The organism is Marinobacterium aestuarii (assembly GCF_001651805.1).
In the GTDB taxonomy this organism is placed as follows: domain Bacteria; phylum Pseudomonadota; class Gammaproteobacteria; order Pseudomonadales; family Balneatricaceae; genus Marinobacterium_A; species Marinobacterium_A aestuarii.
This window is the reverse complement of the sequence record NZ_CP015839.1, coordinates 57,672-113,389: the sequence shown is the minus strand read 5'-3', so window position 1 is coordinate 113,389 and position 55,718 is coordinate 57,672. Positions and strand designations below refer to the sequence as shown.

General features: G+C 60.9%; 57 protein-coding genes and 2 tRNA genes. 14 read left to right on the top strand and 45 right to left on the bottom strand.

The genetic code is table 11. The features are described from left to right. Positions 1–16: 16 nt before the first annotated feature. Genes A8C75_RS00510 through A8C75_RS00490 form a run of 5 tightly spaced genes read right to left on the bottom strand, consistent with a single transcriptional unit; the run spans position 17 to position 4,922 of the window. A complete protein-coding gene (locus A8C75_RS00510) occupies positions 17–877 on the bottom strand; it encodes an SMP-30/gluconolactonase/LRE family protein (protein WP_067376581.1) in 861 nt (286 codons plus the stop codon). Beyond that, positions 874–1,485, bottom strand: coding sequence for a 2-dehydro-3-deoxy-6-phosphogalactonate aldolase (locus A8C75_RS00505; protein ID WP_067376578.1), 612 nt, complete (start codon positions 1,483–1,485; stop codon positions 874–876). The genes A8C75_RS00510 and A8C75_RS00505 overlap by 4 nt, the downstream gene beginning before the upstream one ends. A gap of 1 nt (position 1,486) precedes the next feature. Further along, positions 1,487–2,440, bottom strand: coding sequence for a 2-dehydro-3-deoxygalactonokinase (locus A8C75_RS00500; RefSeq protein WP_084783606.1), 954 nt, complete (start codon positions 2,438–2,440; stop codon positions 1,487–1,489). After that, positions 2,437–3,207: an SDR family NAD(P)-dependent oxidoreductase gene (locus A8C75_RS00495; RefSeq protein ID WP_067376576.1), complete on the bottom strand. Its 771-nt coding sequence runs from the start codon at positions 3,205–3,207 to the stop codon at positions 2,437–2,439. The genes A8C75_RS00500 and A8C75_RS00495 overlap by 4 nt, the downstream gene beginning before the upstream one ends. Beyond that, entirely contained in the window at positions 3,207–4,922 is a 1,716-nt protein-coding gene (locus A8C75_RS00490) for an IlvD/Edd family dehydratase (RefSeq protein WP_067376573.1), read from the bottom strand. The genes A8C75_RS00495 and A8C75_RS00490 overlap by 1 nt, the downstream gene beginning before the upstream one ends. Before the next feature lie 232 nt (positions 4,923–5,154). On the opposite strand from A8C75_RS00490, the gene A8C75_RS00485 reads away from it, so the two are divergent. Then, complete coding sequence (locus tag A8C75_RS00485) at positions 5,155–5,943, top strand: IclR family transcriptional regulator (RefSeq protein ID WP_067376570.1); 789 nt, start codon at positions 5,155–5,157, stop codon at positions 5,941–5,943. 66 nt (positions 5,944–6,009) lie between these two features. After that, the gene (locus A8C75_RS00480; protein WP_227819795.1) at positions 6,010–7,023 is read left to right on the top strand and encodes an aldose epimerase family protein; all 1,014 of its coding nucleotides are present in this window, start codon (positions 6,010–6,012) and stop codon (positions 7,021–7,023) included. An 18-nt stretch (positions 7,024–7,041) separates the two neighbouring features. Here A8C75_RS00480 and A8C75_RS00475 read toward each other — a convergent pair whose 3' ends face one another. From A8C75_RS00475 to A8C75_RS00435, 9 genes are all read right to left on the bottom strand, one after another. Then, entirely contained in the window at positions 7,042–8,007 is a 966-nt protein-coding gene (locus A8C75_RS00475) for a D-2-hydroxyacid dehydrogenase (RefSeq protein WP_067376565.1), read from the bottom strand. A gap of 23 nt (positions 8,008–8,030) precedes the next feature. Next, the gene (tkt, locus tag A8C75_RS00470) at positions 8,031–10,010 is read right to left on the bottom strand and encodes a transketolase (protein WP_067376561.1); all 1,980 of its coding nucleotides are present in this window, start codon (positions 10,008–10,010) and stop codon (positions 8,031–8,033) included. Between the two features lie 111 nt (positions 10,011–10,121). Next, positions 10,122–11,000: an NAD(P)-dependent oxidoreductase gene (locus A8C75_RS00465; protein WP_067376557.1), complete on the bottom strand. Its 879-nt coding sequence runs from the start codon at positions 10,998–11,000 to the stop codon at positions 10,122–10,124. A gap of 55 nt (positions 11,001–11,055) precedes the next feature. Continuing rightward, positions 11,056–12,315, bottom strand: coding sequence for a TRAP transporter large permease (locus tag A8C75_RS00460; protein WP_067376554.1), 1,260 nt, complete (start codon positions 12,313–12,315; stop codon positions 11,056–11,058). Next, positions 12,312–12,875: a TRAP transporter small permease gene (locus tag A8C75_RS00455; protein WP_227819794.1), complete on the bottom strand. Its 564-nt coding sequence runs from the start codon at positions 12,873–12,875 to the stop codon at positions 12,312–12,314. Before A8C75_RS00455 ends, A8C75_RS00460 begins: the two co-directional genes overlap by 4 nt. Continuing rightward, on the bottom strand, positions 12,872–13,843 hold the full coding sequence (locus A8C75_RS00450; RefSeq protein ID WP_067376551.1) for a TRAP transporter substrate-binding protein: 972 nt from the start codon (positions 13,841–13,843) through the stop codon (positions 12,872–12,874). The genes A8C75_RS00455 and A8C75_RS00450 overlap by 4 nt, the downstream gene beginning before the upstream one ends. A 96-nt stretch (positions 13,844–13,939) precedes the next feature. Further along, entirely contained in the window at positions 13,940–14,704 is a 765-nt protein-coding gene (locus A8C75_RS00445; RefSeq protein WP_067376547.1) for an SDR family NAD(P)-dependent oxidoreductase, read from the bottom strand. A gap of 48 nt (positions 14,705–14,752) precedes the next feature. After that, positions 14,753–15,751, bottom strand: coding sequence for a transketolase family protein (locus A8C75_RS00440; RefSeq protein WP_067376544.1), 999 nt, complete (start codon positions 15,749–15,751; stop codon positions 14,753–14,755). Next, entirely contained in the window at positions 15,748–16,593 is an 846-nt protein-coding gene (locus A8C75_RS00435; RefSeq protein ID WP_067376541.1) for a transketolase, read from the bottom strand. The genes A8C75_RS00440 and A8C75_RS00435 overlap by 4 nt, the downstream gene beginning before the upstream one ends. 190 nt (positions 16,594–16,783) lie before the next feature. On the opposite strand from A8C75_RS00435, the gene gcvA reads away from it, so the two are divergent. Then, positions 16,784–17,683 (top strand): transcriptional regulator GcvA, encoded by a 900-nt coding sequence (gcvA, locus tag A8C75_RS00430; RefSeq protein WP_193788184.1) that lies wholly within the window; start codon positions 16,784–16,786, stop codon positions 17,681–17,683. Between the two features lie 96 nt (positions 17,684–17,779). Here gcvA and trmB read toward each other — a convergent pair whose 3' ends face one another. The 8 genes from trmB to ftsY form a co-directional block, all read right to left on the bottom strand. After that, positions 17,780–18,472 carry a tRNA (guanosine(46)-N7)-methyltransferase TrmB gene (gene trmB, locus A8C75_RS00425; protein WP_067376535.1) on the bottom strand — a complete coding sequence of 231 codons (693 nt, stop codon included), beginning with the start codon at positions 18,470–18,472 and terminating at the stop codon, positions 17,780–17,782. A gap of 78 nt (positions 18,473–18,550) precedes the next feature. Continuing rightward, positions 18,551–19,342, bottom strand: a complete 792-nt coding sequence (locus A8C75_RS00420) for a thiazole synthase (protein WP_067376532.1) — start codon at positions 19,340–19,342, stop codon at positions 18,551–18,553. A 47-nt stretch (positions 19,343–19,389) separates the two neighbouring features. Further along, positions 19,390–19,590, bottom strand: coding sequence for a sulfur carrier protein ThiS (thiS, locus tag A8C75_RS00415; RefSeq protein WP_067376529.1), 201 nt, complete (start codon positions 19,588–19,590; stop codon positions 19,390–19,392). A gap of 52 nt (positions 19,591–19,642) precedes the next feature. Beyond that, on the bottom strand, positions 19,643–20,029 hold the full coding sequence (locus A8C75_RS00410) for a DUF423 domain-containing protein (RefSeq protein ID WP_067376526.1): 387 nt from the start codon (positions 20,027–20,029) through the stop codon (positions 19,643–19,645). Between the two features lie 128 nt (positions 20,030–20,157). Next, complete coding sequence (gene rpoH, locus A8C75_RS00405) at positions 20,158–21,015, bottom strand: RNA polymerase sigma factor RpoH (RefSeq protein WP_067288973.1); 858 nt, start codon at positions 21,013–21,015, stop codon at positions 20,158–20,160. Between the two features lie 177 nt (positions 21,016–21,192). After that, positions 21,193–22,170: a permease-like cell division protein FtsX gene (gene ftsX / locus A8C75_RS00400; RefSeq protein WP_067376523.1), complete on the bottom strand. Its 978-nt coding sequence runs from the start codon at positions 22,168–22,170 to the stop codon at positions 21,193–21,195. After that, positions 22,157–22,828 carry a cell division ATP-binding protein FtsE gene (gene ftsE, locus A8C75_RS00395; RefSeq protein ID WP_227819793.1) on the bottom strand — a complete coding sequence of 224 codons (672 nt, stop codon included), beginning with the start codon at positions 22,826–22,828 and terminating at the stop codon, positions 22,157–22,159. The genes ftsX and ftsE overlap by 14 nt, the downstream gene beginning before the upstream one ends. A gap of 105 nt (positions 22,829–22,933) precedes the next feature. Beyond that, positions 22,934–24,286, bottom strand: a complete 1,353-nt coding sequence (gene ftsY / locus A8C75_RS00390) for a signal recognition particle-docking protein FtsY (RefSeq protein WP_067376520.1) — start codon at positions 24,284–24,286, stop codon at positions 22,934–22,936. A gap of 370 nt (positions 24,287–24,656) precedes the next feature. Here ftsY and A8C75_RS00385 point away from each other — a divergent pair, with 370 nt between their 5' ends. Both A8C75_RS00385 and rsmD read left to right on the top strand, forming a co-directional pair. Further along, positions 24,657–25,979, top strand: coding sequence for a hypothetical protein (locus tag A8C75_RS00385; protein WP_067376517.1), 1,323 nt, complete (start codon positions 24,657–24,659; stop codon positions 25,977–25,979). 8 nt (positions 25,980–25,987) lie between these two features. Next, the gene (rsmD, locus tag A8C75_RS00380) at positions 25,988–26,623 is read left to right on the top strand and encodes a 16S rRNA (guanine(966)-N(2))-methyltransferase RsmD (RefSeq protein WP_067376514.1); all 636 of its coding nucleotides are present in this window, start codon (positions 25,988–25,990) and stop codon (positions 26,621–26,623) included. A 36-nt stretch (positions 26,624–26,659) separates the two neighbouring features. Here rsmD and A8C75_RS00375 read toward each other — a convergent pair whose 3' ends face one another. Together A8C75_RS00375 and A8C75_RS00370 are read right to left on the bottom strand one after the other, a co-directional pair. Further along, a complete protein-coding gene (locus tag A8C75_RS00375) occupies positions 26,660–27,271 on the bottom strand; it encodes a TetR family transcriptional regulator (protein WP_067376511.1) in 612 nt (203 codons plus the stop codon). A gap of 226 nt (positions 27,272–27,497) precedes the next feature. After that, on the bottom strand, positions 27,498–28,748 hold the full coding sequence (locus A8C75_RS00370) for a M48 family metallopeptidase (RefSeq protein WP_067376507.1): 1,251 nt from the start codon (positions 28,746–28,748) through the stop codon (positions 27,498–27,500). 165 nt (positions 28,749–28,913) lie between these two features. On the opposite strand from A8C75_RS00370, the gene coaD reads away from it, so the two are divergent. Both coaD and A8C75_RS00360 read left to right on the top strand, forming a co-directional pair. After that, entirely contained in the window at positions 28,914–29,393 is a 480-nt protein-coding gene (coaD, locus tag A8C75_RS00365) for a pantetheine-phosphate adenylyltransferase (RefSeq protein WP_067376504.1), read from the top strand. A gap of 36 nt (positions 29,394–29,429) precedes the next feature. Beyond that, a complete protein-coding gene (locus A8C75_RS00360; RefSeq protein WP_067288995.1) occupies positions 29,430–29,678 on the top strand; it encodes a YfhL family 4Fe-4S dicluster ferredoxin in 249 nt (82 codons plus the stop codon). 140 nt (positions 29,679–29,818) lie between these two features. Here A8C75_RS00360 and A8C75_RS00355 read toward each other — a convergent pair whose 3' ends face one another. From A8C75_RS00355 to A8C75_RS00340, 4 genes are all read right to left on the bottom strand, one after another. Continuing rightward, positions 29,819–30,334, bottom strand: a complete 516-nt coding sequence (locus tag A8C75_RS00355) for a DUF501 domain-containing protein (protein WP_067376501.1) — start codon at positions 30,332–30,334, stop codon at positions 29,819–29,821. Further along, positions 30,331–31,308 carry a M14 family metallopeptidase gene (locus tag A8C75_RS00350; protein ID WP_067376498.1) on the bottom strand — a complete coding sequence of 326 codons (978 nt, stop codon included), beginning with the start codon at positions 31,306–31,308 and terminating at the stop codon, positions 30,331–30,333. The genes A8C75_RS00355 and A8C75_RS00350 overlap by 4 nt, the downstream gene beginning before the upstream one ends. A gap of 74 nt (positions 31,309–31,382) precedes the next feature. Then, on the bottom strand, positions 31,383–33,461 hold the full coding sequence (recG, locus tag A8C75_RS00345; RefSeq protein ID WP_067376495.1) for an ATP-dependent DNA helicase RecG: 2,079 nt from the start codon (positions 33,459–33,461) through the stop codon (positions 31,383–31,385). Continuing rightward, positions 33,458–34,372, bottom strand: a complete 915-nt coding sequence (locus tag A8C75_RS00340) for a hydrogen peroxide-inducible genes activator (RefSeq protein ID WP_067376492.1) — start codon at positions 34,370–34,372, stop codon at positions 33,458–33,460. Before A8C75_RS00340 ends, recG begins: the two co-directional genes overlap by 4 nt. 51 nt (positions 34,373–34,423) lie before the next feature. Between A8C75_RS00340 and A8C75_RS00335 the strand changes: the two genes are divergently transcribed. Then, on the top strand, positions 34,424–35,272 hold the full coding sequence (locus tag A8C75_RS00335; RefSeq protein WP_067376489.1) for an SDR family oxidoreductase: 849 nt from the start codon (positions 34,424–34,426) through the stop codon (positions 35,270–35,272). Between the two features lie 4 nt (positions 35,273–35,276). Here the strand turns inward: A8C75_RS00335 and A8C75_RS00330 are convergent, their stop codons facing one another. Then, entirely contained in the window at positions 35,277–35,705 is a 429-nt protein-coding gene (locus tag A8C75_RS00330) for a MerR family transcriptional regulator (protein WP_067376486.1), read from the bottom strand. Positions 35,706–35,779: 74 nt separating this feature from the next. Here A8C75_RS00330 and A8C75_RS00325 point away from each other — a divergent pair, with 74 nt between their 5' ends. Continuing rightward, positions 35,780–36,394 carry a cation efflux transmembrane domain-containing protein gene (locus tag A8C75_RS00325; protein ID WP_067376483.1) on the top strand — a complete coding sequence of 205 codons (615 nt, stop codon included), beginning with the start codon at positions 35,780–35,782 and terminating at the stop codon, positions 36,392–36,394. 15 nt (positions 36,395–36,409) lie between these two features. Here A8C75_RS00325 and A8C75_RS00320 read toward each other — a convergent pair whose 3' ends face one another. Both A8C75_RS00320 and A8C75_RS00315 read right to left on the bottom strand, forming a co-directional pair. After that, on the bottom strand, positions 36,410–37,798 hold the full coding sequence (locus A8C75_RS00320) for a heavy metal sensor histidine kinase (protein ID WP_067376479.1): 1,389 nt from the start codon (positions 37,796–37,798) through the stop codon (positions 36,410–36,412). A gap of 75 nt (positions 37,799–37,873) precedes the next feature. Next, a complete protein-coding gene (locus A8C75_RS00315) occupies positions 37,874–38,554 on the bottom strand; it encodes a heavy metal response regulator transcription factor (protein ID WP_067376476.1) in 681 nt (226 codons plus the stop codon). Between the two features lie 159 nt (positions 38,555–38,713). Here A8C75_RS00315 and A8C75_RS00310 point away from each other — a divergent pair, with 159 nt between their 5' ends. The 3 genes from A8C75_RS00310 to A8C75_RS00300 are packed head-to-tail and all read left to right on the top strand — an operon-like array spanning position 38,714 to position 41,713. Further along, positions 38,714–39,253, top strand: coding sequence for a cupredoxin domain-containing protein (locus A8C75_RS00310; RefSeq protein WP_067376473.1), 540 nt, complete (start codon positions 38,714–38,716; stop codon positions 39,251–39,253). Positions 39,254–39,284: 31 nt separating this feature from the next. After that, the gene (locus tag A8C75_RS00305; RefSeq protein WP_084783602.1) at positions 39,285–40,970 is read left to right on the top strand and encodes a copper resistance system multicopper oxidase; all 1,686 of its coding nucleotides are present in this window, start codon (positions 39,285–39,287) and stop codon (positions 40,968–40,970) included. Positions 40,971–40,984: 14 nt separating this feature from the next. Continuing rightward, positions 40,985–41,713: a copper resistance protein B gene (locus tag A8C75_RS00300; protein ID WP_067376466.1), complete on the top strand. Its 729-nt coding sequence runs from the start codon at positions 40,985–40,987 to the stop codon at positions 41,711–41,713. A gap of 51 nt (positions 41,714–41,764) precedes the next feature. Here A8C75_RS00300 and A8C75_RS00295 read toward each other — a convergent pair whose 3' ends face one another. The 6 genes from A8C75_RS00295 to A8C75_RS00275 form a co-directional block, all read right to left on the bottom strand. Then, entirely contained in the window at positions 41,765–42,259 is a 495-nt protein-coding gene (locus A8C75_RS00295) for a hypothetical protein (RefSeq protein ID WP_084783600.1), read from the bottom strand. A 275-nt stretch (positions 42,260–42,534) separates the two neighbouring features. Further along, positions 42,535–43,329: a DsbA family protein gene (locus A8C75_RS00290; protein ID WP_067376463.1), complete on the bottom strand. Its 795-nt coding sequence runs from the start codon at positions 43,327–43,329 to the stop codon at positions 42,535–42,537. 54 nt (positions 43,330–43,383) lie between these two features. After that, complete coding sequence (locus A8C75_RS00285; protein WP_227819792.1) at positions 43,384–43,833, bottom strand: c-type cytochrome; 450 nt, start codon at positions 43,831–43,833, stop codon at positions 43,384–43,386. A gap of 25 nt (positions 43,834–43,858) precedes the next feature. Further along, entirely contained in the window at positions 43,859–43,999 is a 141-nt protein-coding gene (locus tag A8C75_RS23490) for a hypothetical protein (protein WP_157890187.1), read from the bottom strand. Positions 44,000–44,051: 52 nt separating this feature from the next. Then, positions 44,052–44,486, bottom strand: a complete 435-nt coding sequence (locus A8C75_RS00280) for a DUF411 domain-containing protein (protein WP_120785156.1) — start codon at positions 44,484–44,486, stop codon at positions 44,052–44,054. A 153-nt stretch (positions 44,487–44,639) separates the two neighbouring features. Then, a complete protein-coding gene (locus A8C75_RS00275; RefSeq protein ID WP_067376453.1) occupies positions 44,640–44,996 on the bottom strand; it encodes a hypothetical protein in 357 nt (118 codons plus the stop codon). A 348-nt stretch (positions 44,997–45,344) separates the two neighbouring features. Here A8C75_RS00275 and purE point away from each other — a divergent pair, with 348 nt between their 5' ends. Then, on the top strand, positions 45,345–45,833 hold the full coding sequence (purE, locus tag A8C75_RS00270; protein ID WP_067376449.1) for a 5-(carboxyamino)imidazole ribonucleotide mutase: 489 nt from the start codon (positions 45,345–45,347) through the stop codon (positions 45,831–45,833). After that, complete coding sequence (gene purK, locus A8C75_RS00265) at positions 45,834–46,913, top strand: 5-(carboxyamino)imidazole ribonucleotide synthase (protein WP_084783598.1); 1,080 nt, start codon at positions 45,834–45,836, stop codon at positions 46,911–46,913. A gap of 85 nt (positions 46,914–46,998) precedes the next feature. Here purK and A8C75_RS00260 read toward each other — a convergent pair whose 3' ends face one another. The 8 genes from A8C75_RS00260 to znuA form a co-directional block, all read right to left on the bottom strand. Continuing rightward, complete coding sequence (locus A8C75_RS00260) at positions 46,999–50,133, bottom strand: efflux RND transporter permease subunit (protein ID WP_067376448.1); 3,135 nt, start codon at positions 50,131–50,133, stop codon at positions 46,999–47,001. Continuing rightward, a complete protein-coding gene (locus A8C75_RS00255; protein ID WP_084783597.1) occupies positions 50,130–51,371 on the bottom strand; it encodes an efflux RND transporter periplasmic adaptor subunit in 1,242 nt (413 codons plus the stop codon). The genes A8C75_RS00260 and A8C75_RS00255 overlap by 4 nt, the downstream gene beginning before the upstream one ends. Further along, entirely contained in the window at positions 51,368–52,825 is a 1,458-nt protein-coding gene (locus tag A8C75_RS00250; protein WP_067376443.1) for an efflux transporter outer membrane subunit, read from the bottom strand. The genes A8C75_RS00255 and A8C75_RS00250 overlap by 4 nt, the downstream gene beginning before the upstream one ends. Before the next feature lie 141 nt (positions 52,826–52,966). Next, positions 52,967–53,896: a LysR family transcriptional regulator gene (locus A8C75_RS00245; protein ID WP_067376441.1), complete on the bottom strand. Its 930-nt coding sequence runs from the start codon at positions 53,894–53,896 to the stop codon at positions 52,967–52,969. A 59-nt stretch (positions 53,897–53,955) separates the two neighbouring features. Beyond that, on the bottom strand, positions 53,956–54,342 hold the full coding sequence (locus A8C75_RS23485; RefSeq protein ID WP_157890186.1) for a hypothetical protein: 387 nt from the start codon (positions 54,340–54,342) through the stop codon (positions 53,956–53,958). A gap of 24 nt (positions 54,343–54,366) precedes the next feature. Then, positions 54,367–54,453: transfer RNA gene (locus A8C75_RS00240), tRNA-Leu, on the bottom strand. A gap of 94 nt (positions 54,454–54,547) precedes the next feature. Then, positions 54,548–54,634, bottom strand: a tRNA-Leu gene (locus tag A8C75_RS00235). Positions 54,635–54,700: 66 nt separating this feature from the next. Continuing rightward, complete coding sequence (znuA, locus tag A8C75_RS00230) at positions 54,701–55,681, bottom strand: zinc ABC transporter substrate-binding protein ZnuA (protein ID WP_067376438.1); 981 nt, start codon at positions 55,679–55,681, stop codon at positions 54,701–54,703. Positions 55,682–55,718 lie beyond the last annotated feature (37 nt).

The window sequence follows — 55,718 nt, the reverse complement described above, 5'->3', positions numbered from 1 at the left end:
ACCAACACTACAGCTGCTACCCCAGAATGACGGGGTATTCGGCGACGCCTTGGGTGTCGGTATCAATAAACAGTGTCTGACCGGCAGGCTCCGCGGCAATCTGTGCCTCAGACAGGCCCTGGGTCGCCGAGGTGACATAAAGCCGCTGCAGGTCTGCTCCGGCGAAAGCCGGGCAGGTGACATGCTGCGTGGGCGTCGCAATCGCCTGGAGAAACTCACCTGCCGGGGAATACTGGGCAACACGCGCAGCGCCCCATTGGGCGATCCACAGATTGCCGGCGGCATCACAGACAGCACCGTCTGGATTCAGGTTTTCTGGGCGCAGATCCAGCAGCATCTGCCGCTCGCCCACCGGCCAGCCATGCAGCGGCTCCAGCGGCTGACGCCAGATAATCTGCTCCACCGTATCGGTGTAGTAGGCACAGCTCTTGTCCGGCGCAAAGCAGATGGCATTGGTGATCGAGACCCTATCCACCAGCAAGCGCAGTTCGCCCCGGTAATAGCGGTAGATGGCGCCGGCACCTCGCTCGGCCTGCTTGCCCATGGTGCCTATCCAGAAACCACCGCAGGGATCCGCGCGGCCATCGTTGGAGCGTGTCACTCTATTGTCGGCCTCCAGCGCCACCAGCGGCGTCTGGGCGCCAGTCACCAGATCAAAGCGCAGCAGCGCCGTTTCACTGGCGATCAGCAGCGTATCGAGGTCCACCCAGCCGGCAGCCGATACATACTCGGCAAAATGCCACTGCTGCAATTGTTCGCCGTCGCGGCAATAGAGCGTCTTGCCGGTAATATCAAACCAGAACAGCTGCCCGCGCAGTGGATGCCACAGCGGCCCTTCACCCAGGCCACAGGACGTCGCATCGTAAACCTGCATCATGATGCGAGGGCGCTGTCGTAGGCTTCGACCATTTCCAGCGCCAGCGCCCGTACGTCGGCGGCACTGCGACCGGGCTTGTAGAGCGCCGAACCTATGCCAAAGCCCTGGGCGCCGGCGGCGATCCACTGGGCGAAGTTTTCGCTACTGGCGCCGCCAACGGCATACACCGGCACCGCCGCCGGCAAAACCGCACGCATCGCCGCCACACCGGACGGGCCAATGATCGAGGCCGGGAAGAACTTCAGGCCATCGGCGCCAGCGTCCAGAGCTGCGAAACACTCACTGGGCGTAAATACGCCCGGATAAGACAGCATACCCCTATCCTTGGTGGCGCGGATAACGTCCAGATTGCAGTTGGGAGAAATGATCATTTGGGCGCCAGTCTGGGCCACGGCATCAACATCATCACAGCTCAGTACGGTACCGGCTCCAAATATCGCCTGACCTTCAAAGGCCCGTATCATGCGGGAAATACTGTCCAGCGGCTGGGGCGAGTTCAGCGGTACTTCGATCTTGGTAATACCCGCCTCGATCAAGACGCCTGCAATGGCCTCGGCTTCACTAGGCTGAATACCGCGTAATATCGCAATCAGTTCGCGTTCTTGCATTTTAAACTCCGATCGTTTGCTGATAAGCGGCGTGCAAACCCTTGAGGGTCAGTGCCTCGCCGTCGTGAATCTCACTTTGGGCGCCAAGCTGCTCGAGTGCGGTGGCGTAGTGACGACCCAGCGTCGTCGCGCCGATAATGGCCACCGGCTGGCCTTCCCAGTAGGCTCTGGCCGCTGCCAGTTCAAGACCGATAACATAGCCGGACAGACGCGCCCGGGCGGTTTCAGGAGCCAGTTCCGCCAGCAGGGCTTCGGCACGCAGTGAAAATAACCGCGCCGAGATACCCGCCGGACTCGCCAGCGCCAGGTCAATGGCGTCGGCGAAGGCCGTATCATCCCAGCCCTGGCTGCCAACTGAGTGACGCAGTACCGACTGGCCGGCCAGCAGTGCATAAAGTTCGCCGGTCATGAATGTCTGGAAGGCTGTAACCTGGCCGTTGCGCACCCGCGCCCACTTGCTGTGGGTGCCAGGCAAGCAAACGACCCCTTCAAATCCGGGATGAGCGGCCAGAAGGCCGGCGACCTGGGTTTCTTCACCGCGCATCACATCGGCGGGGCTGAGCTGCTTGAGCCCAGGGCACAGGTACACCGCAATGCGGCTATCGGTCACGGGCACGCTCATTAGCTCTCCGGCCGGAGCACAGGGCACGGCCCTGTAGGCCGCTTCCACCCAGCCCTGGCGGGCACCCACCATGCCACAGGCAACCACCGGGGTGGCTCGGCCAGGGCTTAGCCAGTGACCGACGTCGGCCAGCAGAGCAGCTTCGAACTGGTGCGGTGCCAGGCTCCCCATGCCCTTGTCACTGCTGGTGCTAGCCAGGGTTATGCCATCGTCCGTCATGGCCCAGGCACGCATCCGGCTGGTGCCCCAGTCGACCGCTATCCAGTCGCCATGGTTTTCAGTGCTGTTGCTGTTGCTGTTGCTGTTGCTGGTGTTGTTGTCGGTGTTATTCATCCGGTTACCACCACGCCGCCGTCCACCACCATGGCCTGACTGGTCATCATGCGACTGGCCCGGGAGGCCAGAAACAGGGTCGCGTCGACAATATCCTGCGGCACCAGATGTTCCTTCAGGCACTGGCGCTCCAGATGCGCCGCCAAACCGTCAGGCGTGGCCCACATATCGAGCTGCTTCTGGGTCAGCACCCAGCCCGGCAGCAGCGTATTCACGCGAATGCCATCGGGGCCCAGCTCCCGCGCCAATCCTCGCGTCAGGCCGGTAATCGCGGCCTTGGAGGCAACATAACCCGGATAGCCGGCATTACCCATCATGTAGGAAATGGAGGAAAGGTTGATGATCGAGCCGCCACCCAGCGCCTTCATGCCGGGAGCCACAGCCTGGGCGCTGAAGAAGTGCGGTCGCAGGTTAACGGCCATGGCGTTGTCCCAGTCCTGCGGCGTGTACTCCTGCAGCGAATGACGCGCATCGTTGGCGGCATTGTTCACCAATACCGAAATGTCGCCATGGGCACTGGCCGCCTGTTCCAGTGCAGCCTGCAGCGCCGCCACATCGGAGATGTCACACTGGATAAACAGCGGCGCAACACCGTGTTTTTGCTGCATCTCGTTCACAAAACCGGTCGCATCCGAGCGTTGTACAAAGGCGACTTTTGCACCCTGTTCGATAAAGCCTTCGGTCAGGGCTGCGCCTATGCCGGCACCACCACCGGTTATGAAAACGCTGGCACCCTTAAGGTCATGAAAACTAACAAATTCGGACATCAGTGGCTCTCCCGCGTAACAGGGCGGGTGTCTTTACCCACCAGAAAATCGAGGTCAGCGCCGCGGTCGGCCTGCATGACATGATCGATATACAGCTTGGCGTAACCGCGGCTGTAGTGCGGTGCCTCCGGCGTCCAGTCCTTGCGCCGCGCTTCCAGCTCGGCCTCGCTGACCTTGAGTTCCAGCACGCCCTCCTTCGCATTGAGGCGAATCATGTCGCCGGTTTTTACCAGCGCCAGCGGGCCACCTGCATTGGCCTCGGGGGCCACATGCAACACCACAGTGCCAAAGGCAGTGCCGGACATGCGGGCATCCGATACGCGCACCATATCGCGCACACCCTTTTCCACCAGGCAACGCGGAATCGGCATATTGCCCACCTCCGGCATGCCCGGATAACCCTTGGGCCCGCAGCCCTTGAGCACCAGCACGGTATTTTCGTCGACCGGCAGGTCGGGGCGATCGATATTTGCTTTCAAATCTTCAATACTTTCAAACACATAGGCTGAACCCTCGTGATCCAGCAGGTGATCAGAGGCAGCCGAGGGCTTGATGATGGCGCCGTTGGGCGCCAGATTGCCGCGCAGCACCCGCAGGCCCGCCGCGGGCTTGAGCGGTGCATCGAAGCTGCGGATGACGTCGCTGTTAAAACACTGGGCACCGTCGGAATAGGCCGAGATATCCTTGCCCAGCACCGTATTGGCCGGACGCAGATGGCCCGCCAGCTCCTTCAAAACCACCGGCATACCGCCGGCGTAGCAGAAATCTTCCATCAGGTACTTGCCCGACGGCATGCAGTTCACCAGCAGCGGGATATCACCGCCGAGTTCGAAGTCTTTCAGCGACAGGTCGATCTCGGCACGCCCGGCAATCGCCAGCAGGTGCACCACCGCATTGGTGGAACCGCCCACCGCCGCGTTGGCCAGGATGGCGTTTTCAAGGCTCGCCTTGGTCAGCACCCTGGACATGCACAGGTCTTCCTCCACCATCTCGACAATGCGCTTGCCGGTCAGGTGCGCCAGGGCCGCCCGACGGGCATCCACCGCCGGCAGCGCCGCATTGGTGGGCAGGCACAGGCCCATGGCTTCCACCAGGGAGGCCATGGTCGAAGCCGTGCCCATGGTCATGCAGACACCGGCGGAGCGGCTCATGCCGGCCTCGGCCGCCATGAAGTCCTGCAGTGACATATCGCCTGCGCGCACGCTCTCGGAAAATTTCCATACGTCGGTGCCGGAACCTATATTCTGGCCCTGCCACTTGCCATTCAGCATGGGGCCGGAGGACACCACTATGGTGGGCAGGTCGACACTGGCCGCGCCCATCAGCTGACCCGGGGTGGTCTTGTCACAGCCTCCGAGCAGCACCACACCATCAATGCCGTAAGCGCGGATGCTTTCTTCCACATCCATGGCCAGCAGGTTGCGAAACAGCATGGCGGTGGGCTTCATCTGGGTTTCCCCCAGAGACATCACCGGGAACTCCACCGGAAAACCACCGGCTTCCCAGACGCCGCGCTTGACCACTTCGGCCAGCGCCCGCAGGCCGGAGTTGCAGGGCGTCAGCTCGGACCAGGTATTGCAGATACCAATGATCGGGCGGCCATCGAAGGCGTGATCGGGGAAGCCCTGATTTTTCATCCAACTGCGGTGAATGAAACCATCACGGTCCTGCTTGCCATACCAGGCCTGGGAGCGGCGGGTTTTCTTGGTTGTCATAATTTTTACCTTCAATGACCCAAAGGGTCGCTGGGAATGCGATTGACTCGAGCACCGGCCCCTTCAGGCCTGTAAACGAGCGTCACATCACCGTATTCTTGTGTCGTTTCGCTCCGAAACTAGTTTCATATATTGGAACCAGGTTTCAACTATTGAAAATATGCGGGATTCAGCCTATGTTTGTCAACGCTGATTGCACAGTTTGGCACAATGAAATAATGAGGACGCTTGGATGACAGCAGCTAAAAACAGCGATGGCACGGTCGGCAAGGCGCTGGATTTGCTGGATAAGGTTGCCGCTATCGGACACCCGGTGCGCTTCAGCGAGCTGCTGGCCGACAGTGAACACCCCAAGGCCACGCTTTACCGTCTGCTACAGACCCTGACCAGCCAGGGCATGCTCAGCTACGACCCCGACAGACAGCTCTACAGTCTGGGTGTGCGGCTGGTAAAACTGGCGCACGCCGCCTGGCGGCAGTCGTCCCTGGCACCCATTGCACGGCCGTTTCTGGATGAGTTGTCAAACAAGCTGGGGGAAACCGTGCATCTGGCGCAGCTGGATCACGGCCAGGTGCTCTACCTGGACAAACGCAATCCGGCCAAGCCGCTGATGATGTTTTCGGATGCAGGCAAGATAGGCCCGGGATACTGCACCGGTGTTGGCAAGGCCATGCTGGCCTTTCTCGAGGACAGCACACGCGAGCAATGCATCAAGCAGCAAGCCTATCACCGCTACACGGCCCACACGCTGACATCGGCCGAGGCGCTGCGCACTGAGCTGGACGAAATCCGTATCCAGGGCATCGCCTTCGACCGGGAAGAGCATGAGCCCAATATCATCTGCATCGCCGCCCCCATACTTTCCGGCAGCGACAGGGTCCTCGGTGGCCTCTCCATCACGACGTCCATGCAGCGTTACACCTTGCTGACACTGGAAGAACTCAAGCCGGACCTGCTCGAAACGGCCCGCAAAATAGGCGAACAGGCCGATCTCTGGCAGTTCCCGGAATTACAGGCGTAGTGCTCGCAGCACAGGTTTGAAATACCGGGAACGGCCCCAACCATGCCCGTCGCAAAGGTGGCTTTAGTGTCGAAAACAGAAGTTTTTGGTTACCTGAAAAGCGGCGCAGCGGTGCAGCGTCACTGGCTGCGCCAGGGCCGACTGCGGGCCGCCATTCTGACCTATGGCGCCACTCTGCAGGACCTGCGGCTGGAAGGCGCTGCCCACCCACTGGTGCTGGGCGCCAATGAACTTGAGCCCTACCTGGGCGACATGAGCTATTTCGGTGCCAACGTCGGCCGGGTCGCCAACCGCCTGGCCGGCGGCCAGGTTCAGATTGATGGCAACAAGCATGTACTACAGCTGGATGCGGGGGAAAAGCACCTGCTGCACGGTGGCCAGGATGGCCTGCATACCCAGCTGTGGCGCATCATTCAGGCGGACGACGCCCGCATCACGCTGGGTCTTAGGCTGGCCGATGGTCATATGGGCTTTCCTGGCAATCTGGATATACGCCTGAGCTATCGCATTATTGCGCCTGCGACACTGCAGCTGGAGATCGAAGCCCGCACTGATGTCGCCACCCTGTGCAATATCGCCCACCACAGCTATTTCAACCTCGATGGCAGCCCGGATATTCTGGATCACCAGCTGCAGATCGACGCCCAGCACTACCTGCCGGTGGACAGCGAACTGATTCCCAGCGGCGAGATCGCCCCCGTTCAGGGCTCCCGCTTTGATTTTCGCAACGCCCGACCGCTACGCAGCACCGAGCCCTGCCTGGGTTATGACCACTGCTTTTGCCTGTCCCGCGCAGTACAGCCCCTGCGCCCGGTTGCCCGCCTCTACAGCCCCAAGTCCGGCATCCGCCTGCGTCTGGACACCACCGAGCCCGGCCTGCAGATCTACGATGGCGGCCATATCAATGCACCGGCACAGCACAGCATCAGCCAGGCAGCCTACGGCCCCCACGCAGGCCTGGCCCTGGAAGCCCAGCGCTGGCCCGATGCGCCCCATCATCCGGCCTTTCCATCCATTGCCCTGGCGCCTGACGAGCTATACCGGCAAACCACTGCCTGGCATTTCGAAGGGCCAGCCTGAGCACCATAAAGGGCCGGGTTAATAGGCGCCTTCCACCAGGTTAGTTGGCGTACCTTTGACGAATTGCTCGATATTGTCCATCAGCTGATCGGCGAGAGCCTGCTGGGCCTCGTCGGACGCCCAGGCGACATGGGGTGTGAGGATCACATTCCCACGGGTCGCAACACGCATCAGTGGACTCTCGGCAGACGGCGGTTCCTCCAGGGTGACATCGAATCCCGCACCGCTGATCAGCCCCTCATCCAGCGCACGAACGAGGTCTTCTTCCACCACCAGCCCGCCACGGGCGGTGTTGATAATCAGCGGACAACGCTGCATGGCACGAAACTCCGGCAGGGCAATCATGCCGCGGGTTTGTGGTGTAAGCGGACTGTGCAGCGTGATGATATCGCTTGTCGCCAGGACCTCGTCCCAGGGCGTGTACAGCCTGCCAAAGCCGCTCCTGCCCTTGTGCGCCGCAAACAGCGGCACCATGCCGAAGGCGCGCGCAATCTCGGCGACGCGCTGACCGAGCACGCCCTCGCCGATGATTCCCAGCCGCGCCCCGGCCAGGTCGTGTATCGCGTGATTAAAAAAGCAGAACTGACCCGATTTCTGCCATTCGCCTGCGATAACGTCCTCGCGGTACGCCACTATATTGCGACGCAACGCCAGCATCAGCGCGAAGACATGCTCCGGCACTGTATTCACCGCGTAGCCTCGGATATTCACGACGGCGATGCCGCGACGCTGGCAATAAGCCTTGTCGACACAGTCGGTACCGGTCGCGGCAACCGCGATCAGGCGCAGGCCTGGAAGCTGCTCCAGCTCGGCGGCCCCCAGTCGAACCTTGTTGGTGATCGCAATCGTTGCGCCCGCCAGTCGCTCAACCACCTCCTCGGGGCGGCTGCGGTCGTACTCGATCAGTTCGTGCTCGAAGGCGGGCCGGCGCAGGCCGACCTGCGGCGCTATGGTCGAACGGTCCAGAAAGATGATTCTGTGCATGGGAATTCGTCTCCGCAGTAAGTTCAGAGGTGGCGTTTAGCCGCTGCGACTATGGCCGCAGGGGTGATACCAAAGTGTTCAAACAACTGCTCAGCCGGGCCGGACAAGCCAAAGCCCGCCATGCCGACAAAGTCACCCCGGCTCCCCAGATACTGATCCCAGCCGAAGCGTACCGCCGCTTCAATGCCGATGCGCACCGTACCCGACCCCAGCACTGCCTCACGGTAGGCCTGGCTCTGGGCGTCAAAGAGTTCCCAGCAGGGCATCGATACGACGGCGGTCGGCACACCCTGGGCCTGCAATTGCGCCCGCGCCTCAACCGCAAGCGCGACCTCGGAGCCGGTCGCCAGCAGGGTAACGACACGCGGGCCGCCTTCGGCCTCGGTGAGCACGTAGGCACCACGGCGCACCCGGTTTTCGGCAACATGGGAATGGCGTACCAGCGGCAGCGCCTGGCGGGCAAACACCAGACTGCACGGGCCGCTGCGGTGCTCCAGCGCGACCTCCCAGCACTCAGCAGCTTCAACCACATCGGCAGGACGCATCAGCAGCATATTGGGCATCGCCCGCAACGAGGCCAGAATCTCGACGGGCTGGTGCGTGGGACCGTTGGTCCCGACACCGATGGAGTCGTGGCTGAAGACAAACTTCACCGGCAACGCCATCAGCGCGGCCATGCGCATCGCCGGGCGTTCATACTCGGAGAACGCCAGATAGGTCACCGCAAGCGGAATAACACCGCCATGCGCCGCCAGGCCATTAGCCATAGCCCCCATCAGGTGCTCCCGTACACCACAGTGAACATAAGCCCCCCCGCGGTTATCGGCCGTAAAAGCCGCCAGACTGCGTTTGTGAGAGGTCGGTGCCTCGAGGTCGGCGCAGCCGACAATACGCTCGGGCAGTATCGCCGCGAGCAGGTCATTGATCTCGGCGGATGCATGAATTCCAGGCTTAGCCTCGGCCTCGCTCACAGCACGGCTTTTGTAGGCCTGCAGCAGCTCGCGCCAGCCCTGGGGCAGGTCACCCGTCTGGATGCGCTCGAACTCGGCCCGCTCGGCGGCGGGCAGCGCGGCAAGCCGGGCTTGCCAGGCTGCGTGTTCACCCAGAGAGCCTTGACCGGCATCGCGCCAGGCGGCCAGAGTTTCGTCCGGCACAACAAAGGGCGCATGGGGCCAGTCGAGCAGCTCCCGCGCGGCATCGGCATCCTCGGCGTAAAGCCTGGCACTGTGCCCCCCGCGCTGCCCCTGCACCCGCGCCAGGCCAGATCCAATAACGGTTCGGCAGGCGATCAGCGACGGGCGAGGGTCCTTCTTCGCCAGTGCGATGGCCGCGACCACTGCCTCTATATCATGGCCGTCAACCTCGATAACGTGCCAGTGGGCCACGCGAAAGCGCTCGGCAACGTCCTCGCTGATCGACAGCTCGGTGCTGCCATCGTCGGTAATGCGGTTGTGATCCCAGCACAGTATCAGTTTGCCCAGCTGCAGGTGCCCGGCCAGCGAAATCATCTCCTGGCCAATACCCTCCTGCAGACAGCCGTCACCGACAAAGGCGTAGGTATGGTGATCGACCAGCCCGGTTCCGAACCTTGCACTCAGGTTCGCCTCGGCGACGGCCATGCCAAAGGCATTGGCAATACCCTGACCCAGCGGACCTGTGGTGACCTCGATACCAGCGGCCGGATCGATCTCCGGATGGCCGGCGCACAGCGACCCCAGCTGGCGAAAGCGCTTGATTTCATCAAGACTGAGGTCGGCGTAACCGCTCAGGTAGAGCAACGTATACAGCAACATTGAACCGTGCCCGTTCGACAGCACAAAACGGTCCCGGTCGGCCCAGGTCGGGTCCGCCGGGTTGTACTTCAGATGCCGCGTAAAAAGCGCTGTGGCAATTTCAGCCATGCCCAGGGGCACGCCTTGGTGGCCTTCTCCCGCCCGCACTATGGCGTCGATGGAAAGAAAGCGAATCGCGTGGGCCAGAGGCTGCAGATTTTCCGGCGTCATGACAAAGACCTCCCGGACGCCTTCCGCGGGGAAGGCGTCGATACTAGTGATGTTCTTGTATTTCAAAATGTTATGGCTGCGCCGCACAGGCCTGAGCCCGCGAGCGGCGGACTAGCGCACCCCGTTCAGGGCGTAGTAGCTGCGGATGACCTGGCTGTCATCGGCACGGCCATCACCACGCCCGGAGGTAGCAAGAAAGAGCTGATGCGCCGCAGCGGCAAGCGGCAGCGCCGCCCTGGTCTCGCTCCCGGCCTCCAGCACTATCCCCAGGTCCTTGACGAAGATGTCCACTGCACTGGTGACATCGGGCTCTGACTGCAGCATGCGCGGCCCACGGTCCTTCAACATCCAGCTCGATGCCGCCGAGCCGCCCATGATGTCCAGCAAGACCTCCAGATCCACACCGACCTTGGCCGCCAGGGCAAAGGCCTCGGCCACGGCCGCGATATGCACGCCGCAGAGTAACTGGTTGACCGTTTTCACCATGGCACCCTGACCCGGCCGCTCGCCGACATGAAACAGCCGCTGCCCCATGGCCTGGAAAAGCGGCTGCATCTCATCAAAGGTGGCGCGCTCAGCGGCGGCCATAATGGTCAGAGACCCCGCCACGGCACCGGCCACACCGCCCGAGACGGGCGCGTCGACAAATCGATGGCCCGCAGCGACCACCAGGTCCGCAATGCGCTCAACCGCCCCGGGAGGACAGGTGGCCATCAGGCAAACAATCGCACCCGCGTTCAGTTCCGCCAGGGCCCCGTCGGCGATCAGCACCTGCTCGGCCTGGGCGGCATTGACCACCATCAAAATCAGGATATCGACAGCCCCCATGGCCCCGACGCCGGGGCCCACAGACTCACCACCGGCCGCATGGAGCGCGTCAAGCGCCTGGGGGTTCAGATCAATTCCCCGCACGCGAAAGCCGCTGGCAAGCAGATTTTTGGCCATGGGCAGGCCCATCGCGCCGAGTCCGGCGAATGCAATCGTCTTCATGGTTTAACCTTTTCGAGAACGAAGCCCCCGCGAGCACGGGGACTTTTTCGTGATGTTAGTAGAGGGTGAATGCAGGCACGAAGGAAATCAGCCCCAGAACCGTGATGGCCATCAGATAGAAGGGCCAGAGTTCGCGGGTAATTTTCCCCACAGGCTCGCCGGAGATGGCCGCAGAGATAAACAGCGTCGTACCGACGGGCGGCGTGAAGAGTCCAATGCTGAGATTGACCGCCATCATGATGCCGAGCTGAATCAGATCCAGGCCAATGGCATTGCCGATCGCCACAAAGGTCGGCCCCAGCAGCAGGATCGCGGCGGGCAGGTCGAGGAACATGCCGATCATCAGCATGATCAGGTTCATCATCAGAATGATCATCACCGGCGACTCGAGCGTATGGAGCGCCCAGTCGGCGACAGCGGTCGGTATGGCTTCCACCGTGAGGACGTAGCCCACCAGATTGGAGGCCGCGATCACCAGCATGACCACCCCGGTCGTCACCGCGGTATGAATCAGGGCGTCATAGAGGCGGCGCACTGTGAGGTCACGGTACAGCAGCGCGCTGACCATCAGCCCATAGGACACCGCCAGCACACTGACTTCGGTTGGCGTTGCGATGCCCGCCCGCAGCAGCACAACGATGAAAGCCGGCATGGCCAGCGCCGGGGCTGCATTGAGGGTGGCCCGCAGAATGTCGCGCAGGGTCACTTTTGCGGTCAGCCGCTTGAAACCGCGCAGGCGCCCCGAGAGGTAGCAGATGAGCATGAAACCGGAGCACAGCAGCAACCCGGGCAGGATACCCGCAAGGAAGAGCGCGGCGATCGACTGGTTGGAAATGGTCGCGAAGATGATCAGCGGGATCGACGGCGGAATAAGCCCGGCGATGACCGAAGACGACGCTGTCGCCGAAGCCGCGAACGCCGCCGGATAGCCTTCACGTTTTTGCCAGGGAATCAGCATGGAGCCCAGCGCCGAGGCCTCGGCTACCGCCGAACCCGATACGCCGCCGAAGATGGTCGAACCAACCACAGTGACCTGCCCCAGACCGCCGTGAAACCGGCCGACCAGGGTAGTGGCGAAGTGGATCAGTCGCTTTCCAAGGGTGCCTCCCATCATCAGGCTGCCGGAAAGCATAAAGAACGGAATCGCCAGTAACGGAAAACTCTGGGTGGGCTGAAAGATCTTCACAACGGCGATGACGCTCGGCATTCCTCCCAGGGTAATCGCCGCCAGCCCCGCACTGATAACCAGCGCATAGCCAACCGGTACCGCCAGTACCAGCAGAGCAGCAAACACCAGAATCATCAAAAGAGTCATACATCCTCCTCAATATGATGTCTGCGCACGGCGAGTGGATCACTTGCCTGCAGCAGACGCACGAAGGTGGTCAGCGCGGTTATCCCCAGTCCGGTAAAGCCCACTATCAGGGCCAGGTACGCCCAGCGCGCGGCAATCCCGGTCACCGGGTACACCTCTGAGCCGGTAATCGCGACCACATCGAGGCCGACCCAGGCGAGGTAGAAGAAGGTCGCCAGTACCAACACCTGCTGAGCGAGCAACAGCACCCGGTTGCCGGTGCGGCTCAGCAGGGCATTGAGCGCCGTGACGGCGATGTGCTGACCGCGCTGGGCCGCCAGCACAACACCGCTCATGACCAGCCAGGGGAACAGGAGATTGGGCATCTCGGTGGGCCAGCCCATACCCTGGTTAGTGACGTAGCGGACGATCACCTCGGCCATCAGGGAGACAAACATGATGACGAGGGACGAGATCGCGATCACCGAACTGGTGACCACGATCACATCATCGACCCACTTCACCACCAGAGCTGTGGCGCCGATTCTGGCCACAGGAATGGGTGAGTGGGTCGTCATCATTGCTTGCCAGCCTCCGCAACGATCAGTGCCACCAGTTCAGGATATTGCTCAGCCCACTTGTCATAGACCGGTTTGGTTTGCTGTATGAAGGGTGCCTGGTTCACTTCGTTGATCACCACTCCGGCATCCGTCAACTTCATGCGCAGATCGGCATCCGCGGCCAGCGACATCTCGCGGTTCAGCGTGCCCGCTTCGACGGCCGCCTCGCGCACGGCTTGCTGATCTTCCTTGGACATCTGGTCCCAGATCATCTTGCTGGCCAGCAGTGGCGTAGTTTCGTACTTGTGCCCCGTGAGGGAAATGTACTTTTGCACCTCATGCAGCTTGGACGAGTAGATATTCATCAACGGGTTCTCCTGGCCATCGAAGACACCCTGCTGCAGGGCGATATAAAGCTCGGAGAACGCCAGCGGTGCCGGATTCGCACCCAGGGAATTGAAGATATCGAGGGTGACAGGGTCCGGCGGCGTACGCAGCTTGATACCGGCCAGATCTTCAGGCGTGCTGATCGGCCGGGTGTTGTTGCTGACGTGACGGATGCCGTTGTCCCACAGCGCCAGCAATACCAGTCCTTTGCCATTGGCCAGTTCATCGAGCTTGTCACCCACCGGGCCGTCAACCACCTGGTAGGCGTGCTCCAGGTTGCGGAACAGGAAGGGCAGGCCCAGCGCTGCAAACTCCGGCACCACACCAGAGGTCGTGCCCTGGGAGTTGGCGCTAAAGGCCATGGTTCCCAGGCGCATGTTGGTGAGTGACTCGGCGTCGTCGCCGTACTGGGCACTACCCTCGACTTCGACCTTGATCCGGCCTTCAGTCTTTGCTTCCACCAGTTCGGCGAACCTCAGCGAGGCTTCCGCCTTGGGGTTGCCGGGCGCCGCGTTGTGCGACAGACGCAGCACCTGCTCCGCCCAGAGAGGGGATGCCGTCAGGGCCAGAGTTGCTGCAATTGCGATCAGTGATTTTTTCATGAGTATTTCCTTGTTTTTCTTTTAATGGACTCAGGGTGTCACATTGACACTGTTAAAACTTGAATTGGCAGTTCAAATAAAACGACCGCTCAAGCATCAGCCGTGGATAAGCATGCCTCCATTGACGTCGATAACCGCGCCGGTGATGTAGGACGACAGTCCGGACGACAGAAACAGATAGGTGCCGGCGACATCATCCGCGCTCCCCATGCGATGCAGTGGGATGCCGGCGATAATGTCGGCCATCTTGTCGTCGGCGATCTTGCCGGCATTGATATCCGTCTGAATCAGACCCGGCGTGACGCAATTCACACGGATGCCATTGGGGCCGAATTCCCGCGCCATTGCCTTTGCCAGACCCAGCACACCGGCCTTGGCCGCCGAGTAATGCGGTCCGCCGAGGATGCCGCCGCCGCGCTGAGCCGACACCGAAGACATGCAGGTGATAGCCCCCGACTGCTGGCGCTTCATCTGCGGTATCACCGCCTGAGACAGGTACAGCACGCCGCGCAGGTTGACGTCCAGCACGCGGTCCCAGCTCGCCGCATCAATTTCCAGCGTCTTCACCGGCTGCGTGATACCGGCGTTGTTGATCAGAATGTCGATCTGGCCAAATTCGGCCACGGCGCGCTCGGCGGCCTGTTCGCAGGCAGCCTTGTCCGTTACGTTGCAGCCGTAGCCGCGATGTTCAGGACCAATGGAGGCTGCAGCCTGGGCCGCGGCCGACTCATCGAGGTCCAGAATCACGACCCTGGCGCCATGACGGGCAAACAGCTGTGCCGTGGCTATCCCGATGCCCCGCGCCGAGGCGGCGCCGGAGATCAGTGCGACCTTGCCCTGCAGTAGAAGCGAATGGTTCATATTGTCGTCCTGTTATTGTTGTCTTCAGTGTGCCGCGGCCCTATAGGCTCAGCCGAGCCAGCCTTTAAGGGTCTCGGTCATCACGCTGGTGGAAATTCCGTATCGGTCATGCAGGGTTGGCAACGCGCCTGCATCCAGGAAGGCATCAGGCAGCGCAATCTGACGGAACGGAGAGCTGATGCCGGCACGCAGCAGTTCGGTCGCGACCGCCTCGCCGAGGCCGCCGATAGCCGAGTGGTTCTCGGCCACGACCACCAGTCGACCGCCGCGACCCGCCTCGCGCAGAATGGTCGCGGTGTCCAGGGGCTTGATCGTCGCCACGTGCAATACCGCCGCATCGATCTTGTCCCGTGCCAGTTCCCGGGCAACCTCAAGTGCGCGCATCGTCATGATCCCGGAGGAGATAATCAGCACATCGCGACCGTCACGCAGCAGCTTGGCCTTGCCCAGTTCGAACTTGTAATCGTATTCGTCCAGCACCAGGGGCACCTGACCGCGCAACAGGCGCATATAGACAGGCCCATCGTGCTCCGCCACCGCAGGCACCATCTGTTCAATCTCCAGCGCATCGCAGGGGTCAATCACGGTCATGCCTGGCATGGCCCGCATCAGCGCCAGGTCCTCTGCCGCCTGGTGACTGGGGCCGTAGCCGGTGGTCAGCCCGGGCAGTGCGCAGGCGATCTTGACGTTCAGGCCCTCTTCGGCAATGGCCTGATGCATGAAGTCGTAGGCACGGCGGGTGGCAAAGACTGCATAGGTGGTGACGAAGGGCATAGCCCCCTCATGAGCCAAGCCGGCCGCCGCCCCCATCAACAGCTGCTCGGCCATGCCCATCTGATAGAAACGCTCGGGACAGGCCTGGGCGAAAATGTGCAAATCGGTGTACTTGGCCAGATCCGCCGTCATGCCGACGACCTCCGGACGCCGGGCAGCCAGCTCAACCAGCGCATGACCAAAAGGGGCCGACTGCGTGCGCTGACCTTCGCTGGCGATAGACGCAATCATGGCCGAGGTTTTCAGTTTGGGTTTCTGGACATTGGTGTTCATGCGTTCCTCCCGGCATCCAGTGCTGTGAGAGCAAGCTGCCATTCGTGTTCGTCGACGCGGATAAAATGATTCTTCTCGCGGGCTTCGAGGAAGGGAACGCCGCAGCCCATCCGGGTATCAGCGATGATCATGCGCGGCTTGGTACCGGTGTAGCTGCGCGCAGCGTCAAAGGCCGCTATGACCGCATCCAGATCATTACCGTCGATGCGTTGCGTAAACCAGCCGAAGGCTTCCATCTTGTCGACCAAGGGCTCAAATGCCATCACCTGCCCCGACGGGCCGTCCGCCTGCTGATTATTGACATCGACGATGGCGATCAGATTATCGAGTTTCCAGTGCGCGGCCGACATCAACCCCTCCCAGACCGCACCCTCGTCGAGCTCGCCATCGGAAAACAGCGTGTAGACGAAGGACTTAGACGCCTTGCGCTTGAGGCCCAGACAGCGGCCGACGGCGATGGTCAGCCCCTGGCCCAGCGAGCCCCCGGACATTTCCATGCCCGGCGTGTAGCTGGCCATGCCGGACATCGGCAGGCGGCTGTCATCACTGCCGTAGGTTTCGAGTTCTTCCTGGGGAATGATGCCTGCGTCGATCAGCGCTGCGTAGAGCGCGATGGCATAGTGACCATTGGATAGCAGAAAGCGGTCACGCTCTTCCCATTCTGCATCGCCGGGCTTGAAACTCATGGCGCGACCGTAGGCCACCGCCAGCACATCGGCGATATCGAGCGCCTGTCCGATGTACCCCTGTCCCTGTACTTCCCCCATCAACAGTGCATTGCGGCGGATGCGGTAGGCGCGCTCGGCAAGCTCGGCGCGGGCTTCTTTTAGACTTGTGTCCACGCGGTTCTCCTTGGTTACAACCGTCTCCAGTTTCGAGCACGGCTGATACGTCATTTCGACCTTTCGGATTATTCCCGCCGGCTGACCTTGCAGCTGCTCGGCGAGTGATAACCAGACTATTCCCTTGAACAAGTGCGCTCAAACGAATTAATCTGGCCGATAGGTGAACTGAGTTCAGGTGAATAATGCGATGCAAAATAGAGTCCCGATCAAGGCTGTACAGGCATTCGAAGCCGCTTCCCGGCTGTCGTCCTTCGCACTTGCAGCAGAAGAACTCTTCGTAACACCCTCTGCAATCAGCCATCAAATCAAGCTGCTGGAAGAGCAATTTGGGGTGCGACTCTTTCATCGAGTGCATAGAGCCGTGGTGCTGACCGATGCCGGTCGCCGCTATGCCGAGGAGGTAACCGCCGCCTTTTCCCGCATCGATATGGCAACGCGGGAGCTCGGGCGCACGGCACGCAGCGACATCCTGACCGTGCATTCGACGCCCAGTTTCGCCTCACAGTGGCTGATGCCCCGCATCGCGCGTTTCAGCGCACACCACCCGGACATAGACGTCAGGCTCAACGCTTCCCACGAACCGACCGACCTGCTCACCCAGGGGGTGGATATCGATATCCGCTACGGCATGCGCCGGCTGCAGCCGGCCGGCACCATGGTGATACCTTTTCCGCCCGAAACCATAGTGCCTTTGTGTGCACCTGAACTGGCGGCAGGCGAGCACCCGATTCGCTCGGTGGAGGATCTGCGCCACCACACGCTAATTCACAGCGAAGTTTGTATGGTCAGCTGGCGCGACTGGTTGCGCCAGCACCGCAAGGTACAGTTCGACATCTCGCGCGGTCCGCGCTTCGACCGTTCCTTCATGGCCATCAGTGCTGCGGTGGATGGCATGGGGGTGCTACTGGACAGCCTGCGGCTGGTACAGCGCGAACTTCAGACCGGCCGGCTGGTGGCACCACTCGGCCTCAAGGGGCCCAAGGTGCATGGCTATACGTTTAATGTCCTCAAGGCCCAGGCGGACCTGCCGAAAATCCGCAGTTTTCAGGACTGGCTGCTGGCGGAGCTGGACAAAGACGCGAACTGAGCGCGGCCCAGTTCGCGTTTATAGCCCCAAACGACAGGCGAAAAAAATGCGGACATTTCTGTCCGCATTTCTGTTTCGCTGTCTACTGAGTCGAGATCAGTCGGTGCGCTCGAAGATCAGATCCCAGACGCCATGGCCGAGTTTCTCGCCACGGTTCTGGAACTTGGTCACCGGGCGAAAATCGGGCTGGGGCGAGAACTCGCCGGCACCTGCGCTGTTGCAGTAACCGTCCGCCGCCGACATGACTTCCATCATGTGCTCGGCATAGTTTTCCCAATCGGTGGCCATATGGAACTGACCGCCGACCTTCAGCTTGCTGCGCACAGTCTGGGCAAAGGCCGCCTGCAGGATACGGCGCTTTTTGTGCTTTTTCTTGTGCCAGGGATCAGGGAAGAACAGCTGCAGACCATCGAGGCTGCCATCGGGGATGCACTGTGCCAGCACTTCCACAGCATCTTCGGCGTAGACCCGAATGTTTGTAAGCCCTTCGGTGCGAACATTGTTCAGCAGGCGGCCGACACCCGGACGATGCACCTCGATACCGATGTAATTTTTCTCCGGCATCTGGCGCGCCATCTGCAACAGCGAATCCCCCATGCCAAAGCCGATTTCCAGCACCAGGGGGGCTTCGCGACCGAACAGGGCCGCAGGATCGATCATGCCGGCGGCGACCTCCAGCCCCAGCTCGGGCCAGGCTTCGTCCAGCCCACGCTGCTGGCCTTCGGTCATGCGCCCTGCGCGCAGGACAAAACTGCGCACGGCGCGCATCGGTTTCTGATCTTCAGTCATTCTCGGCTTACTTAGGTTAACGAGTTACAGATTTTGCGTGACGGCGGACGACCGGCTTGCCGGGCGCCCGCTGCTGCATTAGATAATGCCGTCCATGGGGGAAGACGCGCTGGCGTACTTCTTGCGCGGCATGCGGCCGGCCAGATAGGCCTCGCGCCCGGCTTCGATGGCCTTGCGCATGGCCGACGCCATCAGCAGCGGATCGCGGGCGCCGGCAATGGCGGTGTTCATCAGTACGCCTGCGCAGCCCATTTCCATGGCCAGAGCGGCGTCTGAGGCGGTGCCTACACCGGCATCCACAAGAATAGGCACATTGGCCGCTTCCATGATGAGACGAATGTTATGCGGGTTGAGGATACCCAGGCCCGAGCCAATCAGGGAGCCCAGCGGCATCACGGCGATGCAGCCCATCTCTTCGAGCTGCTTGGCAACGATGGGGTCATCATTGGTGTACACCATGACCTTGAAGCCATCCTTGACCAGCATCTCGGCACCCTTGAGGGTCTCGACGATATTGGGGTACAGGGTTTTCTGGTCGCCCAGCACTTCCAGCTTCACCAGGTCGTGGCCGTCCATCAGCTCGCGCGCCAGCTTGCAGGTACGCACCGCATCTTCAGCCGTGTAGCAACCGGCCGTATTGGGCAGGATGGTGTATTTTTCCGGCGAAACGGCGTCGAGCAGATTGGGCTCGTCGCGATTCTGGCCGATGTTGGTGCGGCGCACGGCAACCGTGACAATTTGCGCACCGCTGGCTTCGATCGCCCGGCGGGTTTCATCAAGGTCCCGGTATTTGCCGGTGCCTACCAGCAGCCTGGAACTGTACTCTTTGCCCGCGATAATCAGCGGGTCATGGCGTAATTGCTCTGACATTCCGTCTCCACCGTTCGTAGTGTATTAAGGGATCTTCGCAGCGATACTCAGCCGCCGCCAATAGCCTGCACGATCTCGATCTGGTCGCCGTCGTTCAGGCGCAGCGCCACATGCTGGCTGCGCGGGACTATTTCCATGTTGACCTCGGCCGCAAAACGCTTGCCGACCAGCCCCAGTTGTTCAACCAGGTCAGCAAGACTGCAGTCATCCCGCAGCTCCATGGTGTCACCGTTTAGCACTATTCGCATTGATCCAATTCCAATCTTTCTTTCGGCCAGCTCAGACGAGCCGCTGCCGCAATTATTGTTTTGAAGCGCTGAACCGGCACGCAGCCAGACCCAGCATCAACCAGCCGGCCAGAAAAGCCAGGCCGCCCAGCGGCGTCACCGCACCCAGCCAGCGGATACCGCTGAGCGCCAGTATATAGAGACTGCCACAGAACAGCAGGATGCCAAGACCAAAGCAGATGCCGCCCAGGCGCAGCCATCGCGACGGCTGCTGCAGGCCCAGTAGTACCACCGCCAGCCAGGCCAGGCTATGGTAGAACTGATAGCTCACGGCGGTCTGGAACACATCCAGCATGTCCGGCGTCAGACGCCCACGCAGGCCGTGACTGCCAAAGGCCCCCAGTGCCACGGCACAAAAGCCGCTCAGTGCCACCAGGCGCAGGCTGATCACTGTATTCATGCAGCACCCCGCAAAATGAAGCGCATTATACCCCAGTGTTTCGATGACGGGGGCTCTGCGGTGTCCGAACATGACAAAGCCGCCCGCAGGCGGCTTTGTTGGCAATCGACGCCAGAGCGGCGGGCAGGTCAGGCCTGCAGCAGCGCGCCCTTGATCTTCTTCATGGCGTTCTTTTCGAGCTGGCGAATACGCTCGGCGGACACCTGATACTTGGCCGCCAGTTCGTGCAGCGTGGCTTTTTCATCCATCAGCCAGCGCTGGGCCAGAATATCCTGACTGCGCTCATCGAGCTGTTTCATCGCACTCAGCAGATTGGCCTGGGAGTTTTCTTCCCAGTTGGAGTTTTCAACCTGGAGCGCAGGGTCGGCCTGATCGTCTTCCAGAAAACTGGCCGGCGCCAGGTAGGCACGGTCTTCGTCTTCATCGGCCGGGGCATCAAAGGCAGTATCGCTGGACGCCAGACGGCCTTCCATCTGCCGCACCACCGCCGAATCAACGCCCAGGTCTTCTGCAATGGCATCAACTTCGGCGTTGTTCATCCAGCCCAGACGTTTTTTCTGTGAACGCAGGTTGAAGAACAGTTTGCGCTGCGCCTTGGTGGTGGCAACCTTGACGATACGCCAGTTGCGCAGAATGAATTCGTGCATTTCGGCCTTGATCCAGTGCACCGCAAAGGACACCAGACGCACACCCATGCTGGGATCAAAACGCTTCACGGCCTTCATGAGACCGACATTGCCTTCCTGCACCAGATCTCCCAGCTGCAGCCCGTAGCCGGAGTAGGATTTGGCGATATGTACCACAAAACGCAGATGCGACATAACCAGACGGCGTGCCGCTTCAAGGTCGTTCTGGTAAAACAGGCGCTCTGCCAGTTCGCGCTCTTCCTCTGCCGTCAGCACGGCGATCGCACTGACCGAGCGCATGTAGGCTTCCAGGTTACAACCCGGAGAGAGGATGTCGACGACTTGCAAGCTCTTGCCCATACAGTGTTACCTCAGTGTTACTTTCAGCTTGTCTATCCTGAATCCGCTAATATGACCGGCCTCGGGTAATGAAGTTCCCGGGGCCCTGACAAGCCAGAATTGCCTGCGGACCGGTAAAAATAGCGATATCCAGCCTAAACCGCAAGTGTGACGCTTTCATGTCATGTGCCAGAAGCCTCAACTGGGCTCAATTTGCCGCAGGTGATGTCCTACCGCCAGCCAGGCGCCGAGCCAGCCCAGCAACAGGCTGGTCAGCAGCAGAATCAGGCTGCCGCTCAGCCCCAGCCCCATGGGTTCAAAGTCGCTCAGGTAGAGTCGAGCCAGCTCCGCCACCGGCTGCTTGAGCGTCAGCAGACTGAACTGAATCAGGCACCAGGCCAGAGCCGCACCCAGCAGGCCGTACCAGGCACCGGTATAGAGGAAGGGGCGCCGCACCCAGGCATCGGTACCGCCCACCAGCTTGGCAACGATGATCTCGTCGCGCCGGCTCTCAATCGACAGCCGAATGGTATTGCCCACCACCAGCACGACCGCCAGCGCCAGCAGCAGGCCCAGCACCATTACCGCGCGCTGGGTCAGCTGCACAAAGGCGCTCAGGCGCTGCAGCCACTCCAGATCCAGCACCGCCTCATCCACTTCCTCCAGCGCCTGCAGCTTGGCCTTGAGCACTGGCAAGGCCGCCAGACTGCGATCCAGCGGTTGCACGGTAATGACCGCCGGCAGCGGGTTTTCATCCAGCAAGTCGACGATATTGCCAAAGCGCGACAGCTCCCGGAATTCCAGCAGGCCCTGGGCACGGCTGATCAGATCCACCGCCGCCAGGTCATCCCTCAACAGCAACTCACGACTGAAGCGATCGGCGGCCGCGTCGTCCAGCCCAGGGCTCAGATACAGGCTGATGCGGGGTTCATGGTCCCAGCCTTCGCTGAGCTGCTGCACATTTTTGAGGCCGGTGAGCAAAAAGCCGGGCAGGGCCAGGGCGATGGCCAGTACCGCCAGCGTGATCAGCGTCGGCAGCGGCGTGGCAAAAAGCCGGCTCCAGCTCTGGCGCGCCATCAACACATGGTGGCGACGCCAGTTGCGGTGGCGGCTGCGCCTGTCGATGCGATCCTGCTGAGCCCCGCGCCGCGGGGCATTTTTTTCATCCACGGCCATCGGCGATCAACCTCCCGTTACGCAGCACCAGGGTGCGGTGACGCATGCGCTCAATCAGTGACAGGTCATGGCTGGCGATCAGTACCGTGGTACCCACCCGATTGAACTGCTGAAACAGCTTCATGATTTCTTCGGACAACTCCGGATCCAGGTTACCGGTGGGCTCATCCGCCAGCAGTACCCGGGGCTTGTGGACGATGGCGCGGGCGATACCGACGCGCTGCTGCTCGCCGCTGGAGAGGCTGATCGGACTCTGGTTTTCCTTCTCCAGCAGGCCGACCTTGTTCAGCGCCGCCCGCACCCGCCGGGCCGCATCTTCGGGCTCATAGCCACAGATCTGCAGCGGCAGCGCTATATTCTCGAATACGGTGCGATCAAACAGCAGATGGTGATTCTGAAACACCACGCCGATACGCCGGCGGTGGTAGGGCAGCTCGTGCCGGCCCAGCTGCGTCAGGTTCTGCTCGCCCACCACGACCTGCCCCTGGGACGGCCGTTCCATCAGCATGATCATGCGCAGCAGGGTACTTTTACCGGCACCGGAATGCCCCGTAAGGAAGGCCATTTCTCCTTCACGCAGCGTAAAGGAGACATTGCTCAGGGCTTCCTGACCACTGAGGTAGCGCTTGCTGACGTTTTCGAAACTGATCAATGCCATGCTGTTGTCCACACCCGTAAGACGTGAAAATAATTCCCTGACACTGGGCCTGCGCTACAACGCCGACCCGTCTGTTTCCCGCCGTGCGGTTTAGTCGAGCTCTACTTAACCAAACAGGGCCTGGACGAACTCGTCGGCACTGAACGGACGCAGATCGTCCACTTGCTCGCCCACACCTATATAACGAATCGGCAATTCCAGCTGCTTGGCGATGGCAAAGATGATGCCACCCTTGGCGGTGCCGTCGAGTTTGGTCAGAGTAATACCCGTCACACCGACCGCATCCTTGAAGGTGCGCGCCTGGCTCATCGCATTCTGGCCGGTGCCGGCGTCCAGCACCAGCATCACCTCGTGGGGAGCGTCCATATCCAGCTTCTTCATAACGCGCACCACCTTTTGCAGCTCCTGCATCAGGTGATCCTTGTTCTGCAGGCGCCCGGCGGTATCGGCAATCAGCACATCGACATTGCGCGCCCTGGCCGACTGCAGCGCATCAAACAGCACCGAAGCCGAATCCGCCCCCGTGTGCTGCGCCACCACGGGCACCTGATTGCGTTCACCCCACACCTGCAGCTGCTCCACCGCCGCGGCACGGAAAGTATCGCCGGCCGCCAGCATCACGGAGCGACCCTCGCTCTGGAAGCGTTTGGCCAGCTTGCCAATAGTGGTGGTCTTGCCGACACCGTTAACACCCACCATCAGGATGACGTAAGGCTGCTTGCCGGCGGCATCGATCGGCAACGGCTGCTCGGCCTGATGCAGCAGCGCTGCCAGCTCCTGCTGCAACGCCTGCTGCAACGCCTGGGCATCGGCCAGCTGATTGCGGGCGACCTTGTCGGTCAGGCGACTGATAATTTCACTGGTTGCCTCCACGCCCACATCGGCGGTCAGCAGCAGGGTTTCGATGTCTTCCAGCAGTTCGTCGTCAATTTCCTTGGCGCCGAGGAAGAGGTTGCCCAGCTGGGCCGACAGATTGGCCTTGGTGCGGCTTAGGCCGGCCTTGATACGGGCCAGCATGCCCTGCTTTTTCTCAGGCGTATCCACAACCGGTGCGACCACAGGCGCAACCATTTCAGATTCGACGAGCTCTGGCTCAGCAGGTTCTGCCGGTACTTCCGGCGCCTCATCCGCAACGACCGCGGGTACTTCGGCGACCGCTTCCGCCGCCGCTAATGGTTCCGGCGCTGTGCTTTGCGGCGCACTAACATCCTGCTCAGCCAGTTCCTGCTCAGCATCACCCGCCTGAGCCTTCTCTGGCTGGGCATTCTCTAACGGGGCTGTATCCGACAGAGCACTATCAGACTCAACGTTTGCCACTTCCGCCAGGTCCGGCGCAACGGCATCCGGCTCAGCTTGCTCAACAGGCTCTGCCTGCTGCACCTCATCCGCCTCAACGGCCGGCGGCACCTGTTCCTTGCTGTTGGAAGCACCGAACAGGGATTTTAATTTCTTGAACATCGAATGTCCTCAGATCTGCTAACAACGGGCGCCAGCACCCGGATTTGGGAGCCTGGAAAAGCCTCAGGACGGGTCATCGCCCCTGATGTAAAAATATATCGCGAGCATCGCTACTGTGAATATGGCTCCGCCTGCATAGGTAACGATCGAGTAATCCCACTCGTTTTCCACCAGCCACCTGAACAAAGCTTCCATCGACATGCTCCAAGCCTGCGAAAGGCTTAACTTTCGAGCGCAATATCTTATCATAGGCGCCACGCAAGTTATTAAGCCCCGCGCATTACAGATCGCGGTGCTGTCGAGCTCAGGAGACTTGCAGTAATACTGGAACACTCAAGCCACCGACACCCGCAAACGGAATCCTGCAGTCATGGCCACCGAGCACAAGCCGCTGTTCAATCCGCTCTACCTCAAGGCGCTGATCATGATCCTGCCGGTACTGATCATCGTCTTTGCCTCCCTTGGGCCCAAAGCTGCCAGCTATCCCGAAATCGGGCACAGCAAAACGCAGCAGCTCTACTGGATAGAACAGCCCGACAGGCCCGACAACGAATTGCGCCTGCTGCTACCCGCTGCAGTAGCACTGGACCCGGAACAACGCGTTCTGCAACAGACACTGGCCGCGCTGCTGCAACAGCGCCTGCACCAGCCCGCGCTCCAGACTCTGCTCACACCGGTGCAGGACACTCAAGTCACCGCGCTGTCGGACCACCTGCAGATCAACCTGCGTTGGCCGGCCGGTGAAAAACTGCCGGAACTGAACGCCGTACTGCAGGCGCTGCAGCAGACTCCCGAATCTGCCGCAGCCGCCGCAGCCCTGGCACGCGTCCGTGCCCAGGCCTATCTCGAGGGTCAGGACCCGGCACAACGACTGCTGAACCGGCTGCTACAACGGTTACAGCAACAAACTCAGCAGGCCGGGACCCGCGCTATATCAACCGCGGATGTATTGCAGCAGTACCACCAGCTGTTCGCCCAGGCACCTTTGCTGATACTGGGCGGCCCCGACGCAGACCCACTGGCCGAAAAACTGAATAGCGCCGACGACTTTGACGGGGTCTCTGGCGCAGAGCGTTCAAGGCCTTTACGCCATGCCAAGCAGCACAACAGCGCGCCTGTGCAACCTCTCAAACTGCAGCTGAGCGATGCCCGTCTGCCCGCCATGTACCTGCTGGGGGCCAGCATGCCGGGCCGTGATGCCGAGGATTATGCCGCTCACTTGCTGGCCATCCGCAGCCTGCAGCGGGCGCTGGAACTGCGCCCGGATGCAGCAGGGCACTACCGGCTGGTGTGGCAACAATCCCGCGACAGCGGTTACCGGGCACTGATTCTGGACGGTCAGCCCGCCAGGGCACAGACCCTTGCTGAAAAGGTGCAGCTGACAGCAGCGGCTCCCGTTGATAAAACAGCGATGGAGCTGATTGATAGCCCCGTGATTGATACAGCAGTGATTAATGCCGGACTGATAGATGACACCCGCCAGCTGCTGTTGCAGCAGCTGCGCCAACAGCTGCAGACCCCCCAGGGCCAGCTGGATCAGCTCACCACCCTGGCGTTCAATAATCTGACCGGACAACGGCTGGATACGATTCTGGATCAGCTGCAGGCCGTACCCGGGGATGACATTGGCCCGCGAATCGCGCACTATCTCGCCCCCGAGACCCAGATTCTTATCACCTTAAACGGACAGTGAAGCCGCGCATGCCCAAACCTACCCATTCAAACCGGTCTCCCCGTATACCCGAGCCCATCAGCGGCGAGCTGCGCATCATTGCCGGCAGCTGGCGCGGTCGCAAACTCAAGTTCCCGGCCCTGACCGGCCTGCGCCCCACGCCCAACCGCGTCCGCGAAACGCTGTTTAACTGGGTGCAGGCGTCGGTGCAGGGAGCGCGCTGTCTGGATCTGTTTGCCGGCAGTGGCGCCCTGGGGCTCGAAGCCCTGTCCCGTGGTGCAGGCTCAGTGACCTTTATCGACAACGCGACCCAAGCCGTACGCCAGCTGCGGGATAACCTGCAACTGCTCAAAGCGGACAACGCCGACGTACAGACAGCCGCCGCCATGGACTGGCTCCAGCGCCATGAGCTGGGGGCAGCCCCCGGCTATGACCTGGTGTTTCTGGATCCGCCATTTAACTGTGATCTGCTGCCCCAGGCCTGCGAACTGCTGGAGTCCCGCAACCTGCTGGCCAGCCAGGCGCTGATCTACATCGAATCGGAATCCGCGCTTGGCACACCGCTACTGCCGGACAACTGGCGCCAGCTGCGCAGCAAAACCGCAGGCAAGGTTAGCTACAGTCTTTATATCCGCGATCCAGGCACCGATACAGACCCTGGCTGACACTCGCGCCCGCGCGGCCTGATCGGCACCGTCTGATTAGAGGCCGCGCAAACAGCTGCGCACCAAGAGCGAACCCTGCTCACGGCAGGAAAACAGCTCTGGTGCCAGCAACAGCGACTGCACCACCCCCAATAGCAGACAGCAGATGGATTTGGCCATGGGTTCGAGCTGGGATTTTTTCAGCCCGACCAGCTGCTGCTTGCGTGCCTGCTTGAGAAAATAGTGGATATGCCCCACGCCCTGATTCAGCGCCCGCTGACGTTGCTGCGCCAATGCGGCAACGCCGGCGCAGCTGTCATTGCCGGCATAAAACAGCTGATAAACCTGCTGCGCCTGTGCATCCCCGGTAATTTCCCGCAACAACCCCAGCAGGTAGCCCTCCAGGGCATTCAGTGCCTGCTGCCGCGACGCCTGCAGCTGCTCAAGATAATGCCGGTCAAAGGGGAGTGAAACCCGCTGAAACAGCGCCTCCAGCAGGGCGTCACGATTTTTGAAATGCCAGTACAGGGCCCCGTGGGTCACGCCGGCATGGGTCGCCACATCCTTGAGCGTTGCCGTGGCTGCGCCTCGCTGACTGAAAACCTCCAGTGCCGCCATCAGCAACGCCTGTCGGGTTTGTTCTGCTTCCTGCGGGGTGCGCCTTGCCATTCGCCTTCCAGTCCCTGAATACGCAAAAGCCCGACACGGGCCTTACATGTGCAGCTCAATGTATCGCGGATAGATGACACTAGGGTGACAGAGGCCGCGACAATCAGGCGCAAAGGTGGATACTGGCTATACGTTTAGAGTGCAATGTCAGAAAAAAGCCCCGCACAGACAGGCTCAGTGCGGGGCGGGAGAGCGGGTGATACCCGGCAATCATTATGGCGGGGGGCTAACGTGGGCTGGCGTCATCCACATAGTATTTGAGCTGCATAGATGCAAAGGCCCCGACGTTCAGCTGCGGCGAACGGAACTTCGCCTCGAACGCCTGTCCGGGCTGCACAGTGCCCGGGACCTGAGCGATATAGCGCTGCACCTTGCCCTCCTGATCCTTGATCAGCACGCCCATCACCAGATTATCCAGCGCACTCTGGCCACTGTAACGCCAGCGCACCTGCCAGCTGTTCTGATCAATCACGGTTTCACCCAGGGGCTGCATCTGCTGCATAAACGCGGCCAGACGCGCCTGCTGCTGCGACTGGCGGGACTCTTCCTGCTTGACGCCCTGATGCTTCACATAGGAGCCCACTGTCGTGCCCAGCAGCGCGGCAACGCCGCCACCCTGGCCGGCGGCCATCGTATCGTTGCGCTTCTGCCAGAGGACATTGCTCTCCAGCAGGGCTGCAGCGTCCGGGTTCTCCTGGCCCTTGCGGTAATAACCCTGTACCAGGCGCGCCGTTGCCGCCGTTTCCTCGGCCCGTTCGCGGTTTACCGGGTGGGTGTGGAAGAAGAGCCCGCCGGCATTGCCCTCTTCACGGTACTGCCGCGCCCAGATGCGACTGGCGGCCGTGGGATCAAAACCGGCCAGGGCGGCATAGAGCACCGCAATACGATCCGCTTCACGTTCATTTTCATGGGTAAAGGCCGCCTGATAGCCATTGCGGGCCGCAGAATTCGAGCCCGTCAAGGTCGCCAGTGTCTGGAAACCCTGGCTCTCAAACGCATGATTGGCCACTGTGTGCGCCACCTCATGGGCAATCACCGCCGCCAGCTCATCGTCATCCTGCAGCTGCTGCATCAGCCCCAGGTGCACCACTATATAGGTGCCGCCAGTGGTAAAGGCGTTGAAGTCCGGGCGATCAATCAGGACTGGCTGCCAGCGTTCGGACTTGAGATGACTGATGCGCTGCACCCGATCAAACAGACGCGTCAGGCGCGCGTACTGGACCTCATCCAGCTGCTCGTTGATTTTGCTTTCCGCACGCAGCAGCTGCTCGACCGCAGCGTTGCCCTGGCGAATCTGCGCACTGCGCCCGGCGAGCGAGAGGCTGCGCTCACCGGTAACCCTGTCCTGCTCACTGACCGCACCCACCACATTGTAAAGACCCGCGTCGACCGCCTGCAGAGACATACAGCCTGACAGCAGCAGTAACGATACCGGAAGTATCATCCGGCCCCAGACCCGCGACATTTTGTGCTTCATTTAAACCTCTTCACCATATGCCCATATAGAATATAAAAATATTTTTTAATAACCCCGACGCATAAACACATTCCATTAATGTATTTGTACGCTCCTGCCAATTCGGCTAACATGCCGCTTTCGCGATATACTCCCGGCAGCAGCATAACCGTCAGCGAGAGCTTTATGAATACGGCTGTCTATCCCGGCACCTTTGATCCGATTACTAATGGTCACACCGACCTCGTTCAACGTGCCGCGCGCATCTTTGACCGGGTCGTGGTTTCAGTGGCGGCAAGCCCGAAAAAAGAACCCATGCTGCCACTTGAACAGCGCGTTGAGCTGGCCAGGGAAGTACTGCAGCACTTGCCCAATGTTGAAGTCATTGGCTTCAACTGCCTGCTGGCCGACCTGGTAGAGCAACAGAGCGCCAATATAATACTGCGAGGATTGCGGGCCGTATCGGATTTCGAATACGAATTTCAGCTGGCCAACATGAATCGCAAGCTTGCACCGCAGGCTGAAAGCATGTTTCTGACCCCGGCGGAACATCTTTCCTACATATCCTCGACCCTGATTCGCGAGATCGCGAGCCTGGGCGGTGATGTGAGCAAATTTGTTCATCCTGCTGTCTCAAAAGCCATGCAGGAAAGTCTGGGACTATAACGTTTCTTATTTACGCAGTGAGTGAGGTAGCCGACCATGGCATTGATGATTACCGACGAATGCATCAACTGTGATGTATGCGAGCCAGAATGCCCGAACGAGGCGATCACTCCGGGTGATGAAATCTATGAGATCGACCCGGGCAAATGCACCGAGTGCGTAGGCCACTACGATACGCCACAGTGCGTTGAAGTCTGCCCGGTCGACTGTATTCCCAAGGACCCGGATCATGTGGAAACGCAGGATCAGCTGATGATCAAATACAGCGTCCTGACGGGCCAGTAAGCCATAGGCACGCGGCCTGAAAGCCGGTTGGATCACTCCGCAAGGAACTGATAACCTGCTGACAAGGCAACAAAAAATCCGCAAAGCACGCAGTGGCTTGCGGATTTTTTATGGCTGCTGTTCGCCTCGACAGTCCCCGCTCAGATGCGGATTTTCAGGCTCTGCAGACCGAATTCCGCATCCATGCGCTGGCCGATGACATTCTCGCCACACAGATGATGGGCGTACTGCATATGCAGGCAGCGCACCTTGTCCCACTGCGAAATACCACCAATACCGTACTGCTCGAACAGGCGGGTAAAGCCCAGCTGCTCGATCTGCTCCCGATCCTGCGGATGCATCAGCTGCCAGCGCTGTGCCACATAGCTGACATGGTTCTGCCGAAAGGCTTCACGCAGGGTTTCATCCTGCTGTATCTCCAGCTCAATCTGCTTCACCCAGCCCGAGGTCTCGATCTCGGCAATGGCGCGGTACAGATCCTTTGAACACAGCCAGAACAGGGTCGGAAAGGGGCGATTGTCCACCAGGGAGCGAATTTGCAGCACCGTGGGAATGCCATCGGCCGTCTGATGGGCAATGCCCACCAGGCCGCGCGGCTCGCGCCCTAACTGGCGGGCAATCATGTCCAGCTGTGTTGGCGTCAATGTCGTTATCATCCCAGAAACTCGGCTAAGGTCACGGCTTCAGCACCGCACACCGGAATGCGTGCGGGCATGATCAACGTGCAGTTATCGAAAGGTGCCGTCAGCGGACCTCTATCCTGTGCATAGACGTCGCCCCGCGCGATACGCTCAAACCCCCGGTACGGCTGGCTGAAGCTAAAGTGCTCGGTGCGCGCCTCTATGACTTGCCGAATCCGGTAGTGCCCGGCGCTGTGGTTGGGCTCGTAGCCCCAGGGCGGTATCAGGGCGTCCTGCTGCAGCAGGCCGGCACGATACAGCACTCGGCGCGTTATCGCATGTGCCTGCTGGGCACTTTCGAGTTCAAAGTGTGAGCCGCACTCGGCCACCAGACCATGACAACCCTTGCGGCCGTGCTGCATGGCATAGGAAACCAGCATGCCGGGGTGATAGCCGCCGAGGTTGTAGAGCAGCTGCGCAAAGGGAAAGTCCAGGGTTGCGACCAAAGCACTGCAGTCGGGCAGCTCGGGGTAGATCAGCATAGGCGCCACCGGATTGCTGGTGGAATGCAGGTCCAGCACCAGATCGGCTTCGTGCAGCAGTGGCGCCAGGCGGACGGCGCGGCGGCTTTCCTCGCTGTCAGGGTGTTTGAGTCGCGCCGGCAGCCAGACCCTGTTGCCGTCTTCATCCACGCAGCGGCTGGCATAGGGGCGCTGCGGATCAAACCGCTGGTAGGCCGCCACATTGTTGAACATCAGCGTCAGACTGCCACGCAGCGGTCGCACATCCTGCTCCAGCAGTTCACAGAGCGCATGGGCGCCACAGAACTCGTTGCCATGGGTCAGACCTATGACGACGACATCAGGCCCACTGCGGCCAGACTCGAAGCGGTGGCAATAATCGACACCGGTGTTGCCGCGCCTATAGGCGCCAAGATCCAGCGGCAACAGATCCAGCGATGGCTGCTCGAGCCTGAGCCCGGCGCGGGCGAGGGAAGGTGGATTGTTCATGGTCACTCACTGCATGTTTCTGCTGATCAGTTTAGCAGCCCGCGGCTTTGAATTGTCTGCCGCTGCAGCCAGACTCAGACGTGGCCGTATTCCCCACCCTGACCCAGCCAGCGCCGGATCACGGCGCTGCCGAGCGAGGCATCCTGCTGAATCTGCAGTGCAACCTCGCGCACCCCCGGCAGCAGGTCGGCGTCACGGTTCAGGTCAGCAATGCGAAACTGCATCATGCCGGTCTGACGCGTCCCCAGCACCTCGCCCGGGCCGCGCAGTTCAAGATCCTTTTCGGCGATGCGAAAGCCATCGGTGGTTTCGCGCATGACCGCCAGGCGCTCGCGGCCCTGTTTGGACAGCGGCGCCTGGTACATGAGCACGCAGAAGCTCTCCTGGCTGCCGCGCCCGACCCGCCCACGCAGCTGGTGCAACTGCGCCAGGCCCAGGCGCTCCGGGTTCTCAATAATCATCAGGCTGGCATTGGGCACATCAACACCAACCTCGATCACAGTCGTGGCCACCAGCAGATCCAGTTCGGCGGCCTTGAACTGCGCCATGACGCTGGCCTTTTCAGTCGCCTTCATGCGCCCGTGCACCAGGCCGATACGCAGATCCGGCAGGGCTTCGCGCAGGTTTTCACAGGTCACCTCGGCGGCCTGGCACTGCAGCGCCTCGGATTCATCGATCAGGGTGCAGACCCAGTAGGCCTGACGCCCCTCGGCGCAGGCCAGACTTACCCGCTGCACCACTTCCTGACGGCGACCGTCGGCGATCACCACCGTGTTCACCGGTGTGCGCCCCGGCGGCAGTTCATCGATGACGGAGCAGTCCAGATCCGCGTAGGCGCTCATGGTCAGGGTGCGGGGGATGGGCGTTGCCGTCATGATCAGCTGATGGGGCGCGCGTTCGCCGTTGCGCCCCTTTTCACGCAGGCTGAGACGCTGATGCACGCCGAAGCGGTGCTGTTCATCGACCACCACCAGCCCCAGATCCTGAAACTGCACCTCATCCTGAAACAGCGCGTGCGTACCCACCACCAGCCGGGCACTGCCATCCTGAATGGCCGCCAGCTGCTTCTGCCGCGCCTTGCCTTTCACTTTGCCGGCCAGCCAGGCCACTTCGATACCCAGTGGCTCCAGCCACTGGGTGAAATTGTTACGGTGCTGCTCGGCCAGAATTTCGGTTGGCGCCATGATCGCCGCCTGGACGCCGTTTTCCATCGCCTGCAGCGCCGCCAGTGCCGCCACGACGGTTTTGCCGGAGCCAACATCGCCCTGAATCAGACGCAGCATGGGAAACGTTTTGGTCATGTCCCTGGCAACATCGTTGCACACCCGCTGCTGCGCGCCGGTCAGGGGAAACGGCAGGGCGGCCAGAAACGGCTTCACCAGAGTACCCCGATAGGGCAGCGCCGGTGCCCCCTGCTGTTGCGCCTGCTGGCGCAGATTCAGCAGGGTCAGATGGTGGGCCAGCAGCTCTTCAAAGGCGAGGCGACGCTGGCTGGGGTGCCGACCTTCAAGCAACAGGTCCTGGTTGGCATCCACCGGCGGCTGATGCAGGTAGCGGATGGAGTCATCCAGCCCTGGCAGCTTCCATTGGCGGCGCAATGTTTCAGGCAGCAGGTCGGGCAGGGTGCCGGGCTGCAAATATTGCATGGCCAGGGTCACCAGGCTGCGCAGCCGCGTCTGGTGCAGGCCTTCGGTGGCCGGATACACCGGCGTCAGGGTGCTGTCCACAGATACCGCGCCATCCCCATCGATGCGGCTGTACTCGGGATGCACCATTTCAAGCCCGCCGGGCCCGGGTCGCACTTCACCAAAACAGCGCAGCCGAACCCCGGGCAGCAGCTGGTTTTTCTGCGCCGCGCTGAAGTGAAAAAAACGCAGGCTGATAGTGCCGGTACCATCCTGCATGCGGCACAGCAGCGCCCGGCGCCGGCCCTGCATCAAATCCGCCACCTTGATTTCGCCGGTGACGACGCATTCATCCCCGGGGCGCAGCGCGCCCATGGGCACCACCCGGGTACGGTCCTGATACCGCAGCGGCAGATGAAACAGCAGATCCTGCAGGGTATGCAGCCCCAGACGCTCAAGCTTGAGTTCCAGCGCCGCCCCCACACCCTTGAGCCGGGTGACCGGCAGATCCGACAGCAGCTCTGTCATGCAGACTCGTCCGACGACGCCAGCTGACAGCGGCTCAGGGACTCGATCAGCACATCAATCGCCTTGGGCCGGGGGAAACTGGCACGCCAGGCGATCGCCACGGTGCGCATGGGCTGGGGCATCTGAAATGGGCGCACGACGACAAGATCGGACTGGTAATGGCCCTGCACCGCCGACTGCGGCAAGACGCTGGTGCCCAGCCCCGACGCCACCATCATGCGGATGGTTTCCAGCGAGCTGCCTTCGGTGAGCTGGTGCCGCTGATGCATGGCCTGAGACAGGGTGGGGCAGGATTCCAGCACATGGTCGCGGAAACAGTGACCTTCCCCCAGCATCAGCAACTCGGTTTCATCCAGCCGCTGGCTATCGATAGTTTCCTGGCTTGCCCAGGGGTGCTTGCGCGGCAACAGCATCATGAAAGGCTCATCATAGAGCGGGCGCGTCAGCACATCGGGCTCACTGAACGGCAACGCGACTATGATCGCATCCAGGTCGCCATTGCGAATCTTGCCGCGCAGAGTCTCGGTGAAATTCTCTTCGATATAGAGCGGCATCTGCGGCGCCAGGCGCTGTACTTCCGGCACCAGATGGGGAAACAGGTAAGGCCCTATGGTATAGATTGCGCCCACCCGCAGCGGGCTGCACAGCTGATCCTTGCCCTGCTGGGCCAGATCCTTGATGGTATCGGCCTGCTCCAGCACCTTCTGCGCCTGCTGCACGATACGCTCACCCGTGGGCGTCACGCGCACCGAGTTCTTGCTGCGCTCGAACAGGGCAATGCCCAGCTCCTCTTCCAGTTTTTTGACGGCGATGGACAGCGTTGGCTGACTTACAAAGCAGCGTTCGGCGGCATGGCCGAAATGCTGTTCCCGGGCGAGGGTAACGATGTAGCGCAGCTCTGTGAGCGTCATCCAAAGATTCCTTTGCTATGATGGCGGCCGGCACAACAGGGAGACAGGCCCATGCACAAGCAGCAAATTCTGATCGCAGGCTGCGGCGATGTTGGCAGCACACTGGGTCTGGCACTGACCGCGGCGGGGCACAAGGTGTTTGGCCTGCGCCGTACTATAAACCAGCTGCCAGCCGGCATCCAAGGGATCGCGGGGGATCTGACCAACCCGGCCAGCCTTGGCGGCCAATTACCGGCGTGCAATATCCTGGTGTACTGCGCTGCGGCCAGCAACCATGACGAGCCCGGTTACCGTGCCGCCTATGTCGAGGGTCTGGCCAATGTACTGGCTGCGCTGCCCCAGCCTCCCGGCCTGCTGCTGTTTACCTCCAGCAGTGGCGTTTACCACCAGGCCGACGGCAGCACGGTGGATGAGCAGAGCCCGACCGAGCCCGACCGTTTCAGCGGCCAGATCATGCTGCAGGCCGAACAGCTTGCGCTCAGCTGCGGTATCAAGGCCTCTGTGGTGCGTTTTAGCGGCATCTATGGCCCGGGCCGCAACCACCTGATCAACCAGGTGCGCAGCGGGCTAGGCGCACCGGCCTTGCCCGAATACTACAGCAACCGCATCCATCGTGATGACTGTGCCGGCGTGCTGCAGCACCTGATTGGTCTGCACCTGCAAGGTGAAACCCTGGCTCCCATCTACCTGGCCAGCGACGATACACCGGCCACCCTGCACGAGGTCAGCCAGTGGCTGGCAACAGCCCTGGGTGTGACGATTCACACCACCAAAGCGTTGCGCCGGGGCGGCAGCAAACGCTGCTGCAATACCCTGCTACGCAGCACCGGCTACGACTTTATTTATCCGGACTTTCGCGCAGGCTACAGGGCAATGCTGCAGCAGCGTCCACCGACCTGACAACCTAACAATCTGTTGAAAAGCCTTGGCGGTCGACATCGCTATCCAGCGCTTCTATGAGACGACAGTGCTGCGCATTGTCGCTGTCACAGCATGCCAGCCGTACCAGTTCCTGCCGCATGGCCTGCAGATCAGCGATCTTGGCCTCCACATCCTGCAGATGCGCCCGGGTCAGCTGATCCGCCTCGTGACAGGGCTCCTGCGGATGATTCGCGAGCTGTAACAGAGTGCGGATCGCCTCAATGCCAAAGCCCAGCTCACGACCCCGACGGATAAAGCGCAGCCGCCTGGCCGCCGCATCCGTATAACGGCGATAGCCGTTGGCCGCCCGCTGCGGCGCCGGCAACAGGCCAATACGCTCGTAGTAGCGCACGGTTTCGAGATTCACCCCCGATGCCTTGCTCAGTTGCCCGATGGAATAGCTCTCAGCCATGACTTGACCCCGTAGTTGCTACAGGGTTTAGCATAACGGCTATAGTTGATCAGGTAACCCCAAAGGACGAAAAAATGGGCACACATTGCTGCGAACCACAGGAAAATACAGGACTGAATAGCGCCGCCTACCGCCGGGTACTCTGGATCGCATTGCTGCTCAATCTCGCCATGTTTGGCGTCGAGATGGTGGCTGGGATGAGGGCAGGCTCGGTATCGCTGCTGGCAGACTCGCTGGATTTCCTGGGCGATTCAGCCAACTACGGCATCAGCCTGTGGGTACTGGGACTGGGGCTGGCCATTCGAGCCAAAGCGTCGCTGCTAAAAGCCTTCAGCATGGCGGCATTTGGCATCTGGATACTGGGCACGGCGCTATGGCACCTGTACAGCGGAACTCTGCCAGATGCCTCTACCATGGGGGTTGTCGGCGCCCTGGCACTGGTCACCAACCTGGCCGTGGCCTGGCTGCTGTGGGCTTATCGCGACGGTGACAGCAATATGCGCAGCGTCTGGCTCTGCACCCGCAATGATGCCATCGGCAATGTCGCCGTGCTGCTGGCCGCCCTGGGGGTCTTTGGTACCCAAACCGCCTGGCCGGACCTGGCCGTGGGCACGCTGATGGCGGCTCTGGCACTGAGCAGCGCCTGGCAGGTCACGCGCAGCGCGCGACAGGAGCTGGCCCGCGCCTGAGTGTAGCCGGCACGTTCAGCTGCGGCTCGCAGGACAGGCCTGGGGAAAGAACGCCGTGAAGCGGGTGCAGCCCCCGCTGGATTCACAGGCCAGGCTGCCGCCATGGGACTGAACGATGGAGCGGGTGATGGCCAGGCCCAGTCCGGCATGGCTGCTTTGCCCCTCACGCCGGGCAGGATCGGCACGGTAAAAACGGTCAAACAGCCGCTCTATATGTTCAGGCGGAATCACCGACCCCACATTGCTGACACTGACTTCGAGGCCCTGTGTACCGGTGACAATATCCACCCTGACGGTGCCGCCCTCGACCGAATGCCGGATCGCATTGGACAGCAGATTAGATAGCGCCCGGCGCAGCATGGCGGCATCCCCCATCAGGGTGCCCTGGCCGGTGCAACACAGTGAAATGCCATCTTCCTCAGCTAGAAGCTCATAGTATTCAAATAGTTGTTTAACAAGTGCGAACATCTCAACCGGCTGGCGCTCGGGTACGATCAGGGCGTTATCGGCCTTGGCGATAAACAGCATCTGCTCCACCATCTTCGCCATGCGCTGCAGCTCTTCCAGATTCGAATAGAGCGCTTCGCGGTACTCCTCCGAGCGTCGCTGCCGTGACAGTACCACCTCGGTATGGGTAATCAGGTTACTGATGGGCGTGCGCAGTTCGTGAGCGATATCGGAGGAAAAGCTGGACAGCCGCACAAAGTCGTCGTCCAGACGCTGCAGCATGGCGTTGAAACTTTGCGCCAGCCCCTGCAACTCGCCCGGCACGTCATCCATAGGGATACGACCGGACAGTGACTGCGCCGATATCGACGACACCACCTGGGTTACCGAGCGCACAGGTCTGAGGCCATTGCGTGCCACCAGCCAACCCAGTCCTGCGCTGAACAGGGCACAGAGGGAGAAGGCAATCCAGAACCAGTGGGTCAGCGAGTGCAGATAGCGCTGATGCAGGGTACTGTCGAGCACCAGCTCGATACGCAACGTTCGCCCCCCCGGCAATTGCAGCTCGCGATTGAGTCCACGGTAAAACCTGTCCTGACTTTCCCACTCCCAGGGCTGACCGCTCAGGCCCGCCAGCAGGCGGGCGGGCACCTGGAGCGCGGCGGGTTCGGCAAACCAGAGCTCGCCTTCGGGCCCGCGAATCATGGCCGCCAGCCCCGGATGATGGGACAGCAAGGCCCGGAGTTCCGGCAGGCGGCGCTCGAATGCCTGCCGATCCGTTACGGTCTGCAATATGCTCACCGCGCTCTGGGCCTTGCCGGACAGTTCCTGCTGATCCAGGATGCCAAAATGCATCATGCTCAGCTGCTTGAACAGTATACCCGCCAGCAGCAATACCGAGAGCACCGCCAGCGCAAACATCAGGCTCAGGCGCATCGTCAGTGACGGGATTCTCATGGATAAGAGCGCCTTTGCAGTGGGGATATTCCATATCCAGCCCGCCAGGCATTAATCCTGGGCGGCGAAACGTGCTCAGGACAGCGGAATTTCAAGCACATAGCCCATGCCGCGCACCGTCTGAATCAGCCGCGGGTTGTAACCGTCGTCGATCTTGCTGCGCAGGCGCCGTATCGCCACCTCGATCACGTTGGTGTCACTGTCAAAGTTCATGTCCCAGACCTGGGAGGCAATCAGCGACTTGGACAACACCTCCCCGCGCCGGCGCAGCAGCAGCTCGAGCAGGGCATACTCCTTGGCGGTCAGATCAATGCGCTTGCCGGCGCGATAGACCCTGCGCTTCATCAGCTCGACTTCCAGATCCGCGATCTGCAGGCGGGTCTGGGCCGGGGCCTGGCTGCTGCGCCGCAACAGGGTACGCACCCGGGCCAGCAGTTCGGAGAAGGCAAAGGGCTTGGTCAGGTAGTCATCGGCGCCGAGCTCCAGTCCCTTGACCCTATCGTCGACACCGTCACGGGCGGTCAGAAACAGTACCGGCAGCTCCTCACCGCGCTCGCGCAGCGCCCGGATGACGCCCCAGCCGTCCAGGCCCGGCATCATCACATCCAGGATCAACAGGCTGTACTGTTCATCCAGCACCCGTTGCAGGGCATCGGCACCGTTATCGGTGTGCTCCACACTGAAACCGGCCTCGGTCAGGCCTTTTTGCAGATAGGTACCAATCTTGGGCTCGTCTTCCGCCAGCAATATCTTCATGAACCAGGCCCCTTGCACTCGGTGTGCCCTTCATTCTGCCTCCAGGCTGCGGTCAACACCACAAGCTGACAGAAATGTAATCCGGGAGTCAGGCTGCTGTCAGGCACAGCGCCATACACTGGGTCTACTCAATTATTGAAACCCGAAAAGGATTACACCATGTTTTCGCTCAAGCCCCTTGTCGCGGCATTCTGTCTTTCTGCCCTGGCTCCCCTGGCCATGGCCGGCGGCACCCATGGAGGCCAGGGTGACGCACCCAACATCGGCAAGCCCGGCGATGCGTCCCAGGCCACGCGCACCGTATCCATCGCCCTCTATGACAACTACTACGAAGTCGACACGCTGGAAGTGAAAGCGGGCGAAACAGTGCGTTTCGAACTGAAGAATGAAGGCGCGCTGCTGCACGAGTTCAATATCGGTACCGCCGCAATGCACAAGAACCACCAGAGCGAAATGCTCAAGATGATGGAGCACGGCATGCTCACACCCACCGGCATGGTCGAAATGGACCACAGCGGCATGGAAGGCATGGAAGGCATGGAAGGCATGAAACATGACGACCCCAACAGCATTCTGCTGGCGCCGGGCGAGTCCAGGGTACTGACCTGGACCTTCTCCGGCGACGCTGAGCTGGAATTCGCCTGCAACATGCCAGGGCACTATCAGGCAGGCATGGTGGGTGAATTCTCCAGCAACTGATTCCCACCGTCCGCCATTTTAGGAGATCCTGATGCGATTCAGAATGATGCAAGGATTGATTCTGGCCATCGCCAGCCTGGCGCCCATTGGCGCCATGGCTGGAACCTACGATCTGGTCATCGACGAGCAGATCGTCAATATTACCGGCAAAGACAAAAAGGCCATGACCATCAACGGTCAACTGCCAGGGCCCACGCTGCGCTTCAAGGAAGGCGAGGACGTGACCATCAACGTCACCAACCGTCTGGACGTCGACAGCTCCATTCACTGGCACGGCATACTGCTGCCTTACCAAATGGATGGCGTGCCGGGTATCAGCTTTGACGGTATCAAGCCGGGCGAAACCTTCAGCTACCAGTTCCCGATCAAGCAGTCGGGCACCTACTGGTACCACAGCCACTCCGGTTTTCAGGAGCAGGAAGGCGTATTCGGCTCGATCGTGATCGAGGCGGAAAAGCGCGAGCCCTTCAAGGTCGACCGCGAGTACGTGGTGATGCTGTCCGACTGGTCCGATGAGACCGGCGATCAGATTTTCGCCAACCTCAAGGCCCAGAGCGACTACTACAACTATAGCCAGCAGACCGCCGGTGACTTCTTTGATGATGTGAAGACCAAAGGCTGGAGCGCAGCATTCAAGGATCGTCTGTCCTGGGGCAGCATGCGCATGATGCCCACCGACATCGCCGACGTATCTGGCTACACCTTCCTGATGAACGGCAAGGCGCCGGAAACCAACTGGACGGCGCTGTTCGAAAAGGGTGAGCGGATTCGCCTGCGCTTCATCAACGGCTCCGCCATGAGCTATTTCGATGTGCGCATTCCCGGTTTGGAAATGACCGTGGTGCAGTCCGATGGCAACAACGTGCAACCCGTCACCGTCGATGAGTTCCGCATCGCCGTCGCCGAGACCTACGATGTGATCGTGCGTCCGAGGGAAGACAAGGCCTTCACCATCTTCGCTGAATCCGTATCCCGTACCGGTTATGCCCGCGGCACCCTGGCACCGCGCGAAGGCATGGCGGCCGAGGTTCCTGAACAGCGTGATAGCCAGCTGCTCACCATGTCCGACATGAGCATGGCCAGCATGGGTGGCATGGACCACTCCAGCATGGCCGGCATGGAAAACATGAAAGGCATGGATCACTCCAAGATGGCCGGCATGGAAGGCATGGCTGGAATGGAAGCTATGGACCATTCCAAAATGATGATGGGCGCCTCTTCTGCCAACAGTGATTACGCACCTGGCAGCGGCCTCGCGCCTGAAGCAGCCAACGGTGGCAAGTTCCTGGTATACGCCGACCTCAAGGCCCAGACCCCCTTCGCCGACTACCGGGAACCGGATCGCGAAATCGAGCTGCGCCTCACCGGCAATATGGAACGCTACTTCTGGTCCATCAACGGTATCAAGTACTCCGATGCAGAGCCGGTACGCCTGAAAATGGGTGAGCGGGTACGCATCAAGTTCGTCAACGACACCATGATGATGCACCCCATGCACCTGCATGGCATGTGGATGCAGCTCGACAAGGGCAATGGCCGCTTCAACCCGCTCAAGCACACCGTTAACGTGGCACCCAATACCACGCTGACCGTCGATGTGCCTGTGGATGCACTGGGCCAGTGGGCTTTCCACTGCCACCTGATGTATCACATGGCTGCGGGCATGTTCCGCAAGGTAATCGTCGAGGAGGCCGTCGTACAGACTGCGGCTCAATGAGGAAGGGGAACTGCATGACCGTCAAAAAGACAGCCTGCGCATCCGCGTTACTGCTGGGGGCAACCCTGGCACTGGGTGTTTCGTCTCTCGCCAGCGCAGAGATGAAAGACGACTCCATCATGACCAAGTTCATGCTGGACCGTTTCGAAGTCCGCCACCAGGACGGCGACGACCTGCTGAGCTGGGAAGCCCAGATCAATGCCCGTACCGACTATCAGGGCATGGCTTTCAAGACCAGCGGCGAGCGCCTGAACAACGGGCCGGCCGAGAGCGCCGAACACCAGCTGCTGTATCAGCGCCTGGTGTCGGACTTTTTCGATGCCCAGTTTGGTATCCGCTACGACAATCAGCCAGGACCATCCCGTACCTATGCCGTGGCAGGGTTGCAGGGACTGGCGCCTTACTGGTTTGAAGTAGATGCCAACCTGTTCCTGAGCGACGAAGGCGACGCTTCGGCCCGTATCGAAGCCGAATACGATCTGCTGCTGACCCAGAAACTGGTACTGCAGCCCTCGGCTGAAATCACCGTCGCCTTTAGTGACGACGAGGAAATCGGTGTGGGTTCCGGCCTCAGCAGCGCTGAAGTCGGCATCCGCTTGCGCTATGAACTCAGCCGCAAGTTCGTGCCCTATGTTGGGATCAACTGGGAGAAGTCCTTCGGCGATACCGCAGACTTTGCCCGCGCGGAAGGCGAAGATACCGAAGTCGGTTCCCTGGTAATCGGCGTCTCTGCCTGGTTCTGACCAGTGCCGTCGGCACTCAATTCACGGGGAGCGGGGCTTTCGCCGGCCGGCCTATTTCAGATCGAACACAAACGCGCTTTCCACCAGAGAGCCCGCCTGCAGCAGTTGCACTCGGGCGCGCCAGGCCATGGCATGAGCATGCCCTGGCAACGTCAGGGTACCGTTAAAATGCCCGGAGCCTGCAGGCAGCAGCGCCAGCTCATTGACGCCCATAAACATGTCAACGCCCTCGAACTCAATGCGGGCACTGTCGGGCTCCATGCCCCGGACCTTGAGACTGAAGTTCAGTGGCTGGTAGGACGCCAGCACGGGAGCCTCAACCGCCAGCTCAACACTCAGTTCGCCACGACTGGCGACACAGGCCCCCTGGGCAAAGTCACAGGCCGGTGCCCGTATAACCTCGCCGGACTGTAGCACCTCGCCCGCCCGACCCTCCGGCTGATAAAGCTTGGGAAACAGCAACACGGCTGCGAGGATCACAACCGAAAGCGCCACTACACCATATTTTTTCGCCGCAGCGCTGCTGCTGCCTGGAATTGCTGTCATCTGATGGCCCTGGTGCCTTAACACGGGTGAGACTGCTAGGGGGCTGTCCGACAATACTCAACCTACTGCGAACCACCTGAGTTTGGCTGTTTTATGTGCTGTTTTTCGTAAAATAGAACCACTATTCGCCTTAAAACACCGCAAAAACCAGCTCAAATCAGCCGGTTCTCGCTACGGTCAGCATTATCGGACGGCCTCCTAGTGCGCTGCGAGTCTATCACTCGCAGCGCGATTTAAAACCCGCCTCCCTTCGCCATGGCGATAACGCCAATCCATCAGGGATTCTGCCGCGCCCGCGCTATCAGGTTTTCAAAGGTCGCCTGATCCGCCGCGCCGCCAATAATTTCAGCGCCAATCACAAAACCCGGCGTACCTGTGATGCCCAGCGAACGGGCCAGAGCACGATTACGCGCAAACTGAGCGCTGATTGCCTCGGCCTGCATATCAGTTTTGAGCCTGTCGATATCCAGCCCGAGATCCGCCGCATACCCCAGAATCAGAGCCTCGCTGAGCCGGCCGGAAGAATTCATCATGGCGTTGTGCAGTTCCAGATACTTGCCCTGAGCGTCTGCTGCCAGGGCCGCACGGGCAGCATACTCGGAGACGGGCCCCAGAATCGGGAACTCCTTGTAAACGATACGCAGCTCGGTGTCCTGCTGCTCGAGCGCACTCATGACCGGCGCAACCTTCTTGCAGTAGGTGCAGTTGTAGTCAAAAAACTCCACCACAGTCACATCCCCCTCGGGATTGCCGCCCACGGGCGCCTCAGGATCGGCCAGCAGCTGGGCGCTGCTCTGCCCGATGATCGCCTTCACCCGCTCTTCCTTTTGCACTTGCTGCTGCGCCTGGTACAGCTGAATTGCCTGCACCACTATCTCGGGATTACTGAGGATATAGTCCTTCACGCGCTGCTCGAACTCGGCCGTGGCGGGCTGGCTCTGCTCGGGCTCAGCAGCGTTGGCCTGGGTCGCCATGGCGATGGCCAAGCCCAGCCCAGCGACGGCGATTCCCTGCAGTATTCGCCAGGCAATGCCCTGGGGCACGGGCCCTTGTATTACTCCTGCTTGCATCGGCTTTCCCTCTGAATTCAATAAGATGCCGGGTAGCGCGGCCGGTAAGGCCGCTCAGTACTGCCGGGTTTTGTCTTGCTGCCAGGCCTGGATTTTCGGCGACCAGTGACTCTTTATAAATGCCAGCAAGCTCCAGACCTGCGCATCACTGAGCTGCCCACCGAAGGCTGGCATGTCACTCTCGTAACCGGCCGGCGCATAGGGTGGCACCAGGCCACTGCGGATAATGCCGAACAATACCTGATCAGGGTGGTGCCAGGTATGGCCGCTTTCATCATGGGGCGGCGCCGGCATGCGTCCGCTGGGCAGTCGTTTCTCCCAGTTGGGCTGACCCTGCAGCCGCTCCAGGTGGCAGGCGACACAGTATTGCCCATAGAGTTGTTTTCCTGCGGTCACCTGGGCTGCGTCCTGCGGATTCGCTTTGCTGCCCGCTGGGGCCAGCCACTGCACCAGCAGGGCGCCACCCAGTGCCAGCACCAGCAGCGCTGCCAGCAGCCACGGCATGATACTTGAACCCTTAGTCGTCGCCCTAGCCATGCTGACGCCCAGCAGCTTGACGCAGATACTTCACCTGCGCCGCAATCAGCAAAACTGTCACGCTGACCGACAAGACGCCGATCAGCGCCATCATCCAGTGACCGGCACCCATGCACGCCATCATCGCATTCATTGATGTTACTCCTGTGCGCCTGCCTGCGTTATTTACAACGCCCAGACATAGCCTATTCGATGGCAAAGACCTTGGGCATGCCCTCGGCGAGTTCATAGATCTTCAGAGGCTCGGTTTTCTGCCCACCCATACCGGGGGAGCCCGCGGGCATGCCCGGTACGGAAATACCGCGAATCTGCGGCCGCTCCGCCAGCAGCCGGCGGATCGAGGCTGCCGGTACATGGCCTTCAACCACATAGCCATCAATCAGCAGGGTATGGCAGCCTTCAAGTTTTTCCGGCACACCGTTTTGCTGCTTGAAGGCCGCCAGGGTGTCGGTCGCGACCACCTCGATCTCGAACCCTTGCTCTTCAAGGTAATCGGCATGCCCCTGGCAACAGCCGCATTGCGGATTCTTGTACAGGGTGCCCTTGATGGGTTCTGCGGCCCAAATCAGCCCAGACAGCGTCAGCCCGATAACGAGTGTCAGTGTGTGCAAAAGTTTCATGGTCATTTCCTCAACAGAATAAAAGACGACACTCCACGGGGCGGCTGGTCACGCCGGGACGCGTGACAAGGCAAGAATCAGCAAGATATAGCGCTCCCGTGAAAGGACGTTGAACAGAGTCAAAGGCCGTCTGTACAGACAACCGGATAAACGTCAGACAAACAGGGATAGCCGGGGAGGCTGAGGCTCGGGAGACGGGGTGAGTGAAGCATGAAAATGAGGCAGAGGCGCCCGCAGCATTGCACGCGGCAGCATGAGAGGTACTTTGGCACTGTCGAGCACAGCCGGTACGCTGGCGCAGGTGCCGCTGACACAGTCCGTCAGCAGGCTGTCATTGTCATCACAGCCACCGCAGTTGTCCATGCTGTCCATCTGACCCATCTGGGTGGCGGACATGGACATCATCTGCGCATCCATCTGAATACGCACGCTGCTCTGCAAAGACAGGCTCAGTAGCAGGCATATCAGTGCGAAGACCGCCAGAAGGCGCTGTGTGCTGAGGATTTTCATGGTGCCTGAATTAAAGCATGGGCCCTGCAGCGGATCAAGGCGCCACGGCGTGCGGACAAGGATCCGCAAGCACCATACCGTCACGGCGATTTTGGGCTTAACTGGCGGCAAAAGACGTTAAAACACGACATAACATTGCCTTGAGCAGGGTATCACCTTATTCTATCGGGTTTTTCCGCCGCCGCGTTCTGTCTCTATTTCCATGGAACCCGGCGCGCGCGGTACCGGCGAGTCTTTTAATATCGTTTTCCCGTGCGTCCGATGCATTTTTCGGGCGGCCCCTGCGCGGGCTGCGGGGTATCGCGCCTTGCCAATTTCCCGTTTTGATTTAGCTGACAGGACAATGTGATGAGTGTAAAAGTCGCCATTGTAATGGGGTCCCGTTCCGACTGGCCCACCATGAAAGAGGCTGCCGACATTCTGGATACACTGGGTGTGTCCTACCATGCCGAGGTGGTCTCCGCCCACCGTACGCCGGACAAGATGTTCAGTTTCGCCGAAGAAGCCGCCGAGCGTGGTTATGAAGTCATTATCGCCGGTGCCGGCGGTGCCGCCCATCTGCCTGGCATGATCAGCAGCAAGACGCTGGTGCCGGTACTGGGCGTGCCCGTACAGAGCAAGGCCCTCAGCGGCATGGACAGCCTCTATTCCATCGTGCAGATGCCCCGCGGCGTGACCGTCGGCACCCTGGCGATAGGCGGCGCTGGTGCCTTTAACGCCGGCCTCATGGCCATACAGATGCTGGCCGTCCACGATCCGGCTTTGCGCGAGCGCCTGCAGCAATGGCGCACGGCCCAGTCCCAGACGGTACTGGACAACCCGGACCCCAGGAGCTGAATGATGCTGCCACGTATCGCCATTATCGGTAACGGCCAGCTGGGTCGCATGCTCAAGCAGGCCGGCGCCCCCATGGGCATCGAAGTGCTGCCCTGCGATCCAAGCCTCGATGAGCCGGTAGAGCTCAAACCCGACGATGTTATCACCGTCGAACAGGAGCTCTGGCCCGATACGCCACGCAGCCGCCAGCTGACGGCTCACCCGGGCTTTCTCAATGCCCGGGCCACCCAGTTGATCCGCGACCGCCTGAGCGAGAAGAGCCTGCTCGATCACCTCAAGGTCGGTACCGCACCCTGGTGCAACGTCACCCCGGATCACACCACTGAACATCTGGCGCTGGTGGGCGACAAGCTCGTCATCAAGCGTCGCCAGGGCGGTTATGACGGCCGCGGGCAGTGGCGCTGGAAACAGGGCGAGCCGGCGCTGGATGAGTGGCTGGGCGAATGCATCGCCGAGAAAATGATCCCCTTCGATGAAGAAGTATCCCTGGTGGGTGCCCGCGGTCACGATGGCAAATGCGTCTTCTACCCGCTGACCCTCAACCTGCACCAGCAGGGCATACTGCACGCCAGCGTCGGCGGGCTGAAACGCCTGCAGCCCCTGCAGGCCCAAGCCGAAGAGTGGCTGACCCGCATCATGGTTGAACTCGACTATGTCGGCGTCATGGCGATGGAGTGCTTCGTTGTGGACGGCACCCTGCTGGTGAACGAGCTGGCACCGCGCGTACACAACAGCGGCCACTGGACCCAGGCCGGAGCCAACCCCAGTCAGTTCCAGCTACACCTGCGCGCCGTAACGGACCTGCCGCTGTTTACGCCGGCGGTCGATGGCCTCAGCGTGATGTGGAACCTGCTCGGGCGCGACTGGTCCACCGACTGGCTGGCAGTACCGGGCTGCGACGTGCACTGGTACGAAAAGGACATTCGCCCGGGCCGCAAGGTCGGGCACGTCAACCTGCACCGTGGCGCCGTGGCCGATCTGCAGGCCAGCATCACTCAACTGGCCGCCTTGCTGCCGGAAGACGACCGCAGCCCGCTGCACTGGGCACTGCACGAGATCCAGGCCGACAGCTCCGCCTGACGCTTCCCTGCCACAACGCATACAAAAAACCGCTGCAGGAAAAATCCTGCAGCGGTTTTTTATTGCCCGCCGCCGACCGAGTGGTTCAGGCTGCTTCGTCCGACTTCAAGGTTGCGGGCGAACCGCGCCGCCACCACCTGCGCAGGTCCTCCAGCACCATGTAATTTACCGGCACCATCAGCAGGGTAATAAAGGTGGCGAACAGAATGCCAAAACCCAGTGACACCGCCATGGGAATGAGGAACTGCGCCTGGGTCGACTCCTCGAACAGCAGGGGCATAAGCCCGAAGAAGGTGGTCAGGGATGTCAGCAGCACAGGGCGAAAACGGGAACTGCCCGCCGACAGTACAGAACGCAGCAGCGCCCGCTCACTGCTATCGGACTTGGCCCGGCGCTTGTTGATGAAATCCACCAGCACCAGGCTATCGTTGACCACCACACCGATCAGGGCCATGAGCCCCATCATGCTCATGATGGTCAGATCCATACCCATGATCCAGTGGCCAATCACCGCGCCTATGGCACCAAAGGGAATCACCGACATCACAATCAGCGGCTGCAGATAGGAGCGGAACGGAATCGCCAGCAGGCTGTAAATCACGAACAGCACGAACGCCAGGCCCAGCTGCAGCGAGCCGAAGGACTCCTGCTGCTCCCGCGCCTCACCTTCGAGGCTGTAGGACACCCCCGGATACTGTTGCATCAGATCATCCAGGAAGCTGCGCATATCCTCGGTCAGCACCGTCATGTTGGTGCTTTCCTTGTCCAGATCGGCGGTCACGCTGACAGTACGAAAACGGTCAATGCGATAGATAGCCGCCGGACTCTTGCCAGGCTTGAGCGCCGCCACATGGGACAGCGGCACCGCACTGCCATCGTCGAGACGAATCAGCAAGCCCTGCAGGCTGGCAACCGACTGGCGCTCCGATTCCGGCAGCCGCACCATGACCCGCACATCATCACGTCCGCGCTGCACCCGCTGCACTTCGATACCGAAAAAGGCCTGTCGCACCTGGCTGATCAGCTGCGATCGGGTCAGCCCCAGCGCCTCGCCCTGGGCTGTCAGCTCCAGCTGAATTTCCTCCTTGCCATCGGACAGGTTGTCGACGATATCGAACAGGGTCGGGTAGGTCGAAAGGCGAGTCTTGACCTTGTCCGCCACCTCGGACAGCCTGCGCAGATCCTGGCCACTGAGCTGGATATCAACCGGATCACTCACGCGGCCAAACTCGGCGCGATAGGTGAGGGACTCGGCCCCCGGCACCTGACCCACGGCATTGCGCCACTCACGCACCAGCTCTGAACTGGTCACCTCGCTGGAGCGCTGCTCCGGCGACAGAATTTCAAACCGCACTGAGCCGGTATGGGAACTGCCGCCAGCGGAGCCCGTGCTCGCCAGAATATTCAGGATCACGCTTTGGCCCGAAACCGGATCGCGGTACTTGTCCTTCAGTGCCCGGGCTTCGTCCACCATGCGCACAATATAGCGATCGGTCACCTCGAACGGCGTGCCGGTGGGCAGTGTCAGTGACGCCCGCGCCGTTTCGCTCTGGATGCGCGGGAAGAACACGAAGCGTGTCCAGCCGCTCAGAATCATGCTGAGGATCAGGATAAGAATGCCGCCAAAGAGCGCCAGGGTCACATAGCGGTGCCGCAGACACTGCTTGAGCAGGGGTCTGTAATAGCGCAGCACCGCACGCTCGAAACCATCGGCGAAGCCCTGCTGCCAGCGCTCCAGCCGGGATTGCCCCGCCGCATGCTGGCGCAGGCGGATATGCTTGAGGTGTGCGGGCAATACAAACTTGGACTCGATCAGGGAGAACAGCAGCACCGGAATCACCACCGCCGGAATCTGCGCAAAAAATACGCCGCGACCGCCTTCGATAAACGCCAGCGGCAGGAAAGCCGCCACCGTGGTGAGCACGCCGAAGGTCACCGGGATGGCGACTTCTTCGGTACCGCGAATGGCCGCGTGCAGGCTGCTTTCGGCCCGGCGCATATGACTGTAGACGTTCTCCCCGGTGACAATGGCGTCGTCCACGACGATCCCCAGTACCAGAATAAAGCCAAACAGACTCATGATGTTCAGGCTGACACCGAACACCGGTAGCAACAGGAAGGCCCCCATAAAGCTGATCGGTATGCCCAGAAATACCCAGAAGGCGATGGACGGACGCAGAAACAGCGTCAGCAGTAACAACACCAGAATGCCGCCCTGCAACGCATTGGACAGCAGGGTATTCAGACGCTTTTTCACCACCTCGGAGTCGTCATCCCAGAAACTCAGGGTCATGCCTTCCGGCAGGGTTGCCTGCTGCCGCTCGATATAGTCCTTCACGGCATCGGCCACACCTATGGCACTCTGGTTGCCCACCCGGTACACCTCGATCAACGCTGCCTGCTGGCCGTTAAAGCGGGTGCGCAGCGACGTTTCCTCGAAACCATCATTGACCCGCGCCAGATCCCCCAGGCGGATAATGCTGCCATCCGGATTGGTCTTGATCACCAACCGCTCGAACTCGTCACGCTGGTAGGCCTGCCCCTTGGAGCGCAGCAGAATATCGCCGCCATCGGTACGCAGGTTACCCGCAGAGAGGTCGACGGAACCGCCGTCGATGGCGGCGGAAATATCCGCCAGGGTCAGGCCGTACTCACGCAGACGATCCTGGGTCAGCTCAACCGAAATTTCATAATCGCGCACCGCATCCAGATCAACCTGAGTCACCTCGGGCAGACGCGACAGGTCATCCCGCACCCGCTCGGCGTACTCCTTGATTTCGCGCTCGGAAAAATCCCCCGACACCGTCACCGACAGCACCTCACGCTTGCGCGTTGCCAGGCTGATCACCGGCCGGTCCGCGTCCGCAGGCAGGGTGTTGATGCCATCAACACGGCTTTTGATATCCGCCAGCAGCTCACGCGGGTCGTAGTCGCTGTCTATTTCGATATCGATCGAGGCCGCGCCCTCCTGGGAACGGCTGCTGATCTTCTCGATGCCCTCCAGATCCTGAACGGCTTCCTCAATGCGTACCGTCACGCCCTGTTCCACATCCTCAGGCGTGGCGCCGCGCAGCGACACCGAGACCTTGACCACATCGGCCACGAAAGACGGAAACACTTCCAGCGGAATACGGGTCGTCAGCGACATGATGCCGCCGAACAGAATGCACACCATCAGCAGATTGGCGGCAACGTGGTTACGGGCAAACCAGGCGATCATGATCCGCCCCCCTTGTTACCGTCACGTTTGCCCTCACGCTTGCCAGGCCGGGCCGTCGCATCCGCTTCGGCGCCATTCACCTGGATGTCATTTGTGACCTGTACGCGGGTGCCACTGCTGACCTGACCCAGCGCCGTCGTCACCAGCTGTTCACCGGCCTTGAGGCCTGTGCCGATCAGAGCTTCGCTGTCGTTCTGCCACAACACCTCGACCTCCTGGCGCCGCAGCAGCCCATCATCCACCAGATAGACATAGCTGCCCTGGTACAGAGTCCTGTTGGGGATCACCAGCACCGCCTGCAACAGCCGGCCCTCGACCTGCGCACTGACATACTGATTGATCTTCAGCGGCTGGCGCCCCTTGGCCTTGAGTCCGTAAGGGTCATCGATCACCGCCACCACATGCAGCTGCTGGCTGCTGCTATCAATGGCGCCCTCGGTACGCACTATGGCCCCCTGCCAACTCTGGCTGCCCGCCAGGGTGGAGTGCAGCGTAACCGCCGGCAGCGCCTGTTCTGGCGCGTTGTCAAAACGGTAGGCTTCGGGCAGGCGGATATACTCCAGATCCTGGTTTTTCAGTGGCAACCGCACCTCGACATAATCGATGGCGTAGATTTCTGCCAGGGTGGTACCGCTATTGACCAGCTGCCCGACATCCACCGACTTGGACAGTACTCGCCCGGCAAAGGGCGCGAGAATACGGGTACGCTCCAGATTCAGCTGTGCCTGACGCACAGCGGCCTGCGCCGAGCCCATACTGGCCCTGGCGGCAGCCAGCTGTGGCTGGCGTGACACCAGCGCAGGCGGTGCCTCGCTGTTCCCCAACCGACGCCAGTCCTGTATCGCCTGCTCAGCCTGGGCCTGCTCTTCCTGCAACGCCTGCTCGGCCTGGGCCAGATTCGCCCGCGCCGTGGCCAGGGCCGCTTCGTAATCCCGGGCATCGATACGCAGCAGCAGATCACCCTGTTCAAAGAAGCCGCCTTCACGGAAACCCGCACCGACCTCCAGTATTTCCCCCGCCACCTGGGGCAGCAATGTACTTTGGGTACGCGGGCGCACAACACCATAACTTTGCAGCTGAACCTGATAGTCCTGCGGCTGCAGCACCTGAACGTCAACGCGTACGCTGGGTACCGGCGGGCTGCTGTTACGGCTGGCTTCGGGTCGATTGAGCATTATCAGTGCAGCCACAGCCACGAAGACCGCGAACACAAAAATGGGGAGGATTTTTCTGATCATGCGTCTTGATCGCCAGATAGGGTTGCGGACGGAATGGAGGGCAGCGCAGCCACAGGGGAAAGAGCAGCGGCGGTGTCAGGCGAGGCTTCGGCCGGGGCAAAATCGCCCCCCAGGGCACGGTACAGGGCCACGCGGTTGGTCAGCAGGTCGGCTCGCAGACCGATAACGGTACTCTGGGCATCCAGCGAGCGCCGCTGGGCTTCCAGCACAGTGTTGTATTCCACTAGCCCCTTGCGGTACTGCGCAAACGCCAGTTCCTCGGCCAGCAGCGCGTTGCGCTCGGCCTGCAGGTACTGCTCATACTGTTGCTGCAACGCGCTGGCGCGGCTCAGGGCGGTTTCAACCTCGGCAAAGGCACTGAAAACCAGCCCCAGATACTGCTGTTCGAGTTGCTCCACCCGCGCCTGGGCCTGGGCTTCACCGGCCTTGAGGCGTCCGGCATTGAATAAGGGCTGCGTCAGCCCACTGGCCAAAGACCAGGCCAGGCTGCCGCCCAGCAGATCCGACAGGCGGCTGGCGCTGTCTCCCAGGCTCGCGCTGATAGTCAGGCTGGGAAAGCGCTGCTTGTGCGCCACGGCAAGGGCGGCATCGGCGGCCAGCAGCGCCATCCAGCTTGAAGTCAGATCGGGACGGCGGCGCAACAAGGTTCCCGGCACACCGGCCGGCAGCGCCGAGTCGAGCACCGGCAGGGCATCGAGAGGCTCCCAGCGGCCGTCGGGATAGCGCCCCAGCAACAGTTGCAGGCTACGCACAGCCTCGGTGCGGGACTGGCGCTGCTCCGCCACCCGGGCCTGCTCACTCTGTACATCATTGCGTGCCAGATACACATCCAGCGCGCTGCCAAGACCGAGTCGGTAGCCTGACTCGATAATCTCCAGATTCTGCTCCAGGTTGCTCAGGCGACGGCTGAACAGCACCAAACGCTGCTCTACGGTCTGCAATTCGAACCAGGCAGAGGCCAGATCACTGGCCAGTGCCAGCCGGGCGCCGGCAAGATCAGCCCGGCGCGCTGCCAGGGTCAGAGTAGCCTCGCGCTCGCTGTCACTCAGTTTGCCCCACAGGTCCAGCTCCCAACCCAGACTCAGGTCGGCGTCCAGGCTGGACACCCCGTTGCCGCTGCCATTGCCACTGCGCCCGGCGTCAAAATCGAATTCCAGCTCGGGATAGAGCGGGGCTCCCGTGATCACCAGGCTCTGTTCTGCCTGGCGCACCAACGCGCGTTGCTCGGCCAGGCTGTAACTGCCCACCAAAGCTTCATGCACCAGGGACTCCAGCGTCGGATCAGCCAGACTCTGCAGCCAGCCGGGCGCAGGCTCTTCGTTTTCAGTACCGGCGCTTTGCCACTGATCGGGGAACTCTGACGATAGAGTGTCCGTGCGGATAACGCCGCTGCTACAACCGGCCAGCAACAGCGACAACAGACTTGAATAGAGCAGGGGCCTGAGCTTGAACACGCGTTCCGGGTCTCCTGTGGTCAAAAGGCAACAGTATCGAGCCTTAGCATAAGGGATTCTGCCCAGGGACGCAGTGCGCTTAACCTTTCTTTACGCAGGCGCACAACCGGCGGATGAGCCTGCCCCGGAAAAGCCCGTCTCTCAGACCCCAGTCGCCTCGCCAGGTTCGATCGGTTGCAGCGTTACCGAGCGCCCGACGCCGGCTTCAAAGCTGTCGATAAAGGCCCGTTCAAGCTGGGTCTGCTCTCGCCCCAGCGGTTGTACAAAGCCAATACAGTACGGCTGGGGCGGCTCGAAAGGTCGTACCATGCCCGTGTCCGGCGACAGCAATAATGCGCTGAACGGGTCCACCAGTGCCACACCGACACCTTCACGCACCAGCGCAGGCGCGAGCATTGGCCGGTCCACCGCCAGCACCTCATCCGGACGCACCAGGCAGTCCCGCAGCAGCCGCTCGGCACGTTGATACCAGGCGGAGTCAGAACTCCCCACGCTGATAAAGGGCTCAAGCTCCAGATCTTCGACCCGTACCCGGGCGCTGGCACCAAAATGATGCCCCGCCGGTGCGATGCACACCTGATCGGCTCTGTAGGCCGGGCCTGACTGAACGCCGGCGGTATCGGCCGGCAGCTCCACCAGCGCCAAATCAAACTGATGGCCAGCCACCCGGGGCAGCAGTTCATCGGTTTCGTAACAGCCCAGGCTAATGGCCACATCATCACGGCCACGGCGAAAGCCCGCGATAATGGTCGGCAACACTGTCTGAGCCAGCGCCGCAATGGCGCCAATGCGCAGACTGCCGCTTTTCATCAGGCGAATCTGATCCGCCGACTGCTCGAGGCGATCGAGCCCGCTAAAGTGATGCTGCACCTGGCGATAGAACGCCCGCGCCGCCGCCGTGGCGTAAACCCGGCTATTGCGCCGTTCGAACAGGCTGAAGCCCAGATCCTGCTCCAGATCCCGTATTAGACGCGAGATCGCCGGCTGTGACACGTCCAGGCGGCGTGCGGCATCACTCATGGAGCCCTGCTGCATAATGGCCCGAAAGGCGGTGAGCTGTTTGGTATTCATGAATCCAACGACAAGCCATAAGTTAACAGGAACAGTAGCGATGGAATCTACCGGATAACTTATAGGCAGGAAAGAAATAAAACGAAGGCACGGCTAGGAACAAGGGGAAAGGGGAAAGGGGAAAGAATAACGAATAACGAATAACGAATAACGAATAACGAATAACGAAAATTATGAGCGAAGGGGTAACACTGAGGGTTTTGATCAAGCGGTAAAGCGGTAAAGCGGTAAAGCGGTAAAGCGGTAAAGCGGTAAAGCGGTAAAGCGGTAAAGCGGTAAAGCGGTAAAGCGGTAAAGCGGTAAAGCGGTAAAGCGGTAAAGCGGTAAAGCGGTAAAGCGGTAAAGCGGTAAAGCGGTAAAGCGGTAAAGCGGTAAAGCGGTAAAGCGGTAAAGCGGTAAAGCGGTAAAGCGGTAAAGCTAAGAGGATAACCGAAGTTCTGCACCACTTACCGGATCTTAACCGGAATAAGTGGTGCAGATGGGGAGACTCGAACTCCCACGCCCTTTCGAGCACTAGCACCTGAAGCTAGCGTGTCTACCAATTCCACCACATCTGCATCGGTTGTGCTTTTTATCGAGAGCACACTCTATTAGGGTCTTGCGTACTTTCGTGGTTCGCAGGCTGCACCGCTCAGAGACTGGGCCCTGAAGTGGTGCAGATGGGGAGACTCGAACTCCCACGCCCTTTCGAGCACTAGCACCTGAAGCTAGCGTGTCTACCAATTCCACCACATCTGCGACGAAAGTGGGGCGAATTATATAGACGGTTTTTTGCCTTGTGAAGCCCCTAGATGAAAATATTTATCAATCAGGCGTTAAACAGTCCGCAAAGGCCCCGGCGAGGCTCTCCAGGTAGTCAACGTAGGCGGTGGGGCCAGGCTCAAAGCCCCGCGCCAGCGGGTCCAGCTCACCATGACGCACATTGAGCCCCTGGGTAACACTGCTGACCACATTGGCACGAAACTGTGGCTCGCTAAAGACACAGACCGCCTCGCGGGCCTTAAGTTGCCGGCGAATGTCACTCAGACGGCGGGCGCCGGGCGGGCGGGCGGGGTCCACGGTAAAGTAACCCAGCTGCTTCAAACCGTAGTGGCCGACAAAATGACCGTAGGCATCGTGGAACACAAAGAAGCCGCGATCAGCCAGTGGCGCCAGCTGCAGGCGCAGGGCTGCGTCCCTTGCCTGCAGCGAAGCGGCAAAGCGGGCATAGTTGGCAGCCAGCCTGGGCCCGTGTTCGGGGGCGATCTGCGCCAGCATCTGCTGCAGGCGCTGCGCCGCGGCCAGCATCAGTTCCGGATCCATCCACAGATGGGCGTCCACGGCATGATTATGCACCTCGCCCTGTTCTGACTCCGCAGCATGGTCAGCTGACTCGTCGGCATGGCCCTCATGCTCATCGTCATGCTCATCGGCATGTTTTTCGTGGTCGTGGTCATGGTCATGGTCGGATTCGGAGTCAGACGCCGCCGTACCCGCATGACTGAGTTGCAGAATGCGCGCATCGGTATTTTTCAGCACCTTGCCAAGAAACAGCTCAAGCTCGGGGCCGACCCAGATCACCAGATCCGCCGCCGCCAGCCCCCGTACGTCCGAGGGCTTGAGCACATAGTTGTGCACAGACGCATCGGTCGGCACCAGCAAGCGCGGCTCCGAGATACCGTCCAGCAGTGCGGCACTGAGCAGTTGTAACGGCTTGACGCTGGCCACCACCTGCAGGGCCTGCACGGGGGATGCCAGCAGCGGCAGAACAAGGCCAGACAAGACTAAAAGTTTACGCAACGACATGGTTTCAAGGGTCCATCAGATAACAATTTAAGTTACA

Bases quoted from the DNA above. Each gene is read 5' to 3' on its own strand.
- A8C75_RS00510 (WP_067376581.1), bottom strand. From the start codon at position 877: ATGATGCAGGTTTACGATGCGACGTCCTGTGGCCTGGGTGAAGGGCCG.
- A8C75_RS00505 (WP_067376578.1), bottom strand. From the start codon at position 1,485: ATGCAAGAACGCGAACTGATTGCGATATTACGCGGTATTCAGCCTAGT.
- A8C75_RS00500 (WP_084783606.1), bottom strand. From the start codon at position 2,440: ATGAATAACACCGACAACAACACCAGCAACAGCAACAGCAACAGCAAC.
- A8C75_RS00495 (WP_067376576.1), bottom strand. From the start codon at position 3,207: ATGTCCGAATTTGTTAGTTTTCATGACCTTAAGGGTGCCAGCGTTTTC.
- A8C75_RS00490 (WP_067376573.1), bottom strand. From the start codon at position 4,922: ATGACAACCAAGAAAACCCGCCGCTCCCAGGCCTGGTATGGCAAGCAG.
- A8C75_RS00485 (WP_067376570.1), top strand. From the start codon at position 5,155: ATGACAGCAGCTAAAAACAGCGATGGCACGGTCGGCAAGGCGCTGGAT.
- A8C75_RS00475 (WP_067376565.1), bottom strand. From the start codon at position 8,007: ATGCACAGAATCATCTTTCTGGACCGTTCGACCATAGCGCCGCAGGTC.
- tkt (WP_067376561.1), bottom strand. From the start codon at position 10,010: ATGACGCCGGAAAATCTGCAGCCTCTGGCCCACGCGATTCGCTTTCTT.
- A8C75_RS00465 (WP_067376557.1), bottom strand. From the start codon at position 11,000: ATGAAGACGATTGCATTCGCCGGACTCGGCGCGATGGGCCTGCCCATG.
- A8C75_RS00460 (WP_067376554.1), bottom strand. From the start codon at position 12,315: ATGACTCTTTTGATGATTCTGGTGTTTGCTGCTCTGCTGGTACTGGCG.
- A8C75_RS00455 (WP_227819794.1), bottom strand. From the start codon at position 12,875: ATGATGACGACCCACTCACCCATTCCTGTGGCCAGAATCGGCGCCACA.
- A8C75_RS00450 (WP_067376551.1), bottom strand. From the start codon at position 13,843: ATGAAAAAATCACTGATCGCAATTGCAGCAACTCTGGCCCTGACGGCA.
- A8C75_RS00445 (WP_067376547.1), bottom strand. From the start codon at position 14,704: ATGAACCATTCGCTTCTACTGCAGGGCAAGGTCGCACTGATCTCCGGC.
- A8C75_RS00440 (WP_067376544.1), bottom strand. From the start codon at position 15,751: ATGAACACCAATGTCCAGAAACCCAAACTGAAAACCTCGGCCATGATT.
- gcvA (WP_193788184.1), top strand. From the start codon at position 16,784: ATGCAAAATAGAGTCCCGATCAAGGCTGTACAGGCATTCGAAGCCGCT.
- trmB (WP_067376535.1), bottom strand. From the start codon at position 18,472: ATGACTGAAGATCAGAAACCGATGCGCGCCGTGCGCAGTTTTGTCCTG.
- A8C75_RS00420 (WP_067376532.1), bottom strand. From the start codon at position 19,342: ATGTCAGAGCAATTACGCCATGACCCGCTGATTATCGCGGGCAAAGAG.
- thiS (WP_067376529.1), bottom strand. From the start codon at position 19,590: ATGCGAATAGTGCTAAACGGTGACACCATGGAGCTGCGGGATGACTGC.
- A8C75_RS00410 (WP_067376526.1), bottom strand. From the start codon at position 20,029: ATGAATACAGTGATCAGCCTGCGCCTGGTGGCACTGAGCGGCTTTTGT.
- rpoH (WP_067288973.1), bottom strand. From the start codon at position 21,015: ATGGGCAAGAGCTTGCAAGTCGTCGACATCCTCTCTCCGGGTTGTAAC.
- ftsX (WP_067376523.1), bottom strand. From the start codon at position 22,170: ATGGCCGTGGATGAAAAAAATGCCCCGCGGCGCGGGGCTCAGCAGGAT.
- ftsE (WP_227819793.1), bottom strand. From the start codon at position 22,828: ATGGCATTGATCAGTTTCGAAAACGTCAGCAAGCGCTACCTCAGTGGT.
- ftsY (WP_067376520.1), bottom strand. From the start codon at position 24,286: ATGTTCAAGAAATTAAAATCCCTGTTCGGTGCTTCCAACAGCAAGGAA.
- A8C75_RS00385 (WP_067376517.1), top strand. From the start codon at position 24,657: ATGGCCACCGAGCACAAGCCGCTGTTCAATCCGCTCTACCTCAAGGCG.
- rsmD (WP_067376514.1), top strand. From the start codon at position 25,988: ATGCCCAAACCTACCCATTCAAACCGGTCTCCCCGTATACCCGAGCCC.
- A8C75_RS00375 (WP_067376511.1), bottom strand. From the start codon at position 27,271: ATGGCAAGGCGCACCCCGCAGGAAGCAGAACAAACCCGACAGGCGTTG.
- A8C75_RS00370 (WP_067376507.1), bottom strand. From the start codon at position 28,748: ATGAAGCACAAAATGTCGCGGGTCTGGGGCCGGATGATACTTCCGGTA.
- coaD (WP_067376504.1), top strand. From the start codon at position 28,914: ATGAATACGGCTGTCTATCCCGGCACCTTTGATCCGATTACTAATGGT.
- A8C75_RS00360 (WP_067288995.1), top strand. From the start codon at position 29,430: ATGGCATTGATGATTACCGACGAATGCATCAACTGTGATGTATGCGAG.
- A8C75_RS00355 (WP_067376501.1), bottom strand. From the start codon at position 30,334: ATGATAACGACATTGACGCCAACACAGCTGGACATGATTGCCCGCCAG.
- A8C75_RS00350 (WP_067376498.1), bottom strand. From the start codon at position 31,308: ATGAACAATCCACCTTCCCTCGCCCGCGCCGGGCTCAGGCTCGAGCAG.
- recG (WP_067376495.1), bottom strand. From the start codon at position 33,461: ATGACAGAGCTGCTGTCGGATCTGCCGGTCACCCGGCTCAAGGGTGTG.
- A8C75_RS00340 (WP_067376492.1), bottom strand. From the start codon at position 34,372: ATGACGCTCACAGAGCTGCGCTACATCGTTACCCTCGCCCGGGAACAG.
- A8C75_RS00335 (WP_067376489.1), top strand. From the start codon at position 34,424: ATGCACAAGCAGCAAATTCTGATCGCAGGCTGCGGCGATGTTGGCAGC.
- A8C75_RS00330 (WP_067376486.1), bottom strand. From the start codon at position 35,705: ATGGCTGAGAGCTATTCCATCGGGCAACTGAGCAAGGCATCGGGGGTG.
- A8C75_RS00325 (WP_067376483.1), top strand. From the start codon at position 35,780: ATGGGCACACATTGCTGCGAACCACAGGAAAATACAGGACTGAATAGC.
- A8C75_RS00320 (WP_067376479.1), bottom strand. From the start codon at position 37,798: ATGAGAATCCCGTCACTGACGATGCGCCTGAGCCTGATGTTTGCGCTG.
- A8C75_RS00315 (WP_067376476.1), bottom strand. From the start codon at position 38,554: ATGAAGATATTGCTGGCGGAAGACGAGCCCAAGATTGGTACCTATCTG.
- A8C75_RS00310 (WP_067376473.1), top strand. From the start codon at position 38,714: ATGTTTTCGCTCAAGCCCCTTGTCGCGGCATTCTGTCTTTCTGCCCTG.
- A8C75_RS00305 (WP_084783602.1), top strand. From the start codon at position 39,285: ATGCGATTCAGAATGATGCAAGGATTGATTCTGGCCATCGCCAGCCTG.
- A8C75_RS00300 (WP_067376466.1), top strand. From the start codon at position 40,985: ATGACCGTCAAAAAGACAGCCTGCGCATCCGCGTTACTGCTGGGGGCA.
- A8C75_RS00295 (WP_084783600.1), bottom strand. From the start codon at position 42,259: ATGACAGCAATTCCAGGCAGCAGCAGCGCTGCGGCGAAAAAATATGGT.
- A8C75_RS00290 (WP_067376463.1), bottom strand. From the start codon at position 43,329: ATGCAAGCAGGAGTAATACAAGGGCCCGTGCCCCAGGGCATTGCCTGG.
- A8C75_RS00285 (WP_227819792.1), bottom strand. From the start codon at position 43,833: ATGCCGTGGCTGCTGGCAGCGCTGCTGGTGCTGGCACTGGGTGGCGCC.
- A8C75_RS23490 (WP_157890187.1), bottom strand. From the start codon at position 43,999: ATGAATGCGATGATGGCGTGCATGGGTGCCGGTCACTGGATGATGGCG.
- A8C75_RS00280 (WP_120785156.1), bottom strand. From the start codon at position 44,486: ATGAAACTTTTGCACACACTGACACTCGTTATCGGGCTGACGCTGTCT.
- A8C75_RS00275 (WP_067376453.1), bottom strand. From the start codon at position 44,996: ATGAAAATCCTCAGCACACAGCGCCTTCTGGCGGTCTTCGCACTGATA.
- purE (WP_067376449.1), top strand. From the start codon at position 45,345: ATGAGTGTAAAAGTCGCCATTGTAATGGGGTCCCGTTCCGACTGGCCC.
- purK (WP_084783598.1), top strand. From the start codon at position 45,834: ATGATGCTGCCACGTATCGCCATTATCGGTAACGGCCAGCTGGGTCGC.
- A8C75_RS00260 (WP_067376448.1), bottom strand. From the start codon at position 50,133: ATGATCGCCTGGTTTGCCCGTAACCACGTTGCCGCCAATCTGCTGATG.
- A8C75_RS00255 (WP_084783597.1), bottom strand. From the start codon at position 51,371: ATGATCAGAAAAATCCTCCCCATTTTTGTGTTCGCGGTCTTCGTGGCT.
- A8C75_RS00245 (WP_067376441.1), bottom strand. From the start codon at position 53,896: ATGAATACCAAACAGCTCACCGCCTTTCGGGCCATTATGCAGCAGGGC.
- znuA (WP_067376438.1), bottom strand. From the start codon at position 55,681: ATGTCGTTGCGTAAACTTTTAGTCTTGTCTGGCCTTGTTCTGCCGCTG.